The 44,086-nt window shown below is 64.2% G+C and carries 38 protein-coding genes and 1 pseudogene (2 of these 39 cut by a window edge); 21 read left to right on the top strand and 18 right to left on the bottom strand.

All coding sequences use genetic code 11. The annotated features are described in order from the left end of the window. A protein-coding gene (locus LU688_RS00720) for a CaiB/BaiF CoA transferase family protein (protein ID WP_232887887.1) crosses the window boundary here: on the bottom strand, window positions 1–1,022 show its 5' portion. The gene continues 199 nt to the left of window position 1, outside the view; the window shows 1,022 of its 1,221 coding nt (coding positions 1–1,022); it begins with the start codon at window positions 1,020–1,022; the stop codon falls past the left edge of the window. A 15-nt stretch (window positions 1,023–1,037) separates the two neighbouring features. Then, window positions 1,038–2,219 carry an acyl-CoA dehydrogenase gene (locus LU688_RS00715; RefSeq protein ID WP_023630017.1) on the bottom strand — a complete coding sequence of 394 codons (1,182 nt, stop codon included), beginning with the start codon at window positions 2,217–2,219 and terminating at the stop codon, window positions 1,038–1,040. A 163-nt stretch (window positions 2,220–2,382) separates the two neighbouring features. Here LU688_RS00715 and LU688_RS00710 point away from each other — a divergent pair, with 163 nt between their 5' ends. The 5 genes from LU688_RS00710 to scpC all read left to right on the top strand — a co-directional run bounded on the left by LU688_RS00710 (window position 2,383) and on the right by scpC (window position 8,294). Then, window positions 2,383–3,282 carry a LysR family transcriptional regulator gene (locus tag LU688_RS00710; RefSeq protein WP_094010763.1) on the top strand — a complete coding sequence of 300 codons (900 nt, stop codon included), beginning with the start codon at window positions 2,383–2,385 and terminating at the stop codon, window positions 3,280–3,282. A gap of 438 nt (window positions 3,283–3,720) precedes the next feature. Then, on the top strand, window positions 3,721–4,842 hold the full coding sequence (locus LU688_RS00705) for a Re/Si-specific NAD(P)(+) transhydrogenase subunit alpha (RefSeq protein WP_160290880.1): 1,122 nt from the start codon (window positions 3,721–3,723) through the stop codon (window positions 4,840–4,842). 11 nt (window positions 4,843–4,853) lie between these two features. Continuing rightward, complete coding sequence (locus tag LU688_RS00700) at window positions 4,854–5,168, top strand: NAD(P) transhydrogenase subunit alpha part 2 (protein ID WP_023631272.1); 315 nt, start codon at window positions 4,854–4,856, stop codon at window positions 5,166–5,168. A 2-nt stretch (window positions 5,169–5,170) separates the two neighbouring features. Continuing rightward, window positions 5,171–6,607: an NAD(P)(+) transhydrogenase (Re/Si-specific) subunit beta gene (locus tag LU688_RS00695; protein ID WP_023631271.1), complete on the top strand. Its 1,437-nt coding sequence runs from the start codon at window positions 5,171–5,173 to the stop codon at window positions 6,605–6,607. Between the two features lie 193 nt (window positions 6,608–6,800). Then, on the top strand, window positions 6,801–8,294 hold the full coding sequence (gene scpC, locus LU688_RS00690; RefSeq protein WP_094010765.1) for a succinyl-CoA:acetate CoA-transferase ScpC: 1,494 nt from the start codon (window positions 6,801–6,803) through the stop codon (window positions 8,292–8,294). A gap of 101 nt (window positions 8,295–8,395) precedes the next feature. On the opposite strand, the gene LU688_RS00685 is transcribed toward scpC, so the two are convergent. Further along, window positions 8,396–10,063, bottom strand: coding sequence for a putative bifunctional diguanylate cyclase/phosphodiesterase (locus LU688_RS00685; RefSeq protein WP_094010766.1), 1,668 nt, complete (start codon window positions 10,061–10,063; stop codon window positions 8,396–8,398). Between the two features lie 256 nt (window positions 10,064–10,319). Here LU688_RS00685 and rep point away from each other — a divergent pair, with 256 nt between their 5' ends. Next, complete coding sequence (gene rep, locus LU688_RS00680) at window positions 10,320–12,329, top strand: DNA helicase Rep (protein ID WP_094010767.1); 2,010 nt, start codon at window positions 10,320–10,322, stop codon at window positions 12,327–12,329. 221 nt (window positions 12,330–12,550) lie between these two features. Continuing rightward, window positions 12,551–13,123 carry a xanthine phosphoribosyltransferase gene (locus LU688_RS00675; RefSeq protein ID WP_011536381.1) on the top strand — a complete coding sequence of 191 codons (573 nt, stop codon included), beginning with the start codon at window positions 12,551–12,553 and terminating at the stop codon, window positions 13,121–13,123. Between the two features lie 39 nt (window positions 13,124–13,162). Here LU688_RS00675 and LU688_RS00670 read toward each other — a convergent pair whose 3' ends face one another. The 5 genes from LU688_RS00670 to dadA all read right to left on the bottom strand — a co-directional run bounded on the left by LU688_RS00670 (window position 13,163) and on the right by dadA (window position 18,926). Then, on the bottom strand, window positions 13,163–15,025 hold the full coding sequence (locus tag LU688_RS00670) for an acetyl-CoA hydrolase/transferase C-terminal domain-containing protein (protein ID WP_094010768.1): 1,863 nt from the start codon (window positions 15,023–15,025) through the stop codon (window positions 13,163–13,165). 145 nt (window positions 15,026–15,170) lie between these two features. Then, window positions 15,171–15,575 (bottom strand): c-type cytochrome, encoded by a 405-nt coding sequence (locus tag LU688_RS00665; protein WP_038707641.1) that lies wholly within the window; start codon window positions 15,573–15,575, stop codon window positions 15,171–15,173. A 154-nt stretch (window positions 15,576–15,729) separates the two neighbouring features. Then, on the bottom strand, window positions 15,730–16,278 hold the full coding sequence (locus LU688_RS00660; protein ID WP_023629132.1) for a cupin domain-containing protein: 549 nt from the start codon (window positions 16,276–16,278) through the stop codon (window positions 15,730–15,732). A gap of 108 nt (window positions 16,279–16,386) precedes the next feature. Beyond that, complete coding sequence (alr, locus tag LU688_RS00655) at window positions 16,387–17,460, bottom strand: alanine racemase (protein WP_094011052.1); 1,074 nt, start codon at window positions 17,458–17,460, stop codon at window positions 16,387–16,389. A gap of 164 nt (window positions 17,461–17,624) precedes the next feature. Next, complete coding sequence (gene dadA, locus LU688_RS00650; RefSeq protein WP_094010769.1) at window positions 17,625–18,926, bottom strand: D-amino acid dehydrogenase; 1,302 nt, start codon at window positions 18,924–18,926, stop codon at window positions 17,625–17,627. Window positions 18,927–19,082: 156 nt separating this feature from the next. Between dadA and dadR the strand changes: the two genes are divergently transcribed. Then, a complete protein-coding gene (gene dadR, locus LU688_RS00645; protein ID WP_003258963.1) occupies window positions 19,083–19,571 on the top strand; it encodes a transcriptional regulator DadR in 489 nt (162 codons plus the stop codon). Between the two features lie 4 nt (window positions 19,572–19,575). Here dadR and LU688_RS00640 read toward each other — a convergent pair whose 3' ends face one another. Next, the gene (locus tag LU688_RS00640; protein WP_023630241.1) at window positions 19,576–19,929 is read right to left on the bottom strand and encodes a YkgJ family cysteine cluster protein; all 354 of its coding nucleotides are present in this window, start codon (window positions 19,927–19,929) and stop codon (window positions 19,576–19,578) included. 117 nt (window positions 19,930–20,046) lie between these two features. Here LU688_RS00640 and LU688_RS00635 point away from each other — a divergent pair, with 117 nt between their 5' ends. Next, entirely contained in the window at window positions 20,047–21,339 is a 1,293-nt protein-coding gene (locus LU688_RS00635) for an NAD(P)/FAD-dependent oxidoreductase (RefSeq protein ID WP_094010770.1), read from the top strand. Here LU688_RS00635 and LU688_RS00630 read toward each other — a convergent pair. Further along, window positions 21,336–21,566: a DUF1127 domain-containing protein gene (locus LU688_RS00630; protein ID WP_031314941.1), complete on the bottom strand. Its 231-nt coding sequence runs from the start codon at window positions 21,564–21,566 to the stop codon at window positions 21,336–21,338. The genes LU688_RS00635 and LU688_RS00630 overlap by 4 nt on opposite strands. Before the next feature lie 176 nt (window positions 21,567–21,742). Between LU688_RS00630 and LU688_RS00625 the strand changes: the two genes are divergently transcribed. The 3 genes from LU688_RS00625 to LU688_RS00615 all read left to right on the top strand — a co-directional run bounded on the left by LU688_RS00625 (window position 21,743) and on the right by LU688_RS00615 (window position 25,900). Further along, the gene (locus tag LU688_RS00625) at window positions 21,743–23,173 is read left to right on the top strand and encodes an aminotransferase-like domain-containing protein (protein ID WP_023630244.1); all 1,431 of its coding nucleotides are present in this window, start codon (window positions 21,743–21,745) and stop codon (window positions 23,171–23,173) included. A 60-nt stretch (window positions 23,174–23,233) separates the two neighbouring features. Next, window positions 23,234–24,784, top strand: a complete 1,551-nt coding sequence (locus tag LU688_RS00620) for a phospholipase D family protein (RefSeq protein ID WP_094010771.1) — start codon at window positions 23,234–23,236, stop codon at window positions 24,782–24,784. Window positions 24,785–24,988: 204 nt separating this feature from the next. Then, the gene (locus LU688_RS00615) at window positions 24,989–25,900 is read left to right on the top strand and encodes a LysR substrate-binding domain-containing protein (protein ID WP_023630246.1); all 912 of its coding nucleotides are present in this window, start codon (window positions 24,989–24,991) and stop codon (window positions 25,898–25,900) included. An 84-nt stretch (window positions 25,901–25,984) separates the two neighbouring features. Here LU688_RS00615 and LU688_RS00610 read toward each other — a convergent pair whose 3' ends face one another. The 3 genes from LU688_RS00610 to ycaC all read right to left on the bottom strand — a co-directional run bounded on the left by LU688_RS00610 (window position 25,985) and on the right by ycaC (window position 29,404). Beyond that, the gene (locus LU688_RS00610; protein ID WP_143067534.1) at window positions 25,985–27,955 is read right to left on the bottom strand and encodes an amidohydrolase; all 1,971 of its coding nucleotides are present in this window, start codon (window positions 27,953–27,955) and stop codon (window positions 25,985–25,987) included. A 210-nt stretch (window positions 27,956–28,165) separates the two neighbouring features. Then, window positions 28,166–28,717 carry an antibiotic biosynthesis monooxygenase gene (locus LU688_RS00605; protein ID WP_038707131.1) on the bottom strand — a complete coding sequence of 184 codons (552 nt, stop codon included), beginning with the start codon at window positions 28,715–28,717 and terminating at the stop codon, window positions 28,166–28,168. Window positions 28,718–28,774: 57 nt separating this feature from the next. Continuing rightward, window positions 28,775–29,404 carry an isochorismate family cysteine hydrolase YcaC gene (ycaC, locus tag LU688_RS00600; RefSeq protein WP_046853656.1) on the bottom strand — a complete coding sequence of 210 codons (630 nt, stop codon included), beginning with the start codon at window positions 29,402–29,404 and terminating at the stop codon, window positions 28,775–28,777. Between the two features lie 242 nt (window positions 29,405–29,646). Here ycaC and LU688_RS00595 point away from each other — a divergent pair, with 242 nt between their 5' ends. Then, window positions 29,647–31,074 (top strand): mechanosensitive ion channel domain-containing protein, encoded by a 1,428-nt coding sequence (locus tag LU688_RS00595; RefSeq protein WP_094010772.1) that lies wholly within the window; start codon window positions 29,647–29,649, stop codon window positions 31,072–31,074. A 123-nt stretch (window positions 31,075–31,197) separates the two neighbouring features. On the opposite strand, the gene amaA is transcribed toward LU688_RS00595, so the two are convergent. Then, window positions 31,198–32,484, bottom strand: coding sequence for an L-pipecolate oxidase (gene amaA / locus LU688_RS00590; RefSeq protein ID WP_094011054.1), 1,287 nt, complete (start codon window positions 32,482–32,484; stop codon window positions 31,198–31,200). Window positions 32,485–32,627: 143 nt separating this feature from the next. Then, window positions 32,628–34,118 carry an L-piperidine-6-carboxylate dehydrogenase gene (amaB, locus tag LU688_RS00585; protein ID WP_094010773.1) on the bottom strand — a complete coding sequence of 497 codons (1,491 nt, stop codon included), beginning with the start codon at window positions 34,116–34,118 and terminating at the stop codon, window positions 32,628–32,630. Window positions 34,119–34,254: 136 nt separating this feature from the next. Between amaB and LU688_RS00580 the strand changes: the two genes are divergently transcribed. Both LU688_RS00580 and hglS read left to right on the top strand, forming a co-directional pair. After that, complete coding sequence (locus LU688_RS00580) at window positions 34,255–35,154, top strand: LysR family transcriptional regulator (protein WP_094010774.1); 900 nt, start codon at window positions 34,255–34,257, stop codon at window positions 35,152–35,154. A 145-nt stretch (window positions 35,155–35,299) separates the two neighbouring features. Beyond that, the gene (gene hglS / locus LU688_RS00575) at window positions 35,300–36,685 is read left to right on the top strand and encodes a 2-oxoadipate dioxygenase/decarboxylase HglS (RefSeq protein ID WP_094010775.1); all 1,386 of its coding nucleotides are present in this window, start codon (window positions 35,300–35,302) and stop codon (window positions 36,683–36,685) included. Between the two features lie 61 nt (window positions 36,686–36,746). Here hglS and LU688_RS27810 read toward each other — a convergent pair whose 3' ends face one another. From LU688_RS27810 to LU688_RS00565, 3 genes and pseudogenes are all read right to left on the bottom strand, one after another. Further along, entirely contained in the window at window positions 36,747–37,478 is a 732-nt protein-coding gene (locus LU688_RS27810; protein ID WP_371041516.1) for a methyl-accepting chemotaxis protein, read from the bottom strand. Window positions 37,479–37,613: 135 nt separating this feature from the next. Beyond that, window positions 37,614–38,726, bottom strand: a pseudogene (locus LU688_RS27805) (Cache 3/Cache 2 fusion domain-containing protein); the annotation flags it as partial. Between the two features lie 182 nt (window positions 38,727–38,908). Then, the gene (locus LU688_RS00565) at window positions 38,909–39,838 is read right to left on the bottom strand and encodes a LysR substrate-binding domain-containing protein (protein WP_038707125.1); all 930 of its coding nucleotides are present in this window, start codon (window positions 39,836–39,838) and stop codon (window positions 38,909–38,911) included. 155 nt (window positions 39,839–39,993) lie between these two features. On the opposite strand from LU688_RS00565, the gene LU688_RS00560 reads away from it, so the two are divergent. From LU688_RS00560 to LU688_RS00535, 6 genes are all read left to right on the top strand, one after another. After that, window positions 39,994–41,382, top strand: coding sequence for a NorM family multidrug efflux MATE transporter (locus LU688_RS00560; protein WP_094010777.1), 1,389 nt, complete (start codon window positions 39,994–39,996; stop codon window positions 41,380–41,382). Window positions 41,383–41,735: 353 nt separating this feature from the next. Further along, a complete protein-coding gene (locus LU688_RS00555) occupies window positions 41,736–41,948 on the top strand; it encodes a DUF1127 domain-containing protein (RefSeq protein WP_011531561.1) in 213 nt (70 codons plus the stop codon). 297 nt (window positions 41,949–42,245) lie between these two features. Further along, window positions 42,246–42,563, top strand: a complete 318-nt coding sequence (locus LU688_RS00550) for a DUF2388 domain-containing protein (RefSeq protein ID WP_023631742.1) — start codon at window positions 42,246–42,248, stop codon at window positions 42,561–42,563. A gap of 86 nt (window positions 42,564–42,649) precedes the next feature. After that, window positions 42,650–42,943 carry a DUF2388 domain-containing protein gene (locus LU688_RS00545; protein ID WP_094010778.1) on the top strand — a complete coding sequence of 98 codons (294 nt, stop codon included), beginning with the start codon at window positions 42,650–42,652 and terminating at the stop codon, window positions 42,941–42,943. A gap of 35 nt (window positions 42,944–42,978) precedes the next feature. Further along, window positions 42,979–43,299, top strand: a complete 321-nt coding sequence (locus LU688_RS00540) for a DUF2388 domain-containing protein (protein WP_038707122.1) — start codon at window positions 42,979–42,981, stop codon at window positions 43,297–43,299. Then, on the top strand, window positions 43,296–44,086 hold the 5' end (the start) of the coding sequence (locus tag LU688_RS00535) for a DUF7844 domain-containing protein (RefSeq protein ID WP_094010779.1). 1,168 nt of this gene lie beyond the right edge of the window; the window shows 791 of its 1,959 coding nt (coding positions 1–791); it begins with the start codon at window positions 43,296–43,298; its stop codon lies beyond the right edge, outside the window. Before LU688_RS00540 ends, LU688_RS00535 begins: the two co-directional genes overlap by 4 nt.

The raw sequence follows: 44,086 nt of genomic DNA, 5'->3' as shown, positions 1-44,086 counted from the left end.
CGCGCCAATACCTGTGGGTCCTGGAACATCTGCGCCAGGTCATTGATCGGCCCGCATGGAACACCTGCCTTCTCCAGCTCAGTGACCCATTCAGCCGTGGTCTTGAACACCGTAGCCTGGCGAATCAACGGAATCAGCTCCGCACGATTGGCTACCCGCTGCTTATTAGTAGAGAACCGCGGGTCATCCGCCCACTGTGCCTGCCCCGCCACTTCAGCAAACTTGCGGAACTGCCCGTCATTACCCACGGTGAGAATGAAATTGCCATCCGCCGTCGGGAAGTCCTGGTAGGGCACGATATTGGGGTGCGCATTGCCCAACCGCCGGGGTGGGTTGCCTGTGGTGAGGTAGTTCATCGCCTGATTGGCCAGGCAGGCAACCTGCACATCCAGCAACGCCATGTCGATATGCTGGCCTGTGCCCGCCTGATCACGATGCGCCAAGGCCGCAAGAATCGCCACGGTGGAATACAGCCCGGTCAGGATGTCAGTGAGCGCCACCCCAACCTTCATCGGCCCCGCACCCTCCTCCCCCTCCGGGCGCCCGGTCAGGCTCATCAGCCCGCCCAACCCCTGGATCATGAAGTCATAGCCGGCACGCTTGGCATACGGCCCGGTCTGACCAAAACCGGTGATCGAGCAATAGATAAGCTTCGGATTGATGGCCTTCAGGCTTTGGTAATCCAACCCGTATGCCGCCAACCCTCCCACCTTGAAGTTCTCAATGACGATATCCGACTTCGCCGCCAACTCACACACCAGGCGCTGGCCTTCGGGCTGAGTGAAGTCGATGGTCACCGAGCGCTTGTTGCGGTTGGCCGACAGGTAGTAGGCCGCCTCGCTGGTATTCTCGCCCTGGGCATCGCGCAAGAAAGGCGGCCCCCAGGAGCGGGTGTCGTCACCTGCGCCGGGGCGCTCCACCTTGATTACATCCGCTCCAAGGTCGGCAAGGATCTGGCCGGACCAGGGGCCGGCCAATACCCGGGAAAGATCCAGCACCCGCAGATGGGAAAGCGCGCCCATGGCCTGGCTCCTCTATTAATAGAACGCCTGGATGCCGGTCTGCGCACGCCCAAGGATCAGCGCATGCACGTCGTGAGTACCTTCATAGGTGTTGACTACCTCGAGGTTGACCAGGTGGCGGGCGACGCCGAACTCGTCGGAAATACCATTGCCACCCAGCATGTCCCGCGCCAGGCGAGCGATGTCCAGGGCCTTGCCGCAGGAGTTGCGCTTCATGATCGAGGTGATCTCGACCGCCGCGGTCCCTTCGTCCTTCATCCGGCCCAGGCGCAGGCAGCCTTGCAGGGCCAGGGTGATCTCGGTCTGCATGTCGGCCAGCTTCTTCTGGATCAACTGGTTGGCAGCCAGCGGGCGGCCAAACTGCTGACGATCCAGGGTGTATTGGCGAGCGGTGTGCCAGCAGGCCTCGGCGGCCCCCAGCGCACCCCAGGAGATGCCGTAGCGGGCCGAGTTCAGGCAGGTGAACGGGCCTTTGAGGCCGCGCACGTCGGGGAAGATGTTCTCTTCCGGCACAAACACGTTATCCATGACGATCTCGCCGGTGATCGAAGCGCGCAGGCCGACCTTGCCATGGATGGCCGGAGCACTGAGGCCGTCCCAGCCTTTCTCCAGCACGAAGCCGCGGATATCGCCGGCATCGTCCTTGGCCCAGACCACGAATACATCGGCGATCGGGCTGTTGGTGATCCACATCTTGCTGCCGCTCAGGCGATAACCACCGTCGACCTTGCGGGCGCGGGTGATCATCGAGCCAGGGTCGGAACCATGGTTGGGCTCGGTCAGGCCGAAGCAGCCAATCCATTCGCCACTGGCCAGCTTTGGCAGGTACTTCTGCTTCTGTGCCTCGGTACCAAACTCGTTGATCGGCACCATGACCAGCGATGATTGCACGCTCATCATCGAGCGGTAGCCGGAGTCGATACGCTCCACCTCGCGGGCGATCAGGCCGTAGCAGACGTAGTTCAGGCCGCTGCCGCCGTACTGCTCGGGAATGGTCGCGCCGAGCAGGCCGACTTCGCCCATCTCACGGAAGATCGCCGGATCCGTCTGCTCGTGACGGAACGCCTCCAGCACACGGGGTGCCAGCTTGTCCTGGGCGAACTGATAGGCGCTGTCACGGACCATGCGCTCTTCTTCAGTGAGCTGCTGATCCAGCAGCAGCGGGTCGATCCAGTTGAAGCTTGCCTTGCCAGCCATGTGCGGATTCCTCGAAAGATGGGAACGAATTGTTGTGCTGGATTGATCCTAGGCCTGTTTGGCGTGAGGGACAAACGAGGATTGCGCACCGTTTAGTGATATTTTCTCACTTCGTAATCATCAAAATGCCCTGCTCAACGCCTGACATGTGAGGTTCACGTACATGCGCCGCAAGATTCCCAGCACCACTGCCCTGGTCTGCTTCGAGGCGGCCGCACGTCACGAGAGCTTCACCAAGGCCGCTCAGGAACTGGCCCTGACCCAGGGTGCCGTCTGTCGGCAGATCGGCAGCCTGGAGACCTTCCTCAATGTCGAACTGTTCCGCCGTTCGCGCCGGGGCGTGAAATTGACCGAAGCCGGGCTCTCCTATAGCCGCCAGGTAGCCGCACAGCTGGATGCGGTGGAGCGCGACACGCTTTCGGTGATGCGCCAGCAAGGCGCCAATGTCATCGAACTGGCGGTGGTGCCGACCTTCGGCACCCAGTGGTTGCTGCCGCGCCTGAAGGACTTCCAGCAGCGTCACCCCGAGGTCACGGTCAACCTGACCAACCGCACCCGCCCCTTCCTGTTTGCCGACACGCCCTTCGATGCCGCCATTTACTTCGGCGACGCAGACTGGTCGGGCACCCAATCCCACCGACTGATGGGCGAGAACCCCATGCCGGTGTGCAGCCCTTCCCTGCTGGAAGGGCAAGCCAGCCTCGACGCCCAGCGCATTGCCGGCTTGCCGCTGCTGCAGCAGACCACCCGCCCCTATGCCTGGCGACAATGGTTCGACGGCTTGGGGATGAGCGTCGAACGCGACATGACCGGCCCGCGCTACGAGCTGTTTTCGATGCTGGCCCAGGCCGCCATGCATGACATGGGCATTGCGCTGATTCCACCTTTCCTGATCCAGCGTGAGCTGCAGGAGGGCCGACTGGTGGTCGCTAACAGGCATGCCCTCTCCAGCGACAAGGCCTACCATCTGATGATCCCCGAGCGGAAGGTCGAGTCCGCCTCGCTACGGGCGTTCCGCGACTGGCTGGTGGCGCAGGCGCAACAGTACACCGCCACGGAATAGGGTGAAACGGCCAAAGCTGACCCCGTAGTCAATTATTTTGAACACCTACAGATATATGGATTTGTCGCAAATCCGTAATCTGTTCCGTTCACCCTGAAAAACCTAGCAACCCTAGTTACTGCGCGGGTTTGCAGCTGATTTTGCGACATTCAGCAAACTGAGAACGAAAATAGCGGAATTTTTTTCAAATTTTCTCCTAAGCTCCGCATAGCGCGTGCTTGACGGGTCGAGGGCAGGTCGTTGCGACATACGGTCACAGGGTGACTTGTAGTTTTAACTTCGTTTCGCTTCAGAACCGGTTGAAGGCCCTCGGGTTCGTCTGCAAAATGCCTCCCCCGCCCCGGATCCGGCGGGGTCGTGCTCTACGACCACCCAGCCGCACCACCCGAAGTGCGCTGGTTCCTATAAAGACAAAAGGTCACCGCAGGAGACAAAGTCGTGCACATTGGTGTTCCTCTCGAGACGCAGACGGGTGAGACAAGGGTCGCCGCGACCCCGGAAACCATTAAGAAACTGGTTGGCCAGGGCCATCAGGTCACCGTGCAACGGGGGGCAGGGCTCAAGGCCAGCATTCCGGACAGTGCCTATGAGGCCGTTGGCGCCAACTTGGGCGAAGCCGCCGACGCCTTCGGCGCGCAGCTGGTGCTCAAGGTGGTCGCGCCCAGTGACCAGGAACTGGCGCTGATCAACAGCGGCAGCCTGCTGGCAGGCATGCTCAACCCGTTCAACAACGAACTGATCGCCAAGATGGCCGAGCGCGGCATCACCGCCTTCGCCCTGGAGGCTGCACCGCGCACCTCACGCGCGCAAAGCCTCGACGTGCTGTCGTCGCAAGCCAACATCGCCGGCTACAAGGCCGTGCTGCTGGCAGCCCACCACTACCCGCGCTTCATGCCCATGCTGATGACCGCCGCCGGCACCGTGAAAGCCGCCCGTGTGCTGATCCTCGGTGCCGGTGTGGCCGGCCTGCAGGCCATCGCCACGGCCAAGCGCCTGGGCGCGGTGATCGAGGCGTCCGACGTGCGCCCGGCAGTGAAGGAGCAGATCGAGTCGCTCGGCGCCAAGTTCATCGACGTGCCCTACGAGACCGACGAGGAACGTGAGTGCGCCGAAGGTGTGGGCGGCTACGCCCGGCCAATGCCGGCCAGCTGGATGCAGCGCCAGGCCCAGGCCGTGCACGAGCGTGCCAAGCAGGCTGACATCGTCATCACCACCGCATTGATCCCCGGACGCAAGGCACCGACCCTGCTCAGCGCCGAGACCGTGGCGCAGATGAAACCCGGTTCGGTGGTCATCGACCTGGCCGCGGTCCAAGGCGGCAACTGCCCGCTGACCGTGGCCGACCAGGTGGTGATGGCGCACGGCGTGACCCTCGTCGGCCCGACCAACCTGCCGGCCCAGGTCGGTGCCGACGCCTCGGCGCTGTACGCGCGCAACCTGCTGGACTTCATGAAGCTGCTGTTCGACAAGGACGGCAACCTGGTCATCAACCTCGAAGACGACATCGTCGCCGCGTGCCTGATGTGCCGCGACGGCCAGGTCGTGCGCAAGAACGGCTGAGGAGCACGACAATGGAAGACATGCTGATTTCTCACGGCATCTACAACCTGATCATCTTCGTGCTGGCCATCTACGTGGGCTACCACGTGGTGTGGAACGTCACCCCGGCCCTGCACACGCCGTTGATGGCAGTCACCAACGCCATTTCCGCGATCGTCATCGTCGGTGCCATGCTGGCTGCCGCGCTGACCGTCACCCCGGCCGGCAAGGTCATGGGCACCCTGGCGGTGGCGCTGGCCGCGGTCAACGTGTTCGGTGGCTTCCTGGTCACCCGCCGCATGCTTGAGATGTTCAAGAAGAAAACCAAGAACGAGGGGCAGAAGTAAGCATGAGCATGAATCTGGTAACGCTCCTCTACCTCGTCGCCTCGGTATGCTTTATCCAGGCGCTCAAGGGCCTGTCGCACCCGACCACTTCGCGGCGCGGCAACCTGTTCGGCATGATCGGCATGGGCATCGCCATCCTCACCACAGTTGGCCTCATCTATAAGCTTGGCGCCGAGCTTGCGACCGCGGGTATCGGCTACGTGATCGTCGGCTTGTTGGTCGGTGGTACTGCCGGTTCGATCATGGCCAAGCGTGTCGAGATGACCAAGATGCCGGAGCTGGTCGCCTTCATGCACAGCATGATCGGCCTGGCCGCGGTATTCATTGCCATCGCCGCCGTGCTCGAACCACAGTCGCTGGGCATCGTCGCCGCCATCAGCGACCCGATCCCCACCGGCAACCGCCTCGAGCTGTTCCTTGGCGCGGCCATTGGCGCCGTCACCTTCTCAGGTTCCGTGATCGCCTTCGGCAAGCTGTCGGGCAAGTACAAGTTCCGCCTGTTCCAGGGCGCACCGGTACAGTTCGCCGGCCAGCACAAGTTGAACCTGATCCTGGGCTTGGCGACCATCGCCCTGGGGCTGCTGTTCACCTTCACCGGCCACTACAGCGCCTTCACCCTGATGCTGGCCCTGGCCTTCGTCATGGGCGTGCTGATCATCATCCCGATCGGCGGCGCAGACATGCCGGTGGTGGTGTCGATGCTCAACAGCTATTCGGGTTGGGCAGCAGCCGGTATCGGCTTCTCGCTGAACAACTCGATGCTGATCATCGCCGGCTCCCTGGTCGGCTCCAGCGGTGCGATCCTCTCGTACATCATGTGCAAGGCGATGAACCGTTCGTTCTTCAATGTGATCCTCGGTGGCTTCGGTGCCGACGTCGATGCCGGTGCCGCGACGGGTTCGAAAGAGCAGCGCCCGGTGAAATCCGGCTCGGCCGACGACGCTACCTTCCTGCTGAGCAACGCCGACAGCGTGATCATCGTCCCGGGCTACGGCCTGGCGGTGGCCCGCGCCCAGCACGCGCTCAAGGAACTGACCGAGAAGCTGACCCACAACGGCGTGACCGTGAAGTATGCGATCCACCCGGTAGCGGGGCGCATGCCCGGGCACATGAACGTGCTGCTGGCCGAGGCCGAGGTGCCGTACGACCAGGTGTTCGAGATGGAGGACATCAACGCCGAGTTCGGCCAGGCCGACGTGGTGCTGGTGCTGGGCGCCAACGACGTGGTCAACCCGGCAGCGAAGAATGATCCGAAGTCGCCGATCGCCGGCATGCCGATCCTCGAGGCCTTCAAGGCCAAGACCATCATCGTCAACAAGCGCTCCATGGCCAGCGGCTATGCCGGCCTGGACAACGAGTTGTTCTACCTGGACAAGACCATGATGGTGTTCGGTGACGCGAAGAAGGTCATCGAGGACATGGTCAAGGCTGTGGAATAGGTCCAAGGACCGCATCACGACCGCTTGTACAAGACAAACCCCGGGAAGCCATTTCCGGGGTTTGTCGCATTTGCCTGATCCAGATCAACGGCTCTATTTCCGGGCCGCTCATACGACCATGGTCGCGGGACGGCACCGGGCGAAATCTCTAGACTGCGCTTCCAGTAGCTTCAGTAGCCTGAGATAACAATCCATGTACCGTGATCGTATCCGCTTGTCCTCCCTGCACAGCAAGGTAATGAGTGCGGCTGACGCCGCTGGCCTGATCGAGGACGGCATGACCGTCGGCATGAGCGGCTTTACCCGCGCCGGTGAAGCCAAGGCCGTGCCCCACGCACTGGCCGAGCGCGCCAAGCAGTCGCCGCTGAAGATCAGCCTGATGACCGGCGCCAGCCTGGGCAACGACCTGGACAAGCAACTGACCGAAGCCGGCGTACTCGCCCGGCGCATGCCGTTCCAGGTCGACAGCACCCTGCGCAAGGCCATCAACGACGGCAAGGTAATGTTCATCGACCAGCACCTGTCGGAAACCGTCGAGCAGTTGCGCAACAAGCAACTGACCCTGCCGGACATCGCGGTCATCGAGGCAGTGGCGATCACCGAGCAAGGCCATATCGTGCCGACCACCTCGGTGGGCAACTCGGCCAGCTTCGCGATCTTCGCCAAGCAGGTCATCGTCGAGATCAACCTGTCGCACAACGCCAACCTCGAAGGCCTGCACGACATCTACATCCCGACCTACCGTCCGACCCGCACGCCGATCCCGCTGGTGAAGGTCGACGACCGCATCGGCAGCACTGCGATCCCGATCGACCCTGCGAAGATCGTTGGCATCGTCATCAGCGACCAGTCGGACTCGCCGTCCACCGTGCTGCCGCCGGATCACGAGACCCAAGGCATCGCCGACCACCTGATCGCCTTCCTCAAGGGCGAGGTGGACGCCGGCCGCATGAGCAACAACCTAGGCCCGCTGCAGGCCGGCATCGGCAGCATCGCCAACGCGGTGATGTGCGGCCTGATCGAGTCGCCGTTCGAAAACCTGACCATGTACTCCGAAGTGCTGCAGGATTCGACCTTCGACCTGATCGACGCCGGCAAGCTGAGCTTTGCCTCGGGCAGCTCGATCACCCTGTCGAGCCGACGCAATGCCGATGTGTTCGGCAATCTGGAGCGCTACAAGGACAAGCTGGTGCTGCGTCCGCAGGAGATTTCCAACCACCCTGAAGTCGTGCGTCGCTTAGGCATCATCGGCATCAACACGGCGCTGGAGTTCGACATCTACGGCAACGTCAACTCCACCCACGTCTGCGGCACCAAGATGATGAACGGCATCGGCGGCTCGGGCGACTTCGCCCGCAACGCCCACCTGGCGATCTTCGTCACCAAGTCAATCGCCAAGGGCGGCGCGATTTCCAGCGTGGTGCCGATGGTCAGTCACGTCGACCATACCGAGCACGACGTGGACATCCTGGTGACCGAGGTGGGCCTGGCCGACCTGCGCGGCCTGGCGCCACGCGAGCGCGCCCGGGTGATCATCGACAACTGCGTGCACCCGGACTACCGCGCCGCGCTGAACGATTACTTCGAGCGCGCCTGCCAGCGTGGCGGGCATACCCCGCATATCCTGCGCGAGGCGCTGAGCTGGCACGAGAACCTGGAGGAGACCGGGCGCATGCTCGCCGGTTGATCCAAAGGCGACAGGCGCCGCTGACGCGGCGCATCGCCGGCAAGCCACCTCCCACAAGGACGGCACAAAACCTATGGGAGCCGGCTTGCCGGCGATGGGGGCTAAAGGGTCTGCACCAGGCCCGGAGCCGGCACCTGCAACAGGTACTCGATCAACGCCTCCACCGGCAACGGCCGACTGACCAGGAAGCCCTGCACCTGGTCGCAACCGAACGCCCGCAGCAGCGCCAGCTGCTCCTCACTCTCCACACCTTCTGCCACCACCTCCAGGTTGAGGTTGTGCGCCAGGTTGATCATCGCGTGGACCAGCTTGGCGTTCTCTTCGCGTTGCTCCATGCCGCCGACGAAGCTCCGATCGACCTTCAGCAAGGTGATCGGCAAGCTGTTCAAGTGCACGAACGATGAAAAGCCGGTGCCGAAGTCATCCAGCGAGAAGCGCACCCCCAGCCGCCCGAGGGCATCCATGGTCTGGCGCACCAACTCGTTGCGCCGCATCACGGCAGTCTCGGTCAGCTCGAACTCCAGCCAGCGCGCATCGACCCCGTGCTCGACGATCAGCCGGCTCAGGGTTGCCAGCAACTGGCTGTCCTGGAATTGGCGGAAGCTCAGGTTCACCGCCATGTGCAGCGGTGCCAGGCCGCGCTCGCGCAAAGCCTGCATATCACTCAGCGCCCGCGAGATCACCCAGTAACCCAGAGGCACGATCAAACCGCTCTGCTCGGCCAACGGCACGAACTCGCTCGGTGCCAGCAGGCCGCGCTCGGGATGGTTCCAGCGCACCAGCGCCTCGAGCCCGACGATACGACCGTCGGCGAGGTTGAGCCGCGGCTGGTAGTGCAGTTCCAACTCGTCACGACGCAGGGCGCGGCGCAGTTCGCTTTCTAGGTCGGCCAGGCTGCGGGCGTTGCGATTGATGCGCTCGTTGAACACATGGAAGGTACAGCCCTGACTGCTCTTGGCCTGGCGCATGGCAATGTGCGCGTGCCACATCAGTGGGTCGGCGCCGGCCTGGGCGCGGGCATGGGCGATGCCCAGGCTACAGCCGAGCAGCAGGCTTTCGCCATCGATCCAATAGGGCTCGGTCAGAGCCTCGGTGATGCGCTCGGCCATCCACTCGGCGCGGTTGGGATCGCGCCGGGTGTCGATCAACAGGGCAAATTCGTCGCTGCCCAGACGCGCGAGTTGGTCACTTGCCTCCAGCTGATGCTTCAGCCGGGCGACCACCTGCAGGATCAGCCGATCGCCTCCCTGGTGGCCGAGGGCATCGTTGACGTGGCGAAAATTGTCCAGATCGAGGTGGCCAAGGGCCAGGCCACGGCCATCGTTCTCAGCCAAGCGGGCGGTCAACAGGGCCTGGAAGCCTTGCCGGTTGGCGATGCCGGTCAGCGGGTCTTGTTCGGCCAGGCGCTGCAGAGTGGCCACCAGCACGCCGCGCTCACGCACATGGCGCAGCGAACGACGCAGCGTGTCGGTAGTCAGCTGCGCCAGCACCAGCCAGTCGCTTGCGCCCAACGGGGCAGTGAGGGGCTCCTGCTCCAGCAGCAAGATGGTCGGCAGCTCGCAACGCCCCGGCGCAGGCTGCAGCTCGGGGGTAGCCAACACCACGGCCTGGCGGTCATTGGCAAACAGGCTGTCCACCGCCGCCCAGTTCGGCGCAGTCAGCAGCACAACGCTGCCACCCATCGGTTGCAGGCACTCGCGCAAATGCACGGCCCATTCCGACTCATCAGCCAACAGCAGCAAACGCAGGGGTTCGACAGGCGTGGACAAGCGGGCTCCTTAGACATGGGCGGTGGAACGGCGAGCGCGGGCAATCCTACCCGATTAATTGGAAATGATTTTCACTTTTAGTCGTTGCCTGTCCCTGGCCGCCATCCCGACGCAATCTGACGTGCATCCTGCGCGAAAGTAGCAGATGCGGCAAATCCGATTCGCGCCCTGCATCACAACGTCAGACGGTCGCGCATTAACCAGCCCATGCCTGCTAGAATGCGCGGCTATTTTCTGGTTACCCCCGGTTTCTAGCATGTCCCGACTCAATCCCCGGCAACAGGAAGCCCGCGACTACGTCGGCGGCCCTCTTTTGGTGCTCGCCGGTGCAGGCTCCGGCAAGACCAGCGTGATCACGCGCAAGATTGCCCACCTCATCCAGAACTGCGGCATCCGTGCCCAGTACATCGTCGCCATGACCTTTACCAACAAGGCCGCGCGCGAGATGAAGGAGCGAGTCGCCACCCTGCTGCGTCCGGGGGAAGGCCGTGGCCTGACCGTGTGCACCTTCCACAACCTTGGCCTGAACATCATCCGCAAGGAGCATGACCGCCTGGGCTACAAGCCGGGGTTCTCGATCTTCGACGAGTCCGACATCAAGGCATTGCTGTCGGACATCATGCAGAAGGAATACTCCGGCGACGACGGCATCGACGAGATCAAGAACATGATCGGTGCCTGGAAGAACGACCTGGTCCTGCCGCCCGAGGCCCTGGAAAAGGCGCGCAACCCGCGCGAGCAGACCGCGGCCATCGTCTACACCCACTACCAGCGCACGCTCAAGGCCTTCAACGCGGTGGACTTCGACGACCTGATCCTGCAGCCGGTGAAGCTGTTCCAGGAACACCCCGACGTGCTCGAACGCTGGCAGAACCGCGTGCGCTACCTGCTGGTGGACGAATACCAGGACACCAACGCCAGCCAGTACCTGCTGGTGAAGATGCTGATCGGCATGCGCAACCAGTTCACCGTGGTCGGCGACGACGACCAGTCGATCTACGCCTGGCGTGGCGCCCGCCCCGAGAACCTGATGCTGCTCAAGGAGGACTACCCCTCCCTGAAGATCGTCATGCTCGAGCAAAACTACCGCTCCACCAGCCGCATCCTGCGCTGCGCCAACGTGCTGATCGCCAACAACCCGCATGCCTTCGAAAAGCAGCTGTGGAGCGAGATGGGCATCGGCGACGAGATCCGCGTGATCCGCTGCAAGAACGAGGAAGCCGAGGCCGAACGCGTGGCCATGGAAATCCTCACCCTGCACCTGCGCACCAACCGCCCGTACAGCGACTTCGCCATCCTCTACCGCGGCAACTACCAGGCCAAGCTGATCGAATTGAAGCTGCAGCACCACCAGGTGCCGTATCGCCTGTCCGGCGGCAACAGCTTCTTCGGTCGCCAGGAGGTCAAGGACCTGATGGCCTACCTGCGCCTGCTGGTGAACCCCGACGACGACAATGCCTACCTGCGCGTGATCAACGTACCGCGCCGCGAAATCGGCTCGACCACGCTGGAAAAGCTCGGTAACTACTCAACCGAGCGCGGTATCTCGATGTACGCCGCCAGCGAGGAGATGGGCCTGGGCGAGCACCTCGACGCTCGCTACACCGAACGCCTGCAGCGCTTCAAGCACTGGCTCGACGGGGTACGCCACAAAGTCGCCCTGGACGACCCGATCGCCGCGCTGCACGAGATGATCCGCGACATCGACTACGAGAACTGGATCCGCCAGCAAACCGCCAGCGACAAGGCCGCGGAGTTCCGCATCAGCAACGTCTGGTTCCTGGTTGAAGCGCTGAAGAACACCCTCGAGAAGGACGAAGAGGGTGACATGACCATCGAGGACGCAATCGGCAAGCTGGTACTGCGCGACATGCTCGAGCGCCAGCAGGAAGAGGAAGAAAACGCCGAGGGCGTGCAGATGATGACCCTGCACGCCTCCAAGGGCCTGGAATTCCCTTACGTGTTCATCATGGGCATGGAGGAGGAGATTCTTCCCCACCGCTCGAGTATCGAGGCCGACACCATCGAGGAAGAACGCCGCCTGGCCTACGTGGGCATCACCCGCGCGCGCCAGACCCTGGCCTTCACCTTCGCCGCCAAGCGCAAGCAGTACGGCGAAATCATCGATTGCACACCGAGCCGGTTCCTGGATGAACTGCCGCCGGACGACCTGGCCTGGGAAGGCCTGGACGATGCGCCCGTGGAAGTGAAAGCCGCGCGCGGCAACAACGCCCTGGCCGATATCCGGGCAATGCTCAAACGCTGATCAACCATTATTCTTAAACTTTGCCGCTATTTGCGGCCACGGTGGCTTGTATGGCCGATTTGTGAGTTCAAATTCGAGTGCCAGGGTTCGGCACACAAGGCGACACGACGAGTCGTAGCCCAGCTACGGCGAGGAGTGGCAACGCAGTGTGACGAAGTCTGGCGCCGAAGTTGGACTTACAAATCGGCCATACAGGCCACTCATTACATCGGAGACACACAGTGGAAGCACTGCAGCAGAAGATTCGCGAAGAAGGCATCGTGCTTTCCGACCAGGTACTCAAAGTCGATGCGTTTCTCAACCACCAGATCGACCCGGCGCTGATGCAGCTGATCGGTGACGAGTTCGCCCGCCTGTTCGCCGACTCCGGCGTGACCAAGATCGTCACCATCGAAGCCTCGGGAATTGCCCCGGCGGTGATGACCGGCCTGAAGCTCGGCGTGCCGGTGATCTTCGCCCGCAAGCACCAGTCGCTGACCTTGACCGAGAACCTGCTGACTGCCTCGGTGTATTCCTTCACCAAGCAGACCGAGAACACCGTGGCCATCTCGCCGCGCCACCTCAACAGCAGCGACCGCGTGCTGGTGATCGATGACTTCCTGGCCAACGGCAAGGCGTCCCAGGCGCTGATCTCGATCATCAAGCAAGCCGGCGCCACCGTGGCCGGCCTGGGCATCGTCATCGAGAAGTCGTTCCAGGGCGGCCGCGCCGAGCTGGACAGCCAGGGCTACCGCGTCGAATCGCTGGCCCGGGTGAAGTCGCTGGAAGGTGGCGTGGTCACCTTCATCGAGTGATGGATCCGTGGGAGCGGGCTTGCCCGCTCCCACGCAGCCTCACGGCTTGGTAGCCTGAAGCCCCGCCAGCAGCAGCCGCTGGTACAACTCCTCCTTCAGCCCCTGTGGCTCCCCCAGCCCCATGCGCGCCAACTGCGCTGCATAGGCCTCGGGCGCCGGCGCATCCAGCGCCGCCTTGCCCAGCTCCAGCACCTCGCTCAGCTTGAACTTGCTCTTGAGCCAATTCAGCGCCCGCAACAAGTCACGCTCCTCGGCCGTGAAATCGCTGCCCAGCGGATATTCCGGAAACAATCGCGCATGCCGCGCGCGGGTTGCCTCCAGGCGCTCGGGAGTGTTGTCGGTATAGCGCGCATCCAGCACGAAGTCCTTCGCCAGCTTGCCCGCCGACTTGGCCCGCTCCATCAGCTCGCGCTGAAAACGAGAATCACTGATCGCCAGCAGCCGCGCAATCACCTCGCTGTCGGTCTGCCCGCGCAGGTCGGCAATGCCGTATTCGGTGATCACGATGTCTCGCAAGTGCCGGGGTATGGTGCAGTGGCCGTAGGTCCAGTAAAGGTTGGAGGTCACCTCACCACCGGCCTCGCGCCAGCTACGCAGCAACAGGATCGAGCGACCGCCCTCCAGCGCATGGCCCTGGGCGACGAAGTTGTACTGCCCGCCCACGCCGCTGAGCACCCGGCCATCTTCGAGCTGGTCGGCGACACCGGCCCCCAGCAAGGTCATGCCGAATACCGTATTGATGAAACGCGCATCTCGGCGCTGACGGCGCTTGCGCTCTTCCTGGCCGTACAGCTCGTTGATGTAGCTGATGGCGGTCATCGCGAAGCGTGCGCGCTGCTCCAGCGGCGTCTCGCGTAGGCGCTGGTAGAACGCCCGTGGGCCAAGGAAAAAGCCGCCATGCACCAGCACGCCGTGCTCGTCCGCGGGGCGGCGCACTACCCCGGCTTCGGCCAGGGCCAGCAACCCGTTGACGAACATTTCGCTGCAGCCATATAGCCCCTGGGCGAAGGTATCCAGCCCCCCTTCCCGCTCGATCAGAGCCTGCCATGGGCCCACATCCAGCTCATCGAGCAGCGCACGATAGCCTTCGTTGTCGCCCTGGCGTGCCAGCAGCGCCGCCGCCACCGCATCGCCCATGGCGCCGATGCCGATCTGCAGGGTACCGCCGTCGCGCACCAGGGTGCTGGCATGCAGGCCGATGCAATGGTCCTGGGTGTTCACCGGCATGTTTGGCGTTGAGAACAACCGGCGACTTTCGGGCTGGTCGATCAACAGGTCGAACTGCTCCAGGCCCAGTTCCGCGTCCCCTGGCATGTAGGGCAGTTCGTCATGGACCTGGCCAAGCACCAGGATGGTCTCGCCCTCAGCACGGCGCCGGGCGATCATCGGCAGCAGGTCCAGGGTGATATCGGGATTGCAGGCCAGGCTCAGGTGATCGGGCCGCTCGGGCGTGGCCGCCACTAGCTGCGCGATCAGGTTCAGCCCCTTGGCGTTGATATCCCGTGCTGCGTGGCTGTAGTTGCTGCTGACGTAGTCCTGCTGGGCCGTATCGCTGTGCAGCAGGCTGCCGGGCTGCATGAAGAACTGCTCGACACGGATGTTCGGCGGGAGCTTGTCGCCACGCAGGTCGGCCAGGTATGCGAGCTCCTCATAGTCGGCGAATACACGCTCGATGAAAGGCTCAAGGAAGCGCCGTTGCAAGCCATCGCCCAACGGCGGGCGGCCAAGTGACAGGGCGGTGTAAAGGGTCAGACGACGCTCGGGCAACTCGCTGATGCGGGTGTACAGCGCGTTGACGAAGGCATTGGGTTTGCCCAGGCCAAGCGGTAGGCCCATGTGAATATGGCTGGGCAGTCGGGCCAGGGCCTGTTCGACAGCCTGGTCGATGGAGCAGCGATACATCTGGGCCTCCTGAGTCATCCGTGGGTTCAGGGGTTGGACACAAGGCACAGCGGGTTGGTTGCCTGTCCCGTCCTCGCAATAGGGCTATCGGCCCAAAAACAAAAGCCCGCCATCAGAGGCGGGCCTTATACAAGTCAGGCCTGGCTCACAGCCCGGACATCTTCTTGATCGCACCCTTCAGGTCATCATCCGAGCAATCGGCGCAGGTGCCCTTCGGTGGCATGGCGTTGATCCCTGTGATGGCCTTGGCCAGGATGCCATCGAGTCCGCCCTGGTGGTCGGCACGCTCTTTCCACGCGGCGGTATCACCGATCTTCGGCGCGTTCAGCAGGCCGGTGCCATGGCAGGCATTGCAATGCTTGGCGATGATTTCGTCTGGCGTCTTGGCACCGCCGCCACCGGCGCTGGCGGCCACTTCCATGCCCTTGCATTCCTGGCCCTGGACGCACACCTGGCCGACCGGCTCGAGACGCTTGGCGATGTCGTCGTTGGTTGCAGCGGTTGCGCTCATTGCCCAAAGGGCGAATACGGCTGCTGGTACGGCCAGCATCTTCTTGATTTGGTTCACGCGAACACCCTCATGGTGGCTAATCACGCCCGCGGCCACGGAATTGCGAGCGTTGAAAAGTATAGCGGGAACCTGGAAGGCGTGAAACGACCACACTCAGGGAAAGGGTATTGACCCGTCAATGCACTGCGCTGGATCAAAAGTTCGACGGGGTGGCGGCGCTGATCAGCCGGGCCGGCTCCTCGAACGGGTTGCGGAAGCGGTGCGGGCGGGTGCTTTCGAAGTAGTAGCTGTCGCCGGCCTCGAGGATGAAGATCTCGGTGCCGACCACCAGTTCCAGGCGGCCTTCGAGAAGAATGCCGGTCTCTTCGCCATCGTGGGTGAGCATTTCCGCCCCCGTGTCGGCGCCCGGTGGGTAGACCTCGGTCAGAAACGCGATGGCGCGATTGGGGTGCGACTTGCCGACCAGCTTCATGGTGACCGCGCCGTCGGAAATGTCGATGAGCTCGTGGGCCTTGTAGACGATCTGGGTCGGGCTTTCCGGGGCCAGCTCCACCGAGAAGAACTCGACCATGGACATGGGGATACCGCTGAGCACCTTGCGCAGGGAGCTGATCGAAGGGCTCACGCTGTTCTTCTCGATCATCGAGATGGTGCTGTTGGTCACCCCCGCGCGCTTGGCGAGTTCGCGCTGGGACAAGCCCTTGAGCTTGCGGATGGCTTGCAGTCGTTCACCGACGTCCAAAGCTTGCGCCTCCAGAAACGGTCGAGGTTGGGGGAGTGTGAACGATATGATGGCAATGCCGTTCAGTATTTACAACACACAGCCCCGCAGCCTGTCCGCTTTGGCGCTTTATTCGCCGATATAGTCCAGCGGCACGCGCTTGAGATTGCAGAAGATCTGGTACGGGATGGTCCCGGCCTGCATGGCCACGTCGCTGGCCAGTACTTGCTTGCCCCACAACTCGACCGGGCTGCCGACAGTGGCTTCGGGCACGTCTGTCAGGTCGACGCAGAGCATGTCCATCGACACGCGGCCAATCAGCTGGGTGCGTTTGCCGGCCACCACCACTGGCGTGCCGGTAGGTGCCTGGCGCGGGTAGCCGTCGGCATAGCCCATGGCGACCACGCCGACCCGGGTCGGGCGCGGACTAACGAATTTGGCCCCGTAGCCCACCGGCTCGCCGGCCGGCAATTCCCGTACGCTGATGATACGCGATTGCAGGGTCATCACCGGCTGCAGGCGAGCTGCTTCGGCCTGCGCCACCTCGAACGGGGTGGCGCCGTAGAGCATGATGCCCGGGCGAACCCAGTCGCTCTTGATGCTCGGCCAGCCCAGCACGGCCGGCGAGTTGCGCAGGCTGCACTCGGCGGCCAGGCCCTGGCGAGCAGCCTCGAACACAGCGACCTGCTGTGCGGTGGCGGCGGCATCGAGCTCGTCGGCGCGGGCGAAGTGGCTCATCAGCACAATGCGCGAGACCTTGCCGCTGGCCAGCAGGCGCTGGTAGGCATCGGCGTAGTCCTTGGGGTGCACGCCGACACGGTGCATGCCGGTGTCCATCTTCAACCAGACGGTCAGCGGCTTGTGCACCGAGGTCTTCTCGATCGCTTCCAACTGCCATGGCGAATGCACCACGCACCACAGATCATGTTCGGCGATCAGCGAAAGCTCGCTGGCCTCGAAGAAGCCTTCGAGCAACAGAACGGGTGCCTTGATGCCTGCCGCGCGCAGCTCCAGGGCCTCCTCGATGCAGGCCACGGCAAAACCGTCGGCCTCGGCCTCGAGCGCCAGGGCGCACCGCACCGCGCCATGACCGTAGGCGTCGGCCTTGACCACGGCCAGGGCCTTGGCGCCGGTCAGCTCACGGGCGAGGCGGTAGTTGTGTCGGAGGGCTTGGAGGTCGATCAAGGCACGGGCGGGACGCATGGCGGCAGCCTTCTGGCAGTTCTGGTTATCGATAAAGCCCCGGCGCGGCAGATGGGGGTAGGTACCCACCGCTCCGGGGTGAGGGAACAGGTCAATCGGTTTCGGGCCTCATCGTGGGGCAAGTCGCATCGGCGCACCACGATGAGGCCAACAGCATCGAATGCTTACTGGTGCGCAGGCGCCGGCTGTCCGTGCTTGGCAGTCTCGCGGCTATTGCCATAACGCGAGATGTCCAGGCCTTCGGCACTGATCTGTGGCTTCTTGCGCGCGATCAGGTCGGCCAGCAGGCGACCGGAACCGCAGGCCATGGTCCAGCCCAGGGTGCCGTGACCGGTGTTGAGGAACAGGTTACGGAACTTGGTCGCCCCGACGATCGGGGTACCGTCCGGGGTGGCCGGGCGCAGGCCGGTCCAGAAGCTCGCCTGGCTCAGGTCGCCGCCGCGAGGATAAAGGTCGTTGACGATCATCTCCAGCGTTTCGCGTCGACGCGGGTTCAGCGACAGGTCAAAACCGGCGATCTCAGCCATGCCGCCGACACGGATGCGGTTGTCGAAACGGGTAATCGCGACCTTGTAGGTCTCGTCCAGGATGGTCGAGGTCGGCGCCATGTCGCCGTTGGTGATCGGCACGGTCAACGAATAGCCCTTGAGCGGGTAGACCGGGGCCTTGATGCCCAGCGGCTTGAGCAACTGCGGCGAGTAGCTGCCCAGCGCCAGCACGTAGCGGTCGGCGGTTTCCAGCTTGCCGTCGATCCATACGCCGTTGATGCGGTCACCGGCGACGTCCAGGCGCTGGATATCCTGACCGAAGCGGAACTCGACACCCAGCTTGATGGCCATCTCGGCGAGCTTGGTGGTGAACATCTGGCAGTCACCAGTCTGGTCGTTGGGCAGGCGCAGGGCGCCAGCGAGGATACCCTTCACGCTCTCCAGGGCCGGTTCGACCCGGGCAATACCGTCACGGTCGAGCAGCTCGTACGGTACACCAGACTGTTCCAGCACTGCGATGTCCTTGGCCGCGGCGTCCAGCTGCGCCTGGGTGCGGAACAACTGCGTGGTGCCCAGGCTGCGGCTTTCGTAGGCAATGCCGGTTTCGGCGCGCAACTCGTCGAGGCAATCGCGGCTGTACTCGGACAGGCGCACCATGCGCTCCTTGTTCACCGCGTAACGGCTGGCGGTGCAGTTGCGCAGCATCTGCGCCATCCACAGGTACTGGTCGACGTCGCCGGTCAGCTTGATGGCCAGGGGCGCGTGGCGCTCCAGCAGCCACTTGATGGCTTTCAGCGGCACGCCCGGGGCGGCCCAGGGCGAGGCATAGCCGGGCGAGATCTGGCCTGCGTTGGCGAAGCTGGTTTCCATGGCCACCGCTGGCTGGCGATCGACCACCGTCACCTCGAAACCTTGCCGGGCCAGATAGTAGGCACTGGCGGTACCGATCACACCGCTACCAAGTACCAGAACTCGCATTGTTGTATCCCTCGCACGCGGCTTGCCGCAGTCTTTTGTTGAAATGGCATGGATGCGCGCAGTATAAGAATCTCCGACCAGTGCTATTCACTATATAAGCAGCTATATTTGGCGAGAATTCTCGGCAAAATTGCCTTTCACGGAGGGGCATCCCCTATGAGAACCCAGCACCAGAGCAAGCGTGAGCTGGACAAGATCGACCGCAACATCCTGCGGATCCTGCAGAATGACGGGCGCATCTCCTTCACCGAACTGGGCGAGAAGGTCGGGCTGTCAACCACCCCGTGCACCGAACGGGTGCGGCGCCTGGAGCGCGAGGGGATCATCATGGGCTACAACGCCCGGCTCAACCCGCAGCACCTGAAGGGCAGCTTGCTGGTGTTCGTCGAGATCAGCCTGGACTACAAGTCCGGCGACACCTTCGAGGAGTTCCGCCGCGCCGTACTCAAGCTGCCCCATGTACTGGAATGTCACCTGGTATCGGGCGATTTCGACTACCTGGTGAAAGCGCGGATCTCGGAGATGGCGTCGTATCGCAAGCTGCTCGGCGACATCCTGCTCAAGCTGCCCCATGTGCGCGAGTCGAAGAGCTACATCGTGATGGAAGAAGTGAAAGAGAGCCTGTGCCTGCCGATTCCGGACTGAAGCCTTACACCAGCACCTGGCGGGTACTGGCTATATAGGTGTGAACCAGCTGCTCGGCCGCCGGGTCGATAGGCTGCTCCGGGCCCCGCCCCCTGGGGCAGGCCAGGCGCGGTGTGGTGCCGAACAGGCGGCAGATCATCGGGCGCTCTTCATACACGGTGCAGCCGTTCGGGCCCAGGTGCACGCAGTCCAGGCGCTCCAGCGCGGCGTCCTGCTCGGCCTGGGTCTTGCGCGGCAGGCGGGCCATTTCCTCGGCCGAGGTGGTGACCGGGCCGCAGCAATCATGGCAGCCGGGCTCGCACTCGAACGAAGGGATGAGCTCGCGCAGGAAATGGATCTTGTGGCGGTTGCAGGACATAAGCGGCGCATCTTGAACATGAGTGCTGGATTATAAGGCAATCGCGGGAACGGGCTTGCCCCGCGATTGGCCGGTTGCCTATCCTCGCCTTTTCGCCTTGCCCCCAGGAAACGACACATGGTCTACAGCGCGCAACACGCCGCCTCCTACTACGCCGCCAGCAGCGCGCCACACCCTGACCAGCCATTCCTGCAAGGCGAGCACAGCGCCGACGTATGCATCGTCGGCGGTGGCTACTCGGGCTTGAACACCGCTATCGAACTGGCCGAACGCGGACTGTCAGTGATCCTTCTGGAAGCACGCAAGCTCGGCTGGGGCGCCAGCGGCCGCAACGGCGGCCAGCTCATCCGGGGCGTCGGCCACGGTCTGGAGCAATTTCTACCGGTGATCGGTGAAGAAGGCGTGCGCAGCATGAAGCTGATGGGCCTGGAGGCGGTGGAGATCGTCCGCAAGCGCGTCGAGCGCCATGGCATCGACTGCGACCTGACCTGGGGCTACTGCGACCTGGCGAACAAGCCCGCCGAACTGGAAGGCTTCGCCGAGGACGCCGAGGAACTGCGCAGCCTGGGTTATCGTCACGAACTGCGCCTGGTGCAGCCCGGCGACATGCACTCGGTAGTAGGTTCTGATCGCTATGTCGGCGGCCTGATCGACATGGGTTCCGGTCACCTGCACCCACTCAACCTGGCGCTGGGCGAAGCCGCCGTGGCCAAGCGCCTGGGTGTCGGCTTGTACGAGCAGTCGGAAGTGACCCGCATCGAATACGGCCCGCAAGTGAAGGTGCATACCGCCCAAGGCCGGGTGCGCGCCAAGACGCTGGTGCTGTGCTGCAACGCCTACCACAACGACCTCAACCGCGAACTGGGCGGCAAGGTGCTGCCCGCCGGCAGCTACATCATCGCCACCGAGCCCTTGGGTGAGGAACGCGCCCGCCAGTTGCTGCCGCAGAACATGGCGGTATGCGACCAGCGCGTGGCGCTGGATTACTATCGCCTCTCTGCCGACAACCGCCTGCTGTTCGGCGGCGCCTGCCACTATTCCGGGCGCGATCCGCAGGACATCGCTGCCTACATGCGCCCGAAAATGCTCAAGGTGTTCCCGCAACTGGCCGATGTGCGCATTGATTACCAATGGGGTGGCATGATCGGCATCGGGGCCAACCGCCTGCCGCAGATCGGCCGCCTGGCCAGCCAAGCCAACGTCTACTATGCGCAGGCCTACTCCGGACATGGCGTCAACGCCACCCACCTCGCCGGACGTCTGCTCGGCGAGGCCATCAGCGGCCAGCAGAGCGGGCGCTTCGATCTGTTCGCCAAGGTCCCGCATACCACCTTCCCCGGCGGCAAATTGCTGCGTTCGCCGCTGCTGGCACTGGGAATGCTCTGGTATCGACTCAAAGAGCTGGCCTAGTCACGCCAGAAGGGTTTGCTCGCCTCATGCCGAGCCTGCTCCCAGCTGATGCCGATATCGCGCAGTTGGTAATCCTCCAACTGCAACAGGGCCCTGCGGGTGCGCCAGCGATGCAGCATCAGGCCCCAACGACCCATGCCTTGAGGCGCGCTGAAGACCCGGGGACGCTGCTCCGACTCCAGCTCACTGGCCAACAGTTGCAAGCGCACATCGCTCATGCCACCCATCACCACGTCCTCCGTTCAGTACCTGACGTAGAGACAGCATGCGGGTATGCCTCGTACCAATACAGAGCCAAAATCGACTTATTATTCCCATACAGAATTGGCGCAAAGAGGGCTGCATGCAGTATTTTTCGCCTATCTGTACCGGTCCTTGGTCATCAGCTGAGCAGGAGTATGCAGTGACGCTCTATTTCAACCTCGCCGAACTGCTCGGTTCACGCATCGAGCAGGGGCTGTATCGCCCCGGCCAGCGCCTGCCGTCAGTGCGCGCCCTGAGTGTGGAGCACGGCGTCAGCCTGAGCACCGTGCAGCAGGCTTACCGCCTTCTGGAGGACAACGGCCTGGTCTCGCCGCGCCCCAAGTCCGGCTACTTCGTCGCCGAGGACCGCCAGCTACCAGCCCTGCCAGCCATCAGCCGCCCCGCACAACGCCCTGTGGATATCTCCCAGTGGGAACAGGTGCTGGAGCTGGTGCGCGCCACCCCTCGCCCGGATGTGATCCAGCTTGGCCGTGGCATGCCCGATGTCGACAGCCCCACGCTCAAGCCGCTGCTGCGTAGCCTGGCGCAGATCAGCCGGCGCATGGATATGCCCGGCCTGTACTACGACAACATCCACGGCAACGCCCTGCTGCGCGAACAGATCGCCCGGCTGATGCTCGACTCCGGGTGTCGTCTGGGCCCGGCGGACCTGGTGGTGACCACCGGTTGCCACGAGGCGCTGTCGTGCACCATTCGCGCGGTATGCGAGCCCGGCGACATCGTCGCGGTCGATTCACCCAGTTTCCACGGTGCCATGCAGACGCTGAAAGGCCTGGGCATGAAGGCCCTGGAAATCCCCACCGACCCCATCACCGGGATCAGCCTGGAAGCCCTCGAACTGGCCCTCGAACAATGGCCGATCAAGCTCATCCAGATCACCCCCAGCTGCAACAACCCGATGGGCTACATCATGCCCGAGGCGCGCAAGAAGGCCCTGCTCACCCTGGCGCAGCGCTACGACGTGGCGATCCTCGAGGACGACGTGTACGGCGACCTGGCCTACACCTACCCGCGCCCGCGCACCATCAAGTCGTTCGACGACGATGGCCGCGTGCTGCTCTGCAGTTCGTTTTCCAAGACCCTGGCGCCAGGCCTGCGGGTCGGCTGGGTGGCTCCGGGGCGCTATCTGGAGCGGGTACTGCACATGAAATACATCAGCACCGGCAGCACCGCCTGCCAGCCGCAGCTGGCAATCGCCGACTTCATTGCGCAAGGCCACTACCAGCCCCACCTGCGCCGGATGCGCAGCCAGTACCAACGCGGCCGCGACCAGATGTGCGATTGGGTAACCCGACATTTTCCGTCAGGCACCCGCGCCAGCCGCCCCCAGGGTGGTTTCATGCTGTGGGTGGAATTGCCGGAAAGTTTCGATACGCTGCGCCTGAACCGCGCTTTACTCGAACAGGGTGTGCAGATCGCGGTGGGCAGCATCTTTTCTGCCTCGGGCAAGTACCGCAACTGCCTGCGCATGAATTTCGCCGCGCGGCCCACCGCGCAGATCGAAGGCGCCGTACGCAGCGTCGGTGAAACCGCCCTTCGTCTACTGGATGCCGAACACGCTGGCGAGTAACTTTGCCCCGCCTGCCACGGTCCAACCTCTTAAGCCCTTGCCGCACAGGACGATTCACCCTTGAGACCCCAGCGAGCCTTGCCCCTGCTGCTGGCGCTGCTGCTTGGCCTATCGGGCTGTACCAGCGTCGTCACACCGCGTGAAGTCAGCCACGCACTGCCAGCAGCCGACTCGGCCTTTGGCCGTTCGGTACAACGCCAGGCCGCCCCGTACGAGGGGCGCTCGGGCTTTCGACTTCTGCCCAACAGCAACGAGGCCTTTCGTGCCCGCGCCGAACTGATCCGCAACGCCCAGGCCAGCATCGACCTGCAGTACTACATCGTCCATGACGGCCTCAGCACCCGTGCCTTGGTACACGAACTGCTGCGCGCCGCCGACCGCGGCGTGCGTGTACGCATCCTGCTTGACGACACGACCAGCGATGGCCTCGACAACCTCATGGGCACCCTCGCTGCCCACCCGAACATCCAGATCCGCGTATTCAATCCGCTGCACCTGGGACGCAGTACCGGGCCAACTCGCGCGGTAGGTCGGCTGTTCAACCTGTCGCGCCAGCACCGACGCATGCACAACAAGTTGTTCCTGGTGGACAACAGCATGGCCATTGTCGGCGGTCGCAACCTGGGTGACGAGTATTTCGACGCCGAGCCCAACCTCAATTTCACCGACATCGACCTGCTGGGCGTGGGGCCCGTGGCCGAGCAGTTGGGGCACAGCTTCGACCAATACTGGAACAGTGCCCTGAGCCGCCCCATCGGCGACTTCCTCTGGCGCCAGCCCGACGCCGACGACCTGTTTATCAGCCGTCAGCGCCTGGAGGTTTCCCTGGCCGAGGCCCGGCTCAAGCGCAAGGCGCTATACGACCGGCTGATGGCCTATCAGTCGCAGCCGCGCCTGGACGTCTGGCGCAATGAGCTGATCTGGGCCCACAGCCAGGCGTTGTGGGACGCCCCGAGCAAAGTCCTCGCGGACGGCGAACCAGACCCACAACTGCTCTTGACCCAACAACTGGCCCCCGACCTGAACCACGTGCACAAGGAGTTGATCCTGGTGTCCGCCTACTTCGTACCCGGCGAGCCCGGCCTGCTGTATCTGACCAGTCGGGCCGACGCCGGCACCTCGGTCAAACTGCTGACCAACTCCTTGGAAGCCACCGATGTTCCGGCGGTTCATGGCGGTTACGCGCCTTACCGCCGAGCCCTGCTGGAGCATGGCGTGCAGTTGTACGAGTTGCGTCGCCAACCTGGAGACCCACGGCCACGGTTGGGCTTCCACGGCAGCTCCGACTCAAGCCTGCACAGCAAGGCGATGGTGTTCGACCAACGCAAGACGTTCATCGGCTCGTTCAACTTCGACCCGCGCTCGGTGCTGTGGAATACCGAGGTCGGCGTGATGGTCGATAGCCCGGAGCTGGCCGAGTATACCCGTGAGCTGGCGCTGCAGGGCATGGCGCCTGCACTGAGCTACCAGGTGAAGCTGCTGGAGGGGAAAATGGTCTGGGCGACCGAGGACAACGGCCAGCGCCATATATTGGTGACCGAACCTGGCGGCATATGGCGGCGGTTCAATGCCTGGATCAGCAAGGCCGTCGGATTGGAGAAGATGCTCTAGCCAACGATTCTCGCTTGATGGGTGTCGCTCACCAGGGATTTGCCGCACGGGCGGCGCTCGATCTCACAAGCGCTGCAAAACTGTCGTGGAATACGTGGCCGCCCTCGCACGATAGCCGTCAAGACCTTAAAAGCTCCTGCAAACTTATCGTAAATACCGCCACCCGGTAGACTGCGCCCCCTGCACCGCTGCGGAGATCGCCATTTGGAAGACCTCAACTCCCTCTACTACTTTACCCAGGTGGTCGAGCACGGTGGCTTCGCCCCGGCCGGACGCGCGCTGGACATGCCGAAGTCCAAGCTCAGCCGGCGCATCGCCGACCTGGAGGAGCGCCTCGGCGTACGGCTGCTGCATCGCACCAGCCGGCATTGCTCGCTGACCGAGATCGGCCAGGCCTACTACAACCGCTGCCTGGCCATGCGCGTCGAGGCCGAGGGTGCCGCCGAGATCATCGAGCGCAACCGCAGCGAGCCGAGGGGGCTGGTGCGCATCAGTTGCCCGACCACCCTGCTCAACTCCTGGGTCGGCCCGATGCTCACCCGCTACATGCTCAAGTACCCGCAGGTGGAGCTGTTCATCGAGAGCACCAACCGCCGCGTCGACCTGCTGCACGAGGGTTTCGACGTGGCGCTGCGGGTGCGCTTCCCGCCGCTGGAGAACACCGACATGGTGATGAAGGTGCTGAGCAACAGCACCCAGTGCCTGGTCGGGCATCCGTCGTTTCTCGAACAGCTTGCCGAAGGCTTCGACCCGCAACAGCTCAGTGAGCTGCCCAGCGTCCATTGGGGCAGCGCCCAGCGTGAATACCAGTGGGAGCTTTTTCAGGGCGAGGACATGAGTCGCAGCCTGGTGATCCCGCACAGGCCGCGAATGGTCACCGATGATCTGTTTGCCTTGCGGCACTTCGTGGTGGCGGGCGTGGGGATCGCGCACCTGCCAAGGGTGGCGGTGCGTGAGGACCTGGCGGCGGGGCGCCTGGTGGAGATTCTGCCGGACTGGCACCCGCGTTGCGGCATCGTGCATGCGATCTTCCCGTCGCGGCGCGGGCTGCTGCCATCGGTGCGGTCGTTGATCGATCATCTGGCGGAAGAGTTCGCGGTCAGCGACATGGCGTAGCACGCCATCGCCGCTCCCACGAAGGTCAGTTACCTTGCGTGGGAGCGGCGATGCGGCGACCCGACCTGCTCCGCGATCAGGCCATCAGAAGGCGAAGCAGGAACAGCCCAATGCGCCCCAGAAGCCCTGGTAATCGCTCACCGGCACACTGGAGTGCCGCGCTTTCTCATGGCTGTGAGCATGCACCCCGCACGGCCCCACGCACTGGTGCAAGGCCGCCGCCATCGGTGCCCCGGCGCGCCAGTGCCCCGGGACCTTGGCCACCGGCGACCACTCGGGCAACACCGGCACCTGCGCCGGGCCCAGCGTGTTGAACTCGGCGGCGCCGTACACCACCTTGCCGTCGACAACAGTGAGCACCGACTCGATGCCCTTGATCGCCTCTTCATCGACGCTGAAGAAGTCCAACGACAACGCCGCCAGGTCCGCCAGCTGGCCGACCTTGATCTGCCCCTTCTTGCCCTGCTCGCTGGAGAACCAGGCGCTGCCGTGGGTGAACAGCTGCAGCGCGGTCTCGCGGCTCAAGCCCTCCGGGTACAGCTCCAGGCCACCGACAGTCTTGCCGCTGACCATCCAGTACAGCGACGTCCACGGGTTGTAGCTGGACACCCGGGTCGCGTCGGTACCGGCACCCACCGGCACGCCCATGTCGAGCATGCGCTTGATCGGTGGGGTGTGCTCGGCGGCCTTGGCGCCGTAGCGATCGACGAAGTATTCACCCTGGAAGGCCATGCGGTCCTGGATGGCGATGCCCCCGCCCAGCGCCCGCACCCGCTCGATGTTCTGCGGGGTGATGGTCTCGGCATGATCGAAGAACCATGGCAGGCCATTGAACGGAATGTCGCGGTTGACCTTCTCGAACACGTCGAGCATGCGCGAGATCGACTCGTCGTAGGTGGCGTGCAGGCGGAACGGCCAGCGCTGCTCGACCAGGTGGCGCACCACCGGCTCCAGCTCCTGCTCCATGGTCTGCGGCAGGTCCGGGCGCGGCTCGAGGAAGTCCTCGAAGTCGGCGGCGGAGAACACCAGCATCTCGCCGGCACCGTTGTGGCGGAAGAAGTCGCTGCCGTCGCCCGGTTTGACCTTCTGCGTCCAGTTCTTGAAGTCGGTGAGCTCTTCCTTGGGCTTCTGGGTGAACAGGTTGTAGGCAATGCGCACGGTCAGCTGGTCGTTGTCGGCCAGTTCCTGGATCACCTGGTAGTCGTCCGGGTAGTTCTGGTAGCCGCCGCCGGCATCGATGGCGCTGGTCAGGCCGAGGCGGTTGAGCTCGCGCATGAACTGGCGAGTGGAGTTGACCTGGTACTCCAATGGCAGCTTCGGCCCCTTGGCCAGGGTGGCGTAGAGGATCGTGGCATTGGGCCTTGCGATGAGCATGCCGGTGGGGTTGCCGAACTTGTCACGCTGGATCTCGCCACCCGGCGGATTCGGCGTGTCCTTGGTGTAGCCCACGGCCTTGAGCGCGGCGCGGTTGAGCAAGGCGCGATCGTACAGGTGCAGCAGGAATACCGGGGTGTCCGGCGCGGCCTGGTTGATCTCTTGCAAGCTGGGCATGCGCTTTTCGGCGAACTGGAATTCGTTCCAGCCACCAACCACGCGCACCCACTGCGGGCTCGGCGTGCGCTCGGCCTGGTCCTTGAGCATGCGCAGGGCGTCGGCCAGGGACGGTACGCCTTCCCATCGCAGTTCGAGGTTGTAGTTCAGGCCGCCGCGGATCAGGTGCAGGTGCGAGTCGTTCAGGCCCGGGATGACCGTGCGCTGTTTGAGGTCGATGATCTGAGTAGCGGCGCCCTTGTGGGCCATGGCTTCGGCATCGCTGCCCACTGCGAGGAACTTGCCGTCCTTGATGGCGACGGCGCTGGCGGTGGGTTTCTCGCGGTCAACGGTGTGCAACTTGCCATTGAACAAGATGAGGTCGGCGTTCATGGGATCTCCTGAAAGGGCGGCATGGGCGGAATCGGTGAACGGCAATGCGCTCCACAGCGCGCCGGCGGCACCGAGCACGGTGCTGGTGGCGAGGAACTTGCGGCGGCTCTGGTCGGTAGGGTCCTGACTCATGGTGCTTTCCGTCCGGGTGGGTGATCGGCAGGCGGTTGAAGGCTAGGCTTTGTACGAAAAGTGCCTGCGCGACGATCATGCGGCGTTGAAAACAGGCTCGGAATGCTCATTTGCAACCAGCAAACTCCGCTTCCTCGCCTGTTTTCGCCTTACCTGATCGCCGCTCGGCGACTTTTCGTACAAACCCTAGCAATGGATCACGGCGGGTGCTCAGCGGCGCAGCCAGCCGGCACAGCGGCGGGTCACCCAAGGCATGATGTAGAACACCACGGGCAGGATGACGAACAGGTTGGTGATCAAGTTGCCGGTGATCTGGCCACCCAACAGCGGATAGCGGGCAAACAGCGGCGCCAGTAATTGCGGAATGACCAGGGTCATCGGGCAGATCACCAGGTAAGTGAGCACAGCCTGCTTCCAACGCGGTGGCTGCGAAGCGCCTGTAGCGCTTGGGGTGAACCAGAACTCCGGATCGTCATGCACCTGGGTCTGATCGCCCTCCTCCAGCAGCGGCAGCACTTCGGCCACCAGCGCTTGGCGCTCGGTGGAGTCGACCCAGGCCTGCAGCTGGCTGGCCTCGGCAAAGCGCACCACGGTGGTGAACTGGCGACCACCGTCGTCAGGGCGAATCACGTTGACGTCCAGATGGCCCGGTTGCCGACGGGCCACGCCGACGGTGTGGCGCAGCCAGGTTTCATAGCGTGCCAGGGCTTCGGCGCGGACCTTGTGCTGGATGACCAGCGTGACCACGGTGCTGTCGTTCATCGCGGCGTACCTGAAAGGGGTGGGGCCAGGCACCGGGCCGGTGCCTGGCGGAGCGGCTTACTTGCCGGCGGTCAGGGCGTTGTAGCTGGTGATCAGGTTGCGGTAATCAGGGATGTGGTTGGAGAACAGCGCCGCCAGCCCTTCGACATCGTTGCGCCAGTCGCGGTGCAGCTCACAGGCCACGCCGAACCAGGTCATCAGCTGGGCACCGGCCTGGCTCATGCGGTCGTGGGCAGCGTCGCGGGTCATTTCGTTGAAGGTGCCGGAGGCGTCGGTGACCACGAACACATCGAACTCTTCTTCAAGGGCCGCCAGGGCCGGGAAGGCCACGCACACTTCGGTCACCACGCCGGCAATGATCAGCTGCTTCTTGCCGGTGGCCTTCACTGCCTTGACGAAATCTTCGTTGTCCCAGGCGTTGATCTGGCCGGGGCGGGCAATGTACGGGGCATCCGGGAACAGCTCTTTGAGTTCCGGCACCAGCGGGCCGTTGGGGCCTTGCTCGAAGCTGGTGGTGAGGATGGTCGGCAGGTTGAAGTACTTGGCCAGGTCGGCCAGGGCCAGTACGTTGTTCTTGAAGCGGTCCGGCTCGATGTCGCGGACCAGGGACAGCAGGCCGGCCTGGTGGTCGACCAGCAGTACGGCGGCGTCGTCTTTGTTCAGGCGGTTGTATTTGAAGTTGTTCATTGCCGGTTCTCCTTGGGTTTCGATCTTCAGTGGTTTAGGTGTTTCGCGTTGATGGGAGAAGATTAAAACCAGGACCTTTTTGGCGGTAGATAGTGAAATTTGGCTTTAGCGTTCTATTTTACGAACGATAGATTGGCATTGCCTGTTCTGGCCTTATCGCGGGGCAAGTCGCATCCAGTCATTGCCCGCCACCCCAACCTGCTCTATTACTACCCACAGCCCTCCCCTGCACCGAGACCACCATGCTGGCGTTCATCCAGTCGTACCCGCTGTTGCTCGGCACCTTGCTGATCTTCTTCGACTTGTTGCTCTGGCAGCTGATCCCGCTGCAGCACAGGGTCTGGCGCATCGCCACGCGGCTGGTGATCTTCCTGTTGTTCAGCGCGGTGTTGCTGACGGCCGGCATGAGCCCGCTGCAACCGCCACCCTGGGCCGACGACGTGTCACGCAACCTGATGGCCACGGTGCTGGCGATCGGCTGGTGGCTGTTTGGCGCGCGCACGGTGACCGTGGTGTTCGGCCAATTGCTGGTGGCCCGCGGCAGTCACGGTGGGCGCCTGCTGCAGGATGTGCTGGGGGCGTTGATCTTCCTCGCTGCGGTGGTGGCGGCGGCGGCCTATGTGATGCAACTGCCGGTCAAGGGGCTGCTGGCCACCTCAGGGGTCATGGCCATCGTCATCGGCCTGGCGCTGCAGAGCACCCTGGCCGACGTATTCTCGGGGATCGTGCTGAACACCACGCGGCCCTACCAGATCGGCGACGCGATCTCCATCGACGGCACCGAGGGCAAGGTGGTCGATATCGACTGGCGGGCCACCCGGCTGATCACTGGCAACAGCAGCCTGGCGGTGATCCCCAACTCGGTGGCGGCCAAGGCCAAGATCCTCAACTTCAGCCGCCCGGCCGAGGTGCACGGGGTGTCGATCAGCGTGGTGGTGCCGGCCAAGGTACGCCCGCAACGGGTGTTCGACGCGCTGGAGAAAACCCTGCAAGGCACCAGCATCCTGCTGGACAAGCCGGCGCCCAAGGTCACGGTAAAGGCTTCGACACTGGAGTCAGTGGAGTACGAGGCCAGCGGCTTCATCGCCGAGATGTCGCGCAAGACCGAAGTGCGCAACCAGTTGTTCGACCTCGCCCACCGCCACCTGGAAGCCAGCGGCGTGACCTGGAACACCGAGCTGGGCGCCCCGGTGCGCAGCCGCCAGCGCGAGCTGCTGGACGAAGTGCGGGTGTTCCGTTCGCTGAGCAACGAAGAGCGCGACGCCCTGAGCCAGCGCATGACCACGGTGGAATACCTCGCTGACCAGGTGATCCTCGACATCGACGAGCGCTCGGAGCATGTGCTGCTGATCAGCCGCGGCGTGGTGCTGGCGTCGGTTCGCGATGGCGAGCGGCTTATCGAGGGTGGCCGCATGGGGCCCGGCGAGGTGCTCGGGCTCGAGGGCCTGGTGGATGACGAAGCCTCGCCTGTCGAGTTTCGCGCCTTGAGTGGCTGCATGCTGTATCGCATCGACAAGGAACAGGTGCGTGGGTGTCTGGCCGAAAGCGGCGATGTGAAGTCGGCACTGACCAAACTGCAGCGGTTTCGGCGGCAGAAGCGCGAGTCGCTGTTGTTGCAGAAACCGGCGGTTGTGAAGAAGGGTGGGTTCCTCAGCTGGTTACACAAATGACCTAGCTTCGTCGCCCGCACGGGCCCTATCGCCGGCAAGCCGGCTCCCACAGGGCACGTGGAAAAGCCTGTGGGAGCTGCGGTTCGCCGCCGCGATTTGCCGGCGATGAGGCCGGAACAGGAATTACAGCACCACCCGCAGGCACTGCCCGGCGTGATACAGCGAGAACCCCGACTCGTAGAACGCCGTGCGCAACGATGGCGCGCTCACCGGCCTCATCGGCGAGAACGGAATCGGCAGGCTGTCCGGGTCATCCTTGAGCAGAAATTCCGCAAAGGCCCGGCCGATCACCGTCCCGGTGGTGTTGCCCCGCCCGTTGTAGCCGGTGACCGCCACCAGCCCCGGCGCCGGTTCGAACAGGCGCATCAGGTGGTCCGGAGTGAAGTCGATGCAGCCGGTCCAGTGCATCTCCCATTCGACCTTGCCCAGCGCCGGGTAGTAGTGGCTCTGGATGCGGTCGGCCCAGCTGCGCACGAACCAGGCTGGCTTGTTGTCGACCCGGCCGAGGCTGCCGAGCAGCAGCCGGCCCTGTTCGTCGCGGCGGATGCTGCTGAGCACCGTGCGGGTGTCCCACGAGCCTTGGCCATGGGGCAGGACCTGGTCGGCGGCGGCGCCGTGCAACGGCTTGGAAGCGACCTGGTAGTAGTAGCCGCGGAAGAAGTGCTTCTGCAGGTTGCTCCAATCGCCTTCGGTGTAGGCACCGGTGGAGATCACCACCTTGTCGGCACGCACTGCGCCCTGTGCTGTGCGCACCCGCCAGGCATCGCCATCGCGCGCCAGGCCTTCGACCGCGGACTGCTGGAACAGCTTGCCGCCCAGCCGGGTCACGGCAGCGGCCAGGCCCTGGGTGTAACCCATGGGGTTGATGGTGCCGGCGCGGCGGTCGAGCAGCGCGGCGGAAATCTTGTCGGTACCGCAGTATTCCTGGCATTGCGCGCCGGTCAGCAGCTCGACGTCGGCGCCGCGCCGGGTCCACTGCTGGTGGCGGGCTTCGAGGTCGGCGATGCCGGTGGCATTGTGTGCCATGTGCAGCGTGCCCTGGTGCCGGGCCTGGCAGTCGATACCCAGGCGCTCGATCATGGCGAACACTTCGCCCGGCGCATCGCCGAGCACCTTGTTCAGGCGTCCGCCCTGCTTGTGCCCGAGGGTGGCCTCGACGTCGTCGGGGCGGATCCAGGTGCCGGCGTTGACCAGGCCGACGTTGCGCCCGGAGCCGCCATGGCCGATCTTCCAGGCCTCCAGCAGGATCACCGACTTGCCCTGCTCCAGCAGATGGATGGCCGCCGACAGGCCGGTGATGCCGCCGCCGATCACGCAGACATCGGCCTTGTGCTGGCCGGCCAGGGCCTGGGCGGCAACGGTCGGCTGGGTGACGTGTTCCCACAAGCATTCTTGACGCAGTTCGGACATGATCGGCTCCAGCAAATTTTATTCTTGTTGCGGCCCATCGTCGCGGTTCGTCGCCACGACAAGCCGGCTCCCACAGAGATCGACGCGGTCGCTGTGGGAGCCGGCTTGCCGGCGAAACTGGGGCAAAGCCCCCGCGACGATCATCAGTCGAACACGATCCCTTGCGCCAGCGGCAATTCGCGAGAGTAGTTCACGGTGTTGGTCTGGCGACGCATGTAGCCTTTCCAGGCATCCGAACCAGACTCACGGCCACCGCCGGTTTCCTTCTCGCCACCGAACGCCCCGCCGATCTCCGCGCCGCTGGTGCCGATGTTGACGTTGGCGATGCCGCAGTCGCTGCCCGCGGCGCTCTGGAAACGTTCGGCCTCGCGCAGGTCGGTGGTGAAGATGCACGACGACAGGCCTTGCGGCACTTCGTTGTTCAGGCGCAGGGCCTCTTCGAAGTCGTCGTAGGCCAGCACGTAGAGGATCGGCGCGAAGGTCTCGTGGCGCACCACCTCGCTCTGGGCCGGCATCTCGGCAATGGCCGGCGACACGTAGTAGGCGTTCGGGTACTGCTCGGCGAGCTGGCGCTCGCCACCGAATACCTGCCCACCTTCGTCGCGGGCCTTGGCCAGCGCGCCCTGCATGGCATCGAACGACTGCTTGTCGATCAGCGGGCCGACCAGGTTGTCCTTGCGCGGGTCACCGATGCGCACCTTGCCGTAGGCGGCTTTGACACGGGCGACCACGTCGTCCTTGATCGAACGGTGCACGATCAGCCGGCGCAGGGTGGTGCAGCGCTGGCCAGCGGTGCCCACGGCAGAGAACAGGATGCCGCGCACGGCCAGGTCGAGGTCAGCGCTCGGAGCCAGGATCATCGCGTTGTTGCCACCCAGTTCGAGGATGCTGCGGCCGAAACGCGCCGCCACACGGGGGCCCACTTCGCGGCCCATGCGGGTGCTGCCGGTGGCACTGACCAAGGCCACGCGTGAATCGTCGACCAGAGCTTCGCCGGCGTCACGGCCACCGATCACCAGTTGCGCTATGCCTGCAGGGGCATCGCCGAAGGCTTTCAGCGCTTTGTCGAACAGCGCCTGGCACGCCAACGCGGTGAGCGGGGTCTTCTCGGACGGCTTCCACACCACCGCGTTACCCGCCACCAGCGCCAGCGCGGTATTCCACGCCCACACCGCCACCGGGAAGTTGAAGGCGCTGATCACCCCGACCACGCCCAGCGGGTGCCAGGTTTCGCGCATATGGTGGCCCGGACGTTCGGAGGCGATGGTCAGGCCGTACAGCTGGCGCGACAGGCCGACGGCGAAGTCGCAGATATCGATCATTTCCTGCACTTCGCCCAGGCCTTCCTGGGTGATCTTGCCTGCTTCGATGGACACCAGCTCGCCGAGGTCGGCCTTGTGCTCGCGCAGCACCTCGCCGAACAGGCGCACCAGCTCGCCACGACGAGGGGCCGGCACGCTGCGCCAGGCTTCGAAGGCCTGTTGCGCCTGGTCGATGCGGGCAACGGTGTCGGCCTTGCCGAGCAACTTCACCGAGGCGATCTGGCTGCCGTCGATGGGGGTATGGACAGGGTAATCGCCCTGGGTGTGAGCCGCGGCGGCAACGCCAAGGCGCTCGAGCAATCCAGCAACCATCGTGCTTCTCCTTACATCGGGTGAAGGGGTTGAAAATGTCGTGGGTCAGTATTAATCCGATTACTCGGGTGCAACAAACGACCTTTATTCCGCATATCATTCCACCAGGTAATGATTTCAGCCGCCGAGACCGCTTATGTCCAAACGCCTGGTACCGTCCATGACCGCCCTGCAGTGCTTCGAGGCCGCAGCCCGTCACCTGAGCTTCACCCGCGCCGCCGAGGAACTGCACCTGACGCAGAGCGCGGTGAGCAAGCAAGTGGCGCAGCTAGAGGAGATGCTGCGCCATCACCTGTTCCTGCGCATCCGCCGCCGCCTGCAACTGACGCCGGCCGGCAGCCTGTACCTGGCCGAGGTGAACAAGATCCTCACCCAGGTGGATATGTCCAGCCGCTATGTCCTGAGCTACGGCTCGCAGACCGAAGTATTGAAGGTAGCCACTCAACCGAGTTTCGGCGTGCGCTGGCTGATCCCGCACCTCAAGGGCTTCGGCAAGCGCCACCCCAACCTGCACCTGGACATCCGCAACGAGATGGAACCTTTCGCCCTGCTGCAGGGCTCGGCCGACGTGGTGTTCTTCTATGGCCAAGGCACCTGGCCCGGGGCGACCTGCATCGAGCTGTTCGGCGAAGAAGTGGTGCCGGTGTGCGCGCCGGAGCTGTTGCAAGGGCGCACGCTGCCTGACGCCGGCGCGGTGGCGGAGCTGGTGCTGCTGCAGAGCACCTCGCGACCGCAGGCATGGCACGAATGGTTCCTGGAGCAAGGGCTGCATACCGACAACAGCTATCATGGGCCGCGCTTCGATACCTTCTACATGGCGTTGAGCGCGGCGCAGGCCGGCTGCGGGGTGGCATTGGTGCCCAGTTACCTGGTGGCCAAAGAGCTGGCCGAGGGCGCCCTGGTGCTGGCCTGGGACCATGCGATGAAAAGCAATGGCGCGCATTACCTGGCGTATGCCGAACATGCGGCGGAAGTGCCCAAGGTGCGGGCGTTGGTGGAGTGGGTTGCCGAGCAGATCCAGCGGCGCGAACACTGACGCCATCGTGAGAGCGGGCTTGCCCCGCTATGGAGTCGTCAAGGTCGATCAAAAAAGGAATGAAACCCGCACTTTTTTTCGCTTGTACGGCATCTCCATTCCCAGCTTTCATGTAAGTGTCCTCCACTCACCCAGGAAGCTTGCGATGCCCGCCCACGATTTCGTCAGCCCCGACAGCATCCGTGCGCAGTTCTCTGCCGCCATGTCGCTCATGTACAAGCAGGAAGTCCCCCTGTACGGCACGCTGCTTGAACTGGTGAGCGAAACCAACCGGCAGGTCATGGCCGCGCAGCCCAAGGTGGCTGAGGCCCTGCGCTGGACCGGCGAGATCGAACGCCTCGACCAGGAGCGCCATGGCGCCATCCGCGTGGGCACCGCCGAGGAGCTCGCCACCATCGCCCGGCTGTTCGCGGTCATGGGCATGGCGCCGGTCGGCTACTACGACCTGAGCTCGGCCGGCGTACCGGTACATTCCACCGCGTTCCGCGCCGTGCATGAGCAGTCGCTGCATGTCAGCCCGTTTCGGGTGTTCACTTCGCTGCTGCGCCTGGAACTTATCCACAACCCGCAACTGCGCAAACTGGCCCAGGGCATTCTCGACAAGCGGCAGATCTTCACCTCCCGTGTGCTGGAACTGATCGTCCAATGCGAACGCGATGGTGGCCTGAACGCGAGCGATGCCGAGACCTTCGTCCAGGAAGCGCTGCACACATTCCGCTGGCACCAGGACGCCACCGTCACTGCCGAGCAGTACCAGCAACTGCACGACCAACACCGCCTGATCGCTGATGTGGTGGCGTTCAAAGGCCCCCACATCAACCACCTGACCCCGCGCACCCTGGACATCGACGCCATCCAGCTCGGCATGCCGGCCAAGGGCATCCCACCCAAGGCCGTGGTCGAGGGGCCGCCCACCCGTCGCCAGCCGATCCTGCTGCGCCAGACCAGCTTCAAGGCCCTGCAGGAAAAGGTCGCTTTCAGCGATGCCCAGGGCAGCCACACGGCGCGCTTCGGCGAGATCGAACAACGCGGCGCGGCGCTGACACCCAAGGGGCGCCAGCTGTACGACCGTCTGCTGGACGCGACCCGCGCGGCCCTCGGCGGCGCGCCGGCCGAGGCCAATGCCGAACGCTACATGACCCTGCTCGCCGAGCATTTCGCCGAATTTCCGGACGACCTGGGGCAGATGCGCGAACAAGGGCTGGCCTACTTCCGCTATTTCGCCACCGACAAGGGGCTGGCGGCGCGCGGGCAGCCCGGCCGCCCCACTACCCTGCAAGGGCTGATCGACGCCGGGCATGTGCATTACGAGGCGCTGGTGTACGAAGACTTCCTGCCGGTGAGTGCGGCGGGGATCTTCCAGTCCAACCTGGGGGATGATGGCCAGGCCGACTACGGCAGCAATGCCAACCGCGAGGCCTTCGAGCAGGCGCTGGGGCTGAAGGTGCAGGATGAATTGGCGCTGTATGCGCAAAGCGAGCGTAGGTCGTTGCAGGCGTGTGCGCAGGCGTTGGGGCTGTCGGCGCTATAAACGTCATCGCGGGCAAGCCCGTTCCCACAGGGTCGGTGGGAGCAGGCTTGCCGCGTAAGTCTTAGCGGCCCACTCGGAACCGATCCACTTCCTGGCGCAACTGCCCCGCCAGACCTTCCAGTTCGCGGGCCGTCGTGGCCAGCTCATTGGCCACATCTCGCTGCTCGCTGTTGGCCTGGGCGATGCTTTGCAGATTGCGGCTGAGCACCGTCGCGGTGCTGCTCTGCTCCTGGGTCGCGGTGCTGATCACCGCGAACTGCTCGCCCGCGACCCGGCTCTGCTCGTCGATGCGCGCCAGGGCTTCGGCCACCTTGTCGTTGCGCGCCAGGCCTTCCTGCATCAGCTGGTTACCCTGCTCCAGCGTGCTGATGGCATGGCCGGTCTGCTGCTGGATGCTGGCGATCATGCCCGAGATCTCGTCGGTGGCCTGGCGGGTGCGCGCGGCCAGGCCGCGCACCTCGTCGGCGACCACGGCGAAACCCCGGCCCTGCTCGCCAGCCCTGGCCGCTTCGATGGCGGCATTAAGCGCCAGCAGGTTGGTCTGCTCGGCAATCGAGGTGATCACGCCGACTATGCCGCCGATCTCCTGCGAGCGAGCGCCCAAGGTGTCCATCACACTGGCGGTTCCACCCAGTGCTTCGGCGATCTGCCGCAGGGAAACCGAGGCTTCGTCCATGGCGCTGCGACCGATTCGGGTCTGTTGGGCGTTGTCGCGGGCCATGCGCTCGGTCCCGGCCATGTTGTCGGCAATGTTCATCGAGGTGGCGCTGAACTCCTCCACCGCGCCGGCCATGCTGGTGATCTCGCCGGACTGCTGGTCCATGCCCTCGCAGGCGCCGGACGACAGACCCGACAGCGAGCGGGCGCGGCCACTGACCTGGTCGGAGGCGCTGCGGATATGCTCGACCATGGTCGCCAGCGCATCGCCCATCTGGTTGAAGCTGCGGGCGAGCTGGCCGATCTCGTCATGGCTGGTGACGCTCAGGCGGGCGTTGAGGTCGCCGGCACCCAGAGCCTCTGCCTGGCGCACCAGGTCGCCGAGCGGGCGCAGTTTGCGGCGCAGCAGCCAGAGAGTCGCGGCCACGGCCAGCAACATCGCCAGCAGGCTGCCAATGGCCAGGCGCAGGCCGACGCTCCAGGTCACTTCGCGGATTTCGCCCTCGGGCATGCTTGCCACCACGGTCCAAGGGCCTTCGGCGAACGGCTCGGTGACACTGAACAGTTGCTCGCCGGCACTGCTCCAGAACCGCCCTGCCCCCGGCGTGATCGCCTTGATCGCCTGGGCCGCCGCCTCGCCGTCACGCACCTCGGCCGGTGGCACCAGCCACTTGCCCTGCTCGTCCAGCAACGCCAGCGAGCCGGTCTGGCCAATGCGGAAACGCTTGAGGTTGGCGAACTGGGCATTCTGCGCGTCGGTGTAGTCGAAGCCGACGAACAGCACCGCGATCACCCGGCCACTGCCATCGCGCACCGGCACGTAGCGGGTCATGTAGTTGCGGTCGAACAACACGGCGCGGCCGACGTAGGTCTGCCCGGCCATCAGTTTCGGATAGGCCGGATGCTGGCGGTCGAGCTGGGTGCCGATGGCGCGGCTGCCGTCCTGCTTGGTCAGGCTGGTGCTGATGCGCACGAAGTCGTCGCCGCTGCGCACGAACAGGGTCGCGACGCCGGCGGTCATCTGCTGGAACTCGTCGACCTGGTGGAAATCGTTGTTCAGCAGGTGATCACCCAGGTACAACGCGGGCGTCGCGGCGCCTGCGACGCTGACCGTTTCCCCCGCGTGCAGCGCCAGGCCGGTGGCGAACCGGCGCTCGAACAGGCCGCTCAAACGCTGGGTGTTGTCCTTGAGCGAGCCATGAAAGGTGTCGAGCTGGTCGGCCAGCAGCCGCGCCTCGCTGGCCAGGTGCGCCTGACGGGTGGTGAGGTTGGCGTCGTCCAGCGAACGCAGGGCGAACAGGGTACTACCGGTGATCACCAGCGCCAGCACTATGGCGAGGGCGATCCCGAGCTGCGAGGCGATTCGGGCACGCGGTTGAGACATGGCAAGGCTCCTGGCAAGAGGCCGGGATCGTCCTGATCACGCTGACCGCCCGCTTCCTATCAACGGGGAATCGCGTCCTCTTCCGGGACGCTGGTGCAAGTTGATCGGCGTCTGTAGGAAATACTTGAGTGTGGGGCCGGGATATTCGCAAACGTTTTCTTTCCGTGGCTTTTCGAACATTGCTAGCCCTGCGGCGAAAGGATCTGCACAGCCGGCAAATCCATCGCCTCCGCCTCCTCCTGCAGAAATACGCTGAGCCTGCGCAAGCGCTCCCCGCCCGGCCGGGTCCGTGGCCACACCAGGTAGTAGTCCATGCCACTGGCCACCGCGGTCGGCCAGGGCAGGCTCAACCGCCGCTGCGCCACATCCTCGGCCACCATCAGCAGGTCGCCCATGGAGATCCCGTAGCCCCGCGCGGCGGCGATCATGCCCAGCTCCAAGGTGTCGAACACCTGCCCGCCCTTGAGCGAGACCTTGTCGGTCAGGCCCATGCGCGCCAGCCAGGCCCGCCAGTCGCGCTTGTCCGGTGTGGGGTGCAGCAACTCGATGCCGGCCAGGCGCCGTTCGTCCCAGGGCGCTTCATCAAGCAGGTCCGGAGCACCCACCGGAATCAGCAACTCGGAAAACAACCGGCGCACTTCCCAGTCCGCCGGGAAGCTGCCATCACTGAGCAGCACCGCGCAGTCGAACGGCTCCTGGTTGAAGTCGACATGGTCGACATCCATCCAGGCGCTGGTCAGTTGCACCTCGTTGCCCGGCTGCAGATGGCGGAAGCGACTCAGGCGCGCCAGCAGCCAGCGCATGGTCAGGGTCGAGGGGGCTTTCATGCGCAGGATGTCATCTTCACCGCGCAAGGTTTCGCAGGCCCGCTCCAGGGAAGCAAAACCATCACGCACACCGGGCAGCAACATGCGCGCGGCTTCGGTCAGCTGCAGGCTGCGACCATTGCGCACGAACAGGCGGCAGGCGAAATGCTCCTCCAGGGTGCGGATATGCCGGCTGACCGCGCTCTGGGTAATCGCCAGCTCTTCGCCGGCACGGGTAAACGAGCTCAGCCGAGCAGCGGCTTCAAATGCGCGCAGCGCATAGAGCGGAGGCAGTTGGCGGATCATGATGCACCTGTCATACGGGAGCTGGGCCGGTGCAGAGGATCATACAGGCATGAGCCATACTCATGACACTGATCGCATTTATCCTTTTGTGCAAAGCTGACCGAAGCCTCAGAATCGACGGCTCGCTTCCAGAATCACCAACAAGGACCGCCCCCATGCACGTCGCGCCCACCACCGAACTCAAGGCTTTGCTGCGCCTGGCCGGGCCGCTGATCGCCTCGCAGTTGGCGCACATGCTAATGGTGCTCACCGACACCCTGATGATGGCCCGCATCAGCCCGCAGGCCCTGGCCGGTGGCGGCCTGGGCGCGGCAAGCTATTCGTTCGTGTCGATCTTCTGCCTGGGCGTGATCGCCGCGGTCGGCACGCTGGTGGCCATCCGCAAGGGCGCCAACGACATCGAGGGCGTCACCCGCCTGGCGCAGAGCGGCCTGTGGCTGGCCTGGGGCCTGGCGCTGGTCTCGGCGCTGGTGATGTGGAACCTCAAGCCGGTGCTACTGCTGTTCGGCCAGAAACCGGAGAACGTCGACTCGGCGATGCAGTTGCTGACCCTGCTGCCGCTTGCCCTGCCCGGCTACATGACGTTCATGGCCCTGCGCGGTTTTACCAGCGCCCTGGGCCACTCCACACCGGTGATGGTCATCAGCCTGGTGGGCACGGTGTTCAACTACCTGTTCAACCACGCCCTGATCGAGGGCATGTTCGGCCTGCCCAAGCTGGGCCTGATGGGGATCGGCCTGGTCACGGCGGTGGTGACCCTGGGCATGGCTATCGCGCTCGCACTTTATATCCGCTTGCACAAGGCCTATGCCGCCTACCCGCTGCGCAAGGGCCTGCTGCGCCCTTCCCTGCCGGCACTGCGCGAGCTGTGGCGGCTGGGCCTGCCGATCGGCGGCACCTATATGGTCGAAGTGGGCTTGTTCGCCTTTGCCGCCCTGTGCATGGGCGTGCTTGGCAGCACGGAGCTGGCGGCGCACCAGATCGCCCTGCAGATCGTCTCCACCGCATTCATGGTGCCGACGGGCCTTTCCTATGCGGTGACCATGCGCGTTGGCCTTTACTACGGCGCCGGCAACTTGCTGGCGGCCCGTAGCGCCGGGCGCGTGGGCATTGGCTTTGGCGCATCGCTGATGTTCGCCTTCGCCGCACTGTTCTGGTTGCTGCCGGATGCCCTGGTCGGGCTGTTCATCGACCGCAACGACCCGGCCTTCGCCGCTATCTTCATGCTGGCAGTGCAATTGGTGATGGTGGCGGCGTGGTTCGAACTGTTCGATGGCGTGCAGACCATTGCCATGGGTTCGATCCGCGGGCTGAAGGACGCCAAGACCACGTTCCTGATTGGCCTGGTGTGCTACTGGCTTGTGGGTGCGCCAAGTGCCTGGCTATTCGCCTTCACCTTCGGTGGCGGTGCACAGGGTATCTGGTGGGGGCTGGCCCTGGGTCTGGCCTGCGCGGCGGTGGCGCTGACGTTCGGCTTCGAATGGCGGATGAAGCGGCTGCTGGGCAAGGCTGAGCGTGCACGGCGGGCAGCATTGTCGGTCTGATACACCCGAAGCCGCTGCGCGCGCCATAGCCGCGCGGGCGGCGCTCGATATCACAAGCGCCGCAACTGTATCGCTGAACACTTTGAACCCAGCACCCATCAAAAACTGTACTACTGTACTGCTATATACCTCACTTCCTGCCGACCATTTCCCTGCCGACACCACAAAACCGCACCAAAAAAGTGCGCACCAGTACAGTTCCCTCAATAACCGGTGCAACAGTCGCTTTCAACAGTTAACTGGCCCATCACAATACACCTGAACTGTACCTACTGTTCTGGACGAGAGAGGAGGAAGATGGGCACCAGTTAAATCACTCCCTAATGCCGCCACAAGCGGAAGGATGACACATCATGGAACGTACCCTCAGTTCCGACCTGGTTTTTGAAAACGCCCAAGCTTCCAACGCCGCCCTGCCGCTGCGCGTCCTGTCCACCCTGGTACTGTGGCAGCGCCGCATGGCCAGCCGCCGCCAGCTGGCGCGCCTGGACTCCCGCCTGCTGGCCGATGCCGGTATCAGCGAGTCGCAGCGCTACGAAGAGCTGAGCAAGCCTTTCTGGCGCTAAGCGCCGGCCGCCGGCCCAGGCCGGCACCGTGAATTCTCAAGAACCCGCCGCAGGCAACTGCGGCGGGTTTTTTGTTTTAAGCCGCGCAGTAGAGCACTTGTGCACGCAAGCGTAACAGTTTTATAGAACTCAAATTCTATAGATACAGTTACGATTTGATCTGTTTTTCGCGCCCAGGCGTCAGAACCGCCGCGTGTTACGCTTGTCTTACGCGCCTGGCATATAAAGTACCGTGACGAGCCAAGCGAGCGTCCGATAACCAGAACCACCCTTGACCCTGTGCAGGAGTCCACCAACATGCCCCGTTATCACCTGATTGGCGCCGCCTTGCTGCTGTCCCTCGCCGGTGCCGCAAACGCCACCAGCTTCGTCGTCACCACCGACGCCGTCGTCGGCGCCGTAGCCGCCTCGACCGACGCCACGTCCGATATCTCCTCCTCGTTCCGCGACGACAAGATCGTCAAGGCCGCCCGTGACGATGCCGCCAGCTTCGTCGGTAGCGATGGCGCCATCCGCGGCGCCAAGCTGGAAAGCGCATTCGTGCACATCCGCCAGCAGCTGCCGGCCCTGCAAGCCAGCGATGCGCAGCTGGCCCGCGCCATCCTCGCCATCTGACCCTGCCCTTGCCCCGGATTCACTGGCCCCGAACCGTGCATCCGGGGTAGCCTTCGCAGCCCGAGACAATCGCCACTTCAAAGCCCATGCGTTACCTATTGCTTTCCCTTGTCGCCCTGACCTGTATGAACAGCGCCCATGCGATGGATGCCACCACCCAGAGCCTGGTCATCACGGGCTACGTCACCAGCCAGGTGACGGCCGCCCCCTTCGACCGCAAACGGATCGTCGCGGCCCGTGACGATGCCGCCGTGTTCGTCGCCAGCGACGGCCTGATCCGTGGCGCGCGCCTCGAGGCGGCGTTCGACGCCCTGCGCCACGGCTGCGCCCGATACTCTGTCGGCGACCGTGAACTGGCCGAGGCGATACTCGTCCAATAACTACACCCGCTCCCTTGTATTTCCGGAGATGCTCCATGCGTAAACCGCTGATCGCCGCCACCCTCGGTATGCTGCTGCTAGCCGACTTGGCCCAGGCACACACCCTGGTGGCCACCAGCAATATCATCGTCCGCGCCTTTGGCCGGTCGATCGACTTCACCTCCGACACCACCACCTCGATCCGTGATTCGAAATTGGTGCGTGAAGCCCACGACGACGCCGCCAGCTTCGTAGCCAGCAATGGCGACATCCGCGGCGCGCAGCTCGAAGCCGCCTTCGACACCCTGCGCGCCCGCGTGCCCGAAGCCCGCGACGCCAGCGACCAGGTACTGGCCGAAGCCATCCTCGCCCTGTGAAGCGCATGCGTGCCTGGCTGCTGGGCTGCGCCCTGACGCTGCTTGGCACGCCCGCCCTGGCCGATCTGCAGCTGGTGCTGCAGACCGACGGCCTCGACCCTTCGCAACAGCAGGCCAGCCAACTGCTGCTCGACGAAGCCATGGCGAAGCTGCCACCGCGTTTCAAGCAGCAGCTCGACCGGCAGATCCTGGTCAGCTGGACCTCGCGCATGCCCGAGGATGCCTACGGCCAGGCTTCGCCGGTCGCCAGCCTTGATCTCAACCGGCGCCTGCTGCCGGGCCTCGTAGACGGCAGCGCCGCCCGCGAGAAGACCAACCGCCCCCATGGCACGGTCCGCGAAGAACTGCTCGCCACCGTGCTCCACGAGCTGACCCATATCTATGACCGCGCCCGCCTGTGGCCGCAGGCCGAACGCCAGCTGATCAGCCGCTGCAAGCGCCAGCAGGGCGCGCTTGGCAAGGTCGGCCTGCCGCAGGACTGTCGCGGCCAGGCCGAACGCCGCTTCACCTTGAGCGACGACCCGCGCCTGCTGGACCTGGCCGGCTGGCCGCAGTACGTCGGCCGGCGCGGCGAGCGCGAGCAGCACAATGGCCAGCTGGTGCGCAGCCCGGATCCCTACGAGCTGAGCAGCCCGAAGGAGTTTGTCGCGGTCAACATGGAGTACTTCCTCCTCGACCCCAGCTACGCCTGTCGCCGCCCGGCGCTGAACCAGTACCTGCGCGACCACTTCGACTGGGCGCCGCAACAAGATGCCTGCGCCAAGGGCCTGCCGTTCCTCAACGCCGG

The sequence above is a fragment of the Pseudomonas soli genome (genome assembly GCF_021283165.2).
GTDB lineage: Bacteria > Pseudomonadota > Gammaproteobacteria > Pseudomonadales > Pseudomonadaceae > Aquipseudomonas > Aquipseudomonas soli.
This window is presented reverse-complemented; position numbering and strand designations above follow the sequence as displayed.

Coding starts and splice junctions, on each gene's coding strand:
- LU688_RS00560 (WP_094010777.1), top strand. CDS start 39,994: ATGCACGTCGCGCCCACCACCGAACTCAAGGCTTTGCTGCGCCTGGCC.
- rep (WP_094010767.1), top strand. CDS start 10,320: ATGTCCCGACTCAATCCCCGGCAACAGGAAGCCCGCGACTACGTCGGC.
- LU688_RS00640 (WP_023630241.1), bottom strand. CDS start 19,929: ATGTCCTGCAACCGCCACAAGATCCATTTCCTGCGCGAGCTCATCCCT.
- hglS (WP_094010775.1), top strand. CDS start 35,300: ATGCCCGCCCACGATTTCGTCAGCCCCGACAGCATCCGTGCGCAGTTC.
- LU688_RS00630 (WP_031314941.1), bottom strand. CDS start 21,566: ATGGGTGGCATGAGCGATGTGCGCTTGCAACTGTTGGCCAGTGAGCTG.
- LU688_RS00715 (WP_023630017.1), bottom strand. CDS start 2,219: ATGGCTGGCAAGGCAAGCTTCAACTGGATCGACCCGCTGCTGCTGGAT.
- LU688_RS00605 (WP_038707131.1), bottom strand. CDS start 28,717: ATGAACGACAGCACCGTGGTCACGCTGGTCATCCAGCACAAGGTCCGC.
- alr (WP_094011052.1), bottom strand. CDS start 17,460: ATGCGTCCCGCCCGTGCCTTGATCGACCTCCAAGCCCTCCGACACAAC.
- LU688_RS00540 (WP_038707122.1), top strand. CDS start 42,979: ATGCGTAAACCGCTGATCGCCGCCACCCTCGGTATGCTGCTGCTAGCC.
- LU688_RS00670 (WP_094010768.1), bottom strand. CDS start 15,025: ATGTATCGCTGCTCCATCGACCAGGCTGTCGAACAGGCCCTGGCCCGA.
- LU688_RS00700 (WP_023631272.1), top strand. CDS start 4,854: ATGGAAGACATGCTGATTTCTCACGGCATCTACAACCTGATCATCTTC.
- dadR (WP_003258963.1), top strand. CDS start 19,083: ATGAGAACCCAGCACCAGAGCAAGCGTGAGCTGGACAAGATCGACCGC.
- LU688_RS00545 (WP_094010778.1), top strand. CDS start 42,650: ATGCGTTACCTATTGCTTTCCCTTGTCGCCCTGACCTGTATGAACAGC.
- LU688_RS27810 (WP_371041516.1), bottom strand. CDS start 37,478: ATGGCCGGCGCGGTGGAGGAGTTCAGCGCCACCTCGATGAACATTGCC.
- LU688_RS00580 (WP_094010774.1), top strand. CDS start 34,255: ATGTCCAAACGCCTGGTACCGTCCATGACCGCCCTGCAGTGCTTCGAG.
- LU688_RS00610 (WP_143067534.1), bottom strand. CDS start 27,955: ATGAGTCAGGACCCTACCGACCAGAGCCGCCGCAAGTTCCTCGCCACC.
- dadA (WP_094010769.1), bottom strand. CDS start 18,926: ATGCGAGTTCTGGTACTTGGTAGCGGTGTGATCGGTACCGCCAGTGCC.
- ycaC (WP_046853656.1), bottom strand. CDS start 29,404: ATGAACAACTTCAAATACAACCGCCTGAACAAAGACGACGCCGCCGTA.
- LU688_RS00665 (WP_038707641.1), bottom strand. CDS start 15,575: ATGCTGGCCGTACCAGCAGCCGTATTCGCCCTTTGGGCAATGAGCGCA.
- scpC (WP_094010765.1), top strand. CDS start 6,801: ATGTACCGTGATCGTATCCGCTTGTCCTCCCTGCACAGCAAGGTAATG.
- LU688_RS00550 (WP_023631742.1), top strand. CDS start 42,246: ATGCCCCGTTATCACCTGATTGGCGCCGCCTTGCTGCTGTCCCTCGCC.
- LU688_RS00710 (WP_094010763.1), top strand. CDS start 2,383: ATGCGCCGCAAGATTCCCAGCACCACTGCCCTGGTCTGCTTCGAGGCG.
- LU688_RS00695 (WP_023631271.1), top strand. CDS start 5,171: ATGAGCATGAATCTGGTAACGCTCCTCTACCTCGTCGCCTCGGTATGC.
- LU688_RS00565 (WP_038707125.1), bottom strand. CDS start 39,838: ATGATCCGCCAACTGCCTCCGCTCTATGCGCTGCGCGCATTTGAAGCC.
- amaB (WP_094010773.1), bottom strand. CDS start 34,118: ATGGTTGCTGGATTGCTCGAGCGCCTTGGCGTTGCCGCCGCGGCTCAC.
- LU688_RS00595 (WP_094010772.1), top strand. CDS start 29,647: ATGCTGGCGTTCATCCAGTCGTACCCGCTGTTGCTCGGCACCTTGCTG.
- LU688_RS00555 (WP_011531561.1), top strand. CDS start 41,736: ATGGAACGTACCCTCAGTTCCGACCTGGTTTTTGAAAACGCCCAAGCT.
- LU688_RS00635 (WP_094010770.1), top strand. CDS start 20,047: ATGGTCTACAGCGCGCAACACGCCGCCTCCTACTACGCCGCCAGCAGC.
- amaA (WP_094011054.1), bottom strand. CDS start 32,484: ATGTCCGAACTGCGTCAAGAATGCTTGTGGGAACACGTCACCCAGCCG.